Source organism: Kribbella albertanoniae (genome assembly GCF_004348455.1).
Classification (GTDB): Bacteria; Actinomycetota; Actinomycetes; order Propionibacteriales; family Kribbellaceae; genus Kribbella; species Kribbella albertanoniae.
The window spans coordinates 1-56,663 of sequence record NZ_SMKA01000016.1 but is presented as its reverse complement, the minus strand read 5'-3'; the positions used below and the strand labels follow the sequence as shown (position 1 = coordinate 56,663).

The following is a 56,663-nucleotide window of genomic DNA, read 5'->3' as shown; positions in this document are numbered from 1 at the left end:
AACCAGTTTTCACCACTATCCGTAGCCCCACACCTTCCCCGCGTGATCGGAAGGGTTTCCCTGCACGAAAGGGGGCTGAAACAAGGGTTTGCTGGCGGCGCATCAGTGCCATCTTCCGGCCAAAACGGCTACCCGGTGGCGTCGGGTTTGATCAAAGGTTCTATATTTGTGAGTGTTCCGGTACCGGGGTCTGGGCGGGGCGGCCCCGACCCTGGTACCGGACTTCTCATGTCCGCGGCAGGAGCCGACAAGAACTGTCGGTGGAGCCCGGTAGCGTTCTTCTTGCCAGGGGCGGCTCCTGGACGTGCTTCCTTCTCCTAACCACCAGGCAAGTAGCGCGACCACTCTCCGCCCCTGGCGTCTCTGTCCATGACGCCTTGCGGGGAGAACGCGATGCAGGAGGCTGCGGCCGTGCTGTTGCGGCGCCGACGGCTGGTCGATGCGGTAGCGCTGACCCCGCCTGTACGCCGGTCGGCGTGGCAATGGGTGCGGCGGCCGTTGACGATCCAGGCCGGGCTGTCCGCGCTGCAGGCCGACCTCATCCAGCGGGGCTTCGTGCTCTCGGTCGGTCTGTATCGGCACTGCGCCGGGCTGTCCGCTCCCGCCCTGACCGGTCTGGGCAACGCGCTGCTCGACCTGCTGGACGCTGAGTCCGGTCACGACATCGAGCACGTGCCGCTGTTCCGCGGCTTCCCGGACACCGTCCCTGCCGACACCGACGAGTTCTACGTCAACCGTGTCTTCGCCCGACTGCTGCAGGAGCCCCAGCAGCCGTGTGTGCTGTGTGGCGACACCACCTCGGTGCACCCCGTCTCTCCCTGCGCGCATCTGGTCTGCCGCACCTGCTGGGATGGCACTGACCTCAGCGCCTGCCCGCTGTGCCTGCACCGCATCGATCCGAGCGACCCGTTCCTGGAGCCTTCGTTCGACCGTGCGCCGGAGGGCCAGGTCCGCTCCGACCGGCTGCGCCTGCTGTCACTGGCCGGTCCGGACGCAGTCCGCACCACAGTCGAGTCCCTGCTGGTACGGCGTACTCCGCCGTCGGCCATGGATCGTTTCGATCTGCAGGTGCTGTTGCCGCTCACCGATCTGTCGTGGCTGCCGGACGACATCCCGGTTCGCGAGACCCGAGCAGTGGTGCTCGCACACTTCCTGGCCGACGAGCCAGCCGTGATCGACCGAGCCAGTACGGCGACCGACGTACTGCGACTGCTTTTCGCGCTGATGGACGCGGACCCCGGTCTGCGGACACCCCCGGTTCGCCGGAGGTCGTTGTCTCGTGCCACCCGGCGTCTACTGCTGGCTCGCCTGGACCGGCTGCCGGCTGACACGCTGATCGAGGACATGCTGCGGCACGAGCAGTCGTGGAAGCGGATGGGTGAGGTGCTGCACCCGTTCGAGTTCGCGGTCCGGCATCCACGTGCGGCGCTAGCGTTCGCCGTACTGCGGCGCACTGATCTCGAAACGCAGTCTGCGGCCGGTCAGGCGATCTTGAGCGAGGCGGCGGAACACCCTTTCGTGCGGCTCGAGGAGGGGCGCCTCGTCATGCGCACCTTCGCGTCGCGTGTCGAGGGCGCGTTCGTGGACGGCCGCCCCGGGCTGGCGCTCGACCTGCTGCGGCAGCGGCCGGGGGAACTGCTGAGGAGGCTGGTGCAACTCGCACGCGAGCTACCGGCCGACCAGCACGCCGATCTGGTCGGTGCAGTAGCCACTGCGGTCTCTGACGTTTCCCCGGCGGTCATTACAGCAGCGCTCGGGCAGGTGCGGACGCCACCGGGCGATCTGCGGTTGTTCTTCCCCCGTGGCGGCAGCACGCGGGTCTGGACCACGGTCGACCACAGGCAGCCGCTGCCATCCCAGCTTGCGGTCGCACTGGCCGGCGTACTGGTCGGAGAGATGTTGCGCCGGGCCGGTGCACTCCCGCGGTGGCGGCGGGCGTTCCTGGACGAAGACCTGACCAGACTGGCCGCACCGGGCTCGGAGCGTGGTTCGTCTGCGTCACTGCGCCGGATGACGCGGGGGAGCGCCGTACCGATCCCGCCGGGCGAGTCGCTCCGGTTGTTCCTGCACTGGGTCGAGCCAGCCGGACAGCGGGTCGATCTGGACCTGTCGGTCGCGGTGTTCGGCGAGGAGTGGGACTTCGTCGGACTCTGCGACTACACCCGGCTGCGCTTCGACCAGGAGGCGCTGGTGCACTCAGGTGACCTCACGTCGGCGCCCGGGCCCGGAGGCTCAAGCGAGTTCGTGGATCTCGACCTGCGCCAGCTCCGCCGAGTCGGTGGGCGGTATGTGCTGCCGGTGGTGTTCAGCTACAACGACGTTCCGTTCGACCGGCTCGAGCGTGGTTTCGTGGGAGTCATGCGGCGGCCCATCGGGTTGTTCGATCCGGCCGCCGTCGAGGAGCGGTTCGACCTGTCCGGCGCGGACAAGATCCTGATGCCGTTCGGTATCGACCTGCACACCAAAGAGCTGCGCTGGTACGACATCAACCTGACCTCCGCCGGCTACGCACACGACATCGCTCGGTACGGCGGCCACCTGGCGCTGATGTCCGCTGCGCTGGAGGACGTGTACGGCTCGGGTGACCGGGTCAGCCTGTGGGAGGTGTGCTGCTGGCACGCCGCGGCCCGCGCCGACGAGATTGCCGTCCGGTGTGACGACGGATCGGTCGTCGGCTACCTGCGTGATCCGGCCGAGGACGTGGCGACGTTCGCACGACGGCTGATCGCCAGACTGGAGCCGGACCGCGTCTGGGACGAGGACGCGGCGTCCCGGGCTGATTTCGTCGGCGTGCTCCGCGGCGACCTCACCCCACGCGCCGGCACGCAGGTCTACGCGCTGCACCCACACCTGCTCGACGCAACCACGCTCGCGCTGGTCGACGCGCCGTACCTGCTCAGCACACTCGCCCCGGACACCCGTGCGCACGCTCCGGTCAAGCTGTGAGGCTCCTGAGAGGACTTTGACAATTCCGTGTCGGTGCCGCGCCAGGTGCTTTGGACTGGTCCCGGACAGGAGTACAACGGAAAGTGACTGCGAAGGGAGCCACGCATGACCTACGACGTGGTGGTGCTCATCGAGCGCGAGATGAGCGAGGGCGACGCGCGCCGCGTTGCCGCCCTGCACGCAAGGCACGAAGAAGCCATCGATTACCACCTGCTGGTCTCCAGTCATCCGGAGCGCGGTTTCGGTGGACCGATGGCACTGCTGGGTACGACGTTCGACGATGTGGCTGGTCTGAGCAGCCCACCGGGGAGCGCCCCTGCCGGCACTGCGACGGCGAACGGAACTGCGACGGCGACCCTCGCCGATCCAGACCTCGATATGGCCTCGGTCATCGAGCACAGCTCGCGTCACCTACGCGCGGCGAGTGGCTATCCGGTCCACGTCTCCATCACCCACGGCGAGGTTCTGCTCGCACTGAAGTCGCTGGTCATGCGCACCGGCGGCCAGGAGGTCGTGGTGGTCGCCTGGCCAGAAACCGCGGCCAGCTTCCTGTGCTCCGACTGGGTGTCCAAGGCCCGCAAACTGCTCAAAGTGCCCAGAATCCGCATCCTCGAACACGACAGTTAATCGGTGAGTGCCCGGAGCGCACCACGTTCGTCTTCGGGCACATAGCCTGCGTAGTAGTCGTACATGTTCTGCCGGGCGATCCGCGCCGCGGCATGCCCGTCGCCGGAGCGGATCGCGTCGACCACCTCGGCGTGGTGTTGCAGCGACTCGAGCATCAGGGCGCGGCTGTTCGACGCGTGCGCGATCTTGTCCGAGATCAGCGTCAGGACGACACCACGAACGACCTCGTTGCAGGTCTCGATCAGTGAGTTGCGGGCGATCCGCGCGATCACGTCGTGGAAGGTCAGATCGGCCTCGCTGAACGCGGCGAAGTCGACGTCGATCGCGGCCCGCATCGCGACCAGGGTCCCCTCGAGCTCGGCGAGCTGCTCCGGCGTCCGGAGCCGGGACGCGACCTGGATCGCGGCTCCGTCCATGATCATCCGGAACGCGATCAGCTCGGCGAGCGTCAGCTCGTCCACCCGCGCCAGCCGAACGATCTGCTTGCGCAACGCGGTCGACGAGAACGGCAGGATCTCCGGACCGTTCGGATCCCCGGGCCGCGACCGTACGACGCCGTTGCTCTCCAGCACGCGGAGCGCCTCGCGCACCGTGGACCGGCTGACCGCGAACTGCGTGACGAGCTCCCGCTCACTCGGCAGCCGCTGACCGGGCGCGAGGTCGCCCCGGACGAGCGCTTCCTCGACCTGTTCGACGATCCGCTGGTACGCGCGGACGGGCTGGACCGGCTGGAACTGCGGTCCGTTCGCCATTCCAGTCACCCCTTTTGCCTTGACAGACCTCTGTGTAGCGACAAACCTAGTGGCCCAGTGACACCTAGTCCACTGGTCGGACCAGTCACAGCTGGACGGCGAACACCGCCGTACTGCGTGCCCGCTGCCGGCCGGAGTGGGCCGGGTCGGCAGAATGCGGCGAGAGTCCGGTGATCTGGAGGAGTTCGCGTGAAGTCGTACACCACTCGAGCGGTCGCGTTCGTCGCCTCCGCCGCCATGCTCGCCCTGACCGCCTGCTCGGCTGGTTCGAGTACGTCGGGCGGTTCGTCCACCGGCGCTGATCAGTCGCTGTCGCTCGGCCTGGTCGCGGAGCCGGCCAGCCTCGACTTCACCACGACCGACGGTGCGGCGATCCCGCAGGTGCTACTCGGCAACGTCTACGAGAGCCTGGTCAAGCAGGACGAGTCGGGCAAGATCGTGCCGTCGCTGGCCAAGTCGTGGACGGTGTCGCCGGACCGCAAGACCTACACGTTCGACCTGGTCGACAACGCGAAGTTCACCAACGACAAGCCGTTCACGGCGGCCGATGCGGTCTTCAGCATCAACCGCGTGAAGTCGGCCTGGACGACCTCGCTGAAGTCCGCGATGGATGTCGTCGCCGGCGCCAAGGCGTTGTCGCCGACGCAGCTGCAGGTCACGCTGACGAAGCCGAGCAACGGCTGGCTGTTCCGGATGACCACCCGGATCGGCGCGATGTTCTCCGAGACCGGGGTCAGCGCCCTGGCCACCGCGCCGATCGGCACCGGGCCGTACAAGTTCTCGAAGTGGAACCGCGGCGACTCGATCGTGCTGCAGCGCAACGACGGCTACTGGGGGACCAAGCCGCAGTTCCAGCAGATCACGCTGAAGTACTTCAAGGACCCGACCGCGCTGAACAACGCGCTGCTGACCGGCACCATCAACGTGATCACGACAGTGCAGGCACCGGAAGCGCTCAGCCAGTTCACCGGCAACGAGAAGTACCAGGTGATCGAGGGGACCACGAACGGCGAGGTGCTGCTGTCGTTCAACAACTCCAAGCCGGTCTTCCGTGACCTCCGCACCCGGCAGGCGATCCGGCAGGCAATCGATCACAAGGCCTTGCTGGACACGTGTTTCGCCGGTCGGGGCAAGCTGATCGGCTCCATGGTTCCGCCGACCGACCCGTGGTACGAGGACCTCACCAGCGTCGCGCCGTACGACGTGGCCAAGGCCAAGTCGTTGCTGCAGGCCTCTGGCGCGGCTGGCGCCACACTGCGGCTGCGGCTGCCCACTCTGCCGTATGCGATCTCGTGTGGTCAGGTGGTGAAGAGCCAGCTGGAGCAGGTCGGGCTGAAGGTGCAGATCGACCAGCAGGAGTTCCCGGCGGCGTGGCTGACCACGGTCTTCAAGAGCGCCGACTACGACATGTCGATCATCGCGCATGTCGAGCCACGCGACCTCGGTGCGGTGTTCAGCCCGACGTACTACACGCGCTACAACGACCCCGAGCTGCAGCAGTACCTGGCCGCGGCCGACGCAGGTGACGAGGCGGCGCAGCTCGACAACATGAAGAAGGCCGGCCGGCGGCTGTCCGAGCAGGCTGCGGGGGACTGGCTGTTCCTGCTGCCGAACCTGATCGTCGCGGACAAGAACCTGACCGGTCTGCCGCAGAACGCGATCACCGAGAACTTCGACCTGTCCCGCCTCGCCCGGTCGTGACACCGTGATTCTTCGCCTGATCGAGCGCACCGCTGTGCTCTTGGTCAGTCTTGGAGTCAGCTCGGTGCTGGTGTTCGGTTTCATGGCCGTGCTGCCCGGCGACCCGGCCCGGGTCGCACTCGGCGTCAACGCGTCAGACGAGGCGGTGGCCGAGCTGCGACGCCAGTTCGGCCTCGACCGACCGCTCCCGACCCAGTACGTCGATTGGCTCGGCGGACTGCTCCGGGGCGACCTCGGTACGTCGTACGTGTCGAAGGCGGCGATCGGACCGCAGGTGTTCGACCGGCTCCAGGTGACGCTGCTACTGGTCGTGGCCGGGATGCTGATCGCACTGGTGCTCGCCGTACCGGCCGGAACGGTGATGGCAGCGCGCCACCGGCGACTGTCCGGGGTAGCGCTCTCGGCGCTCTCTCAGGTCGGTGTCGCGGTACCGGCGTTCCTGGCGGGCATTCTGCTGATCATGGTGTTCGCAGTGAAGCTCGGGTGGCTCCCGGCGAACGGGTGGACTCCACCGGCTGTGGACCCGGTTCAGTTCCTACGGCAGTTGGTGCTGCCGGCGTTGTCGCTCGGGTTGGTACAGGGCGCCGTACTGACTCGCTATGTGCGCAGTGCGGTGCTGGACGTGCTGCGGGAGGACTACCTCCGTACGGCGCGCGCTAAGGGGCTGCGGCCGTTTCCGGCGCTGTGGCGGCACGGTCTGCGCAATGCCGCCGTACCGGTGGTGACGGTGCTCGGTCTGCAGCTCGCAACGCTGCTGATCGGTGCTGTGGTCGTAGAACGCGTTTTCGTCATCCCTGGGCTCGGCAGCCTGCTACTGGATGGCGTGTCGCAGCGGGACCTGATTTTGGTGCAAGACGTAGTCATGGTGCTGGTCGTCGCCGTACTGCTGGTCAACTTCCTAGTGGACCTCCTGTACGTCGCTCTGGACCCGCGACTGCGGACGGGGTCGCGATGAGGCGCCTGAACCCGAGCCTGGTCGCCGGCGGCGTGATCGTCGGTGTCATCGCGCTGATGGCACTGCTGTCCTTCGTCTGGACGCCGTACGACGCGACGCTCGTCAACCCGTCGGGGCGGTTGGCCATGCCGTCGTGGGAGCACTGGTTCGGGACGGACAAGTTCGGGCGGGACGTGTTCAGCCAGATCATGGTCGGATCGCGGACCACGCTGTTCGTCGGTGTCGTCGCGGTGGGGGTGGCCGCGGTGATCGGCGTACCGCTCGGGGTGCTGGCCGCGATGACTCCGCGCTGGCCGAGTGAGCTGATCATGAGAACCAATGATCTGATGCTCGCGTTCCCAGCGCTGTTGCTGGCGATCATGTTCGGCGCGGTCTTCGGTGCGAGCACGCTCACCGCGATGGTTGCCATCGGCATCGCTTCGGTGCCGAGCTTCGCGCGGGTGATCCGGAGCGGCGCGTTGCAGGTGATGCGGACCGAGTACGTGCTGGCGGCTCGTGCTGCCGGCCGGAAACCGTTCCCGATCGCTGCTCGGCATGTTCTGCCGAACGTGACGAGCCTGATCACCGTTCAGGCATCGGTCTCCTTTGCGATCGCGGTTCTTGCTGAGGCCGCGCTCTCTTTCCTTGGGTATGGGACGCCGCCGCCGACGCCGTCGTGGGGTCGGATGCTTCAGGAGAGTCAGGAGTTTCTGTTCAGCGCTCCGCGGCTGGCGGTCTTTCCCGGGATCGCCATCGCCGTTGCCGTTCTTGGGTTCAACCTGCTCGGTGATGGGCTTCGTGACCGCTTCGATCCCAAGTTAGAAGATCGCCGATGACGCCCGACGTTCTCACTGTCCAAGGGCTCAACGTGTCCGTTCGCGACACCCAGCTCGTGTCCGATGTCGATCTGACGGTAGGGCCGGGGGAACGGGTCGGTCTGATCGGTGAGTCCGGTTCGGGTAAGTCGCTGACCGCTCTGAGCATCCTCGGCCTGCTCCCGGACGACGTCGTACCGTCTGGCTCGGTCCGGTTGACCGGCATCGATCACGACCTGATCGGCGCCGACGAGAGAGCGCTATCTCGGATCCGCGGCCGCGATCTCGCGATGGTCTTCCAGGAACCGATGACCGCGCTCAACCCGACCATGCGGATCGGTGATCAGATCGCCGAGTCGATGCTGATCCATCACACCCAGCCGACGCGAACCGCCGCTCGCGCCGCTGCCGCCGACCTTCTCGACCGCGTGCAACTCCCGGCCGACCTGCTGCGCGCCTACCCGCATCAGCTCTCGGGCGGCCAGCGTCAGCGCATCGTTCTCGCCATCGCCCTGGCCAACGACCCGGCGCTGCTGATCTGCGACGAACCCACCACGGCGCTCGACGTCACGGTCCAAGCCCTCGTCCTGGACCTCATCGTCCAAGGCGTCCTGGCCCGATCATCGGCCCTGCTCTTCATCACCCACGACCTGGCCGTCGTCGCCACCGTCTGCGAACGAGTCCTGGTCATGTACGGCGGCCGCGTCGTCGAATCCGGCCCCGTCCACGAGGTCTTCACCAACCCCCGCCACCGCTACACCCAAGGCCTCCTAGCCGCCTCCAACCTGGAAGCCGCCGCTCCCGCATCCGGTCGCACGAACCTCCAAGCCGGTACGGCGTCCCGCCCACGCCTCACCACGATTCCTGGAACCGTTCCCGCGGCCGGCCACTTCCCCTCCGGCTGCGTCTTCCGCAACCGCTGCACCCACGCCACCGACCTCTGCGCCACCACGCCCGCCTGGTCCGGCACCCCCACCACCGGCTACGCCTGCCACCACCCCGCCGGAGCCTCCCATGCCTGAGAGCCCCACACCTGCGGCAGCGGTTCAGGTGATCGACGTGGTCCGCGACTACCCGCGCCCCCGTACGTCGCTCCTACGTCCCGCTCCCGTCGTCCACGCGCTCCGCGGTGTCAGCCTGGAGGTCAAGCAGGGCGAACGATTCGGCATCGTCGGCGAATCCGGCTGCGGCAAGTCGACCCTGCTCCGCCTGATCGCTGCCCTCGACCGCCCGACCTCCGGCCAGATCCTTGTCGAAGGCAACGAGATCACCGATCTCCCGGAACGGCGGCTCCGGTTCCTCCGTGAGAACCTCCAGCTCGTCTTCCAGGACCCGATGAGCTCACTCGATCCCCGGATGCGCGTCCGCGACATCATCGCCGAACCCCTGGTCGTCCAAGGCCACCCCGCCTCCCGAGAACGCGTTCTCGAGCTACTGGATGCCGTGGGTCTCTCGAGCGACGCCGGAGATCGCTACCCGCACCAGTTCTCCGGCGGCCAGCGTCAGCGGATCTCGATCGCCCGCGCCCTGGCCCCGCGCCCCCGCATCCTGATCGCCGACGAACCGGTGAGCGCCCTCGACGTCTCCGTCCGCGCCCAGGTCCTGAACCTGATCTCCGATCTCGTCGACGAACTCAACCTCACCCTGATCTTCGTTTCTCACGACCTCTCCGTGGTCAAGCACGTCTGCGACCGCGTCGCCGTCATGAACGCCGGCCAGATCGTCGAGACAGGCCCCACCGGTGACGTGTACGCCGCGCCCCAGCACCCCTACACACAACGCCTGGTCTCCGCGATCCCGACGCTGGAGAGAGCGCTCTCCGGCGCCACCACCGCTGACCTGCTAGCGAAGGGAGAAACCGCGTGAAGTTCCCGTCCGGCCTGCCGATCGGTGAATCCTGGATCGAGGCACCCGCAACCGCCCCGGTGGTCTTCCCGTACGACAGTTCCACGATCACCGAGGCTCCAGTCGGCACCACGGATCTCGCCCGCCAAGCCCTCGACCACGCCGTCGCCGTCCGCGAGACCGTCGGCCGCCTCCCGTCGTACGTGCGCCGAAACGTCTTACAGGCAACGCATTCCGCCGTCCGTGCCGAGCGTGACGCGTTCGTCGATCTCCTCGTCCTGGAGACCGGCAAACCGCTCGTCGACTGCCGGGTCGAGATCGATCGAACCCTGCTCACCCTGGAGACTGCCGCCGAGGAAGTCGCCCGCCTGCACGGCGAGACCGTGCCGCTGGACCTTCTGCCGAGCGGCGAAGGGCTCCGCGGCTTCTGGGTCCGTAAGCCGATCGGTGTCGTCGTCGGCATCACCGGCTTCAACTACCCACTCCTTCTCGCCGCGCACAAGATCGCTCCAGCCTTTGCCGCTGGCTGCCCGATCATCGTGAAGCCGGCGCCGCAGACGCCACTCGCAACTCTCTGGCTCGTGCATTTCATGCGCTCCGCATTGCTCGAGAACGGGGCACCAGAGAGCGCTCTCCAGCTACTCACCGGCGGACCTGACGTCGGCGCGACCCTCACCACCGACAGCCGGATCGGAGCTGTCTCTTTCACTGGCTCGGCCGCCGTCGGTCACCAGATCGCCCGTGACGCCGCCCCCACCAAGGTCCTCCTCGAACTCGGTTCGAACTCAGCCCTGGTCGTTGCCGAGGATGCCGACCTCGACGCAGCCGCCGACGCCATCATCCGCGGTGGGTACTACGCCTCAGGCCAAGCCTGCATCTCGGTCCAGCGCGTACTCGCGGTCGAGTCGATTCGCCAACCCCTGCTGGAGAAACTCGGCGCCCGCCTGCCCGCAGTCGTCGTCGGCGACCCTCGCGATCCCGCGACCCGAGTCTCAGCCCTGATCGATCCCCGCTCGACCGCCCGAGTCCGCGAATGGGTCGACGACGCGGTCCATGCCGGCGCCACCGTCGCCTACGCCGCTGAGGGCGACACTCTCGGCCCGATCGTGCTGACCGATGTACCGTCCGGCCAACAAGCATGGGACGAGGAGATCTTCGGCCCGGTGATCGCGGTGCGTTCCGTTCCCGACCTAGAGAGCGCTTTCTCCAGCGTCAACGCCTCACGCTACGGCCTGCACGCCAGCGTCTTCACGGCCTCACTCGACACCGCGTTCACGGCGATCGACCAGCTCGATGTCGGGGGAGTGGTGATCAACGAGGTCCCCGGCTTCCGTTCCGATGTGATGCCGTACGGCGGCGTCAAGGATTCCGGGATCGGTCGTGAGGGTCCACGCTTCGCGATCGAGGAACTGACCACCACCCGGATGGCGATCATCCGCCCCCGCCCCTGAGAGGTGAACCGGCCATGACGGACTACGCGAACCTCTTCCGCCTCGACGGCAAGCACGCCCTGGTGATCGGCGCAGGCAGCGGCATCGGCCGAGAAAGCGCTCTCGCTCTCGCCGCCCACGGCGCTCAGGTCACCTGCGCCGACCGCGATCTCGCCGCCGCCGAGGCCACGGCCGCCGGAGCGGCGTACGCACTGGACATCCTCGACGACGACGCGATCACCCGAGCAGTCACCGAACTCGACCCCGTCGACGTCCTGGTCTTCACCGCCGCCACGAACGTCCGCAAGCGAATCCTCGACTACACCAACGACGACTTCGACCGGGTCGTCTCCCTCAACCTGCGGGCGTCCTTCCACCTGATCCGTGCCTTCGGCAAGGACATGGCCGAGCGGGGACGCGGCAGCATCATCGGCTTCAGCTCGATCCGCGGTACGACGGTCGAGCCCGGCCAATCGGTCTACGCAGCCACCAAGGCCGGCCTCGTCCAGCTCCTTCGCACCGCTGCTGCCGAGCTCGGCCCATCCGGCGTCCGCGCCAACGCCATCGCCCCCGGCGTCGTCGAAACACCACTGACCGCACAGATCAAGGCAAACCCCGCCTGGTACGACGCCTATGCGCAGAAGGGAGCGCTCTCCCGCTGGGCCCAACCCAGCGAACTCGCCGGCGCAGTCGTCTACCTCGCCTCAGACGCAGCCAGCTTCGTCACCGGCAGCGTCCTGGCCGTAGACGGCGGCTGGACCGCAATAGACGGCCGCTTCAACCCACCCAACTGACCCGACTCTGAGGAGAGCGTGGATGAGTCTCGCCGACCTGACCGCGACCGAGCTGCTTCGCCGCTACAGAGAGCGCTCTCTGTCGCCCGTCGAGGTACTCGAGGACGTACTCGCCCGGGTCGACCAACTCGAGCCACACCTCTGCGCCACCTACGCCCTCGATCCGGAGGGCGCCCGCGCCGCGGCCCGCGAATCCGAGGCTCGCTGGCGCGACAACACCGCCGGCCCACTGGACGGCGTACCGGTGACCGTCAAAGAGAACATCGCCACCCGCGGAACCCCAGTCCCACAAGGAACAGCGGCCACCGAACTCATCCCCGCCGCTGAAGATGCGCCGGCAGCCGCCCGCCTCCGCGCCGCCGGTGCGGTGATCTTCAGCAAGACGACGATGCCGGAGTACGGGATGCTCTCGTCGGGCGTCTCGACCTTCCACCCCCTGACCCGCAACCCCTGGGATGTCTCGAAGACAGCGGGTGGCTCAAGCGCCGGTGCTGCAGCCGCAGCTGCCGCCGGGTACGGCCCGATCCACGTCGGCACCGACATCGGCGGTTCGATCCGTCTCCCCGCTGGTTGGTGCGGTCTCGTCGGCCTCAAGCCCACCCACGGCCGGATCGCCGTCGGCAACCCATACCCAGGCAGAGCAATCGGCCCGCTCACCCGAACCGCGGCCGACGCAGCGCTAGCCCTCTCGGTGATGTCCGGCTACGACCCCCGCGACCACACGTCGTACCCACCACCACCCGAGAACGCGACGCTCCAGAACACGGATCTCGTGAACGCGGATCTCGAGAACGCGGCCAGCGCACCAGAGAGCGCTCTCCGCCCAGGTCTCCGCGTCGCACTCCTCCTGGACGCCGGCCTCGGCCTCCCGGTCGACCCCGAGATCGCCGCAGCAGTCTCTGCAGCCGCGGCCGTTCTCGAGAAAGCCGGCGCCATCGTCGAACCGATCGCCCCGATCATCACCCGCGAGATGCTCGACGGCCTCGACCGTTTCTGGCGGATCCGCTCCGCCACCGACATCGCCGCCCTCCCGGAAGAACGCCGCGCCAAAGTTCTCCCGCAGATCCTCGACTGGGTCTCCACCGCCGGCGAACTGACCGGCGCCGACGTCTTCCACGGCTACAGCCAGATGGGCGCGATGGCCGCCGCAGTCACCGCAGCCTTCAGGTCGCACGACGTGATCCTGTCTCCGGTCGCCCCGATCACCGCGTTCCCGGCCGAGCTCGCCTATCCCACCGACGACCCGGCCAAGCCCTTCGAACACATCGCGTTCACCGTTCCGTACAACATGTCCGCCCACCCGGCCACCACCCTGAACGCAGGCTGGTCCACGACCGGACTCCCCATCGGCGCCCAACTCGCCGTACCGCATCACCAGGACCTGACCGCCCTCGCCCTGGCGGGGTACCTAGACAGCGCTCTCTCGGACCACCGCCCCTGGCCGACCCAGCTCTGAGGCTGAGTGGCCAAGGGCTCGGCAACTACCGCGGGCTGCGGATGCCGTCGATGATCCGCGTCCAGTTGTCGCCGCCGTGGCCGTCCTCGATCGCACGGTGGTAATGCGCCTGAACCGCCCGCGGCAGTCCGACATCGACACCGGCGGCCTCGCTCGCTCCGACGATGTGGTCGGCCGTCGCGCCCATCATCGTGATGGTGCTCAGGTCTCCCGGGTACTTGCCGGCATCAATGTCCGCGCCGACGTTCTCAGCACCCGCGTCCAGCATCTCGGGAATACCGCGGACGGTCTGGAGCAGCTCCGGCAAAGCCTCGGCCGCGGTCACACCCGCCGTACCGAGTAGTGCCGTTGCATGCATCAGCGACGAAAGCGTCGTCAGGAACACATCGAGCTGAGCCTGGTACATGAGCTGCGCCAGTCCCGGGTCCTCGCCCAGATACCGCGGCGCACCGATCAAGGACAGCGTGGCCCGGTGCTGCTCGAGAACGGCGCTCGGGCCGCTGTAGTAGACGTACGCCTGATCGGTGCCGACCATCGGCGCGGGGATCATCACACCGCCAGTCAGGAACGTCGCGCCGTGCTTAGCTGCCCACTCCGCCGCCGAGCGAGTGCGATCGGGAGTGTCGGAGCTGAGGTTCACCACGGTTCGGCCGGCCAACGATTCAACGGCCGGTTCGAGAACGTCGTACATCGCCTGATAGTCGGTGAGGCTCAAGATCACGAGATCACTGGCCTCGACGGCTTCGAGCGGGGTCGCGGCGAGAACGGCGCCGTCGGCCACGACGCCGGAGGCGCGGGAAGAGGTCCGGTTCCAGACGGTCACCGGGTGTCCGGCCGCGAGCAGCGTGCGGACCATCGCCTGTCCCATCGGACCGAGGCCGATGAGGGTGACGGAAGTGCGGGACATGAGACTCCTTGGTTGTCTTGGTGGTCCTCTCCATGCTTGGCTGTCACTTGAGATCACGGAAGTACGCACTATTTACTGCGGTACTTACTTTTTGGTTAGTGGGGTTCAGATGACGAGGTCGGAGCGGCAAGGTCCGTACATCTGCGGTATCGACGCGGCCATGGACGTCGTGAGCGGTAAGTGGAAGGGCCTGATCCTCTGGGAGCTCGATGAGCACGGCATCCGCCGGTTCGCCGAGCTGCGGCGCGGGCTGCCCGGCGTCAGCGAGAAGATGCTGACCCAGCACCTGCGCGAGATGGAGCAGGACGGCCTCGTGATCCGGACCGTGTACGCCGAGGTCCCGCCGCGGGTGGAATATTCGCTGACCGACGAGGGCCGCGCCCTGAACGCCGCTCTCGCCCCACTCGGTCAGTGGGGATCGACGCGGATCCGCCGCCAGCAGATCCAGATGGTCGATCATCAGGACGCCGCGGCGATGCCCCGGCCCTGACATGGATCTCTATCGGTTCGAGCCGGCCAGCCGCATCATCACGCCGCTCGGCCCAGCCGTCACCGGTACTCCGCTCACCGGCGCGACCAACGGTGGACCTGGCGATCGAACGTATGTGGTCACCCGCGGACTTGCGCCATGCACCGTGGCAGAGATCGAACTGCACAACGATCCCGACATCAGCCGGCGAGTGAGCCTGCCGAACGGCCACGGCGGCTGGGGCATCGCCGTTTCGGGCTCGGCGGTGTTCGTGGGCACCTATCCGACCGCGAACGTGCACCGCTGGGATCTGCGCTCCGGAGCCGTCACCACCTTCGGCCGACTCGGCGAGGAAGAGTTCGTCTTCGCGCTGACGCTCGGTCCCGCCCACCGGATCTACGCGGGAACCTACCCCGGCGGAAAGGTGTACGAGCTCGACGAAGCCACCGGGACGACCCGTGACCTGGGCTCTCCCTTGCCTTCAGCAACCTATGTCCGCGCGCTCGCGGGCGACCCGGATCGCCGGGTGATCCACATCGGCACCGGCTGCCCGGCACGCCTTCTCACACTGAACCCTGCAACGAATGAGACGCAGGAAATACCGATCCCCGAACTGGCCGGCGAAGACTTCGTCTACTCCCTCGCGGTCACCGGCGATCTCGTTGCCCTCGGCACCGAACCCGGCGGTCTCCTGATAGTCACCGATCACCAGCACCACGTAATTGAAACCCACGAACGAACGATCGACGCGATCGCCGTCGACGGTCACATCGTCTGGTGCACCGGCCGGCCGAGCGGCTCCCTCTTCCGCTACGACACGGCGACCGGCCAACTCGATCGGGTCTGGACGCCGCTGCCAGGTCAAGAGACCCGGAGCCTCACGGTGGACACCGACGGCGTATCCGGAATCTCCGGCGGCGGACAATCCTGGCGCTGGTCAGCCGATAGCGCGACCGTCATCGACCTCGGCCAACGAGGACTTCCCGCCCACGTCGAACCGCCGCAATCCCTGTGCACACTGGGAGACGAGGTCCTGGTGGGCGGCAACTTCGGGCTCTGCGTCCATCGGCCGACCGACCGGAGCATGCGCCGGTACGTCGTCGACGGCGAACCCAAGGCGATGGTGTCGACCGGCGACGCCGCCTACCTCGCGCTCTATCCCGGCGCCACGATCTGCCGCTGCGACGCCGACACCCAGCAGATCAGTCGCGTCGGAAAGATCGGCGGCCTGTCGAACCGTCCTCGCGACATCGCCTGGTCCCCTGACGACGATCTCGTCCTGATCGTCACCCGAAACCAGTACGGCCATCGTGGCGGAGCGCTCGCCGTCATCACTCCAGCGACCGGGACGATCGAGCGGTACGACGACCTCCTCCGAGATCACGCTCTCGCCTCCCTCGCCCTCCGCCCCAGCAGTCCGCACTCCACAGACAGAACCGTGATCATCGGCAGCGAGACGATCGCGGACGGGTTGCAATCACTCGGTACGAATGCACTGCTCGCAGGGTTCGATCTCGCGAAACGACAACTCTCGTGGACCTGGCAGCCGCTGGACGAAGTCACGCAGTACACAAGTCTGGCCTGGCACCGAGACCTCCTGTACGGCGTAACTCGCGACGGCCGTCTGTTCGCAGCCGCACCCGAAACGCAGCAACTCGTCCGGCTCGGCCAGGTCGACGCGGAGGAGCCGGGCCGACTGGTATCGGTCGACGATCGGCTGTACCTCGCGACCGAAGACGCAGTACTGCAGATCGAAGCAGACCTGTCGACCTCGACGATCCTGACCGGCCTGGCCAGTGAGTGGCACAACTCCCCGCAACTCGCCGCGGACCCGACGACCGGTGCCCTCTACGCCTGCGGCCGCGCAGCTCAGCTCCAGACGAACTTGCCGTAGACCGAGACCGTCGTACCGATCGGGGTCTCATCGAAGATGTGATGGATCTCCGGACGCAGGACACGGACGCAGCGGTGGCTGGCCGGGTACGGCTTGATCAGCGAGTTGACGCGAGATCCGTGCAGCGCGATCCCCGGGCGATCCTTGAGGAAGTAGATCGAGTCGTACATGTACGCGTCGTCGTACAGGCTGCTCTCGTGCGCGCCGGCCCACTTGCGCCACACCTTGCCGGTGCGGTTCGGGGTGTCGTAGCCGGAGGCGCCGGTCGAGATCCAGACGATCCGCTTGTACTGCTTGCCCACGATTTGGTACAGGATCTGGCAGGTCTTGTTGACGTAGATGCCGTCCGCGCGCGTCGGCGTCGGCTTCGCCGTTGCGTTGATCACCGAGTAAGCGTCGTCCAGCGTCAGACCCTTGCGGCTGATCGGCAGGCCTTGCGTCTCACGCCAGGCACACAACGCCTGCCGGGCCCGCACGGTGATCTTGCCGTCGGCGTCGCCGACCGGGTAGCCGAGCTTCTCCAGTTTCTGCTCCACCTTCAACGCGTAGTACTGCGCGTTGTGCGGATTCTTCGGCTTCGGCGTGGGCTTCACCGTCGGTTTGACCGTGGGCTTCGCGGACGGAGTCGGCGTGCTGGCCGGGGGAGAGGTCGTCGTGCCGCCGGCACTGGGAGTCGGCGTGGTCGCCGGCGTTCCCGTCTCGCTGGCAGCCACATCGGCGCAGCCGGTCAGGACGATCGACAGAACGACGGCACCGGCCACTAGACCATGTCGACGAGACATGATTCCCCTCTCCCTCGAGCACCTTCAAGAGTTGCAGAACCACGCCGAGTGAGCGCGCAGCGACCCGCCGAGATTAGTCGGCCGGGGGAGGCACCGTCGTGTGGTTGCGGTCCGCCGTCACCGAACCGTTGTCATGGGCCCCAGAGCGAGCCCTCGTCCTGCCAGACTGGGCCGATGGAGTTCCGCATCCTCGGCCCGCTCGAGATCGTCGTCGACGGACGTGTGATCCCCGCGCTGGCGCCGCGTCTGCAGACGCTCCTCGCGACCCTGCTCTTGCGTCCGCACCGCGTCGTCCCGGTGGATGAACTGATCGACCGGCTCTGGCCGGAGGACACCCAGCCCGCGAATCCCAAGGCCTCACTGCACACCTATGTACGGCGCCTCCGCGAGATCGTCGGAACAGACGTTCTCCAGACTCGTGGTCAGGGGTATCTGCTGGCCGCTGAGCCCCGAGATCTCGTGATCTTCCGTTCAGCCGTGGCCGAGGCTGCGTCAGATCCTGCTCGCGAGATCATGCATCTCGAGAGAGCGCTTGATCAGTGGCGCGGGAGAGCGCTCTCTGTGGATCCGCATGTGGCTGTGGGGCTGAACGAGGAGCGGCTGGCCGCGACCGAGCAGTACTACGCCGCCCGGCTGGCCCGCGGTGATCATGCTGAGGTTCTGCCCGATCTCCAGACCCTCGCCGCGCAAGAACCGCTGCGCGAACGCCTCGGCGGTCTGCTGATGACCGCGCTCTATCGCTGCGGACGCCAGATCGAGGCGCTCTCGGCGTACGACGCGATCGCGGCTCGGCTCGCGGACGAGTTCGGCCTCGACCCCGGCGACGAACTCCGCCAACTGCGTCAGGCGATCCTCACGTCCTCCCTTGAGGCGGCCGCGGCACCCGATGACTGGCATCCGCAGAACCAGCTCCCGCTCGACGTCCGCCAGCTGATCGGCCGGGACAGCCTGGTGGCCGAGGTCTCGAAGCTGATCTGCACGACCGATGGCGTACCGGTAGTGGTGCTGTCCGGCGCCCCGGGAGTCGGAAAGAGCGCTCTCTGCGTTCGCGCCGCGCATCAGCTGGTCGAGCAGTTCCCCGACGGTCAGTGGTTCGTGCGGCTCCGGGGAGCGTCGGGACAGCCGCGCCGCCCGGGCGACGTACTGGCTGAGCTACTGCGTTCCTCGGGCGTCGATCCGTCGGTGATTCCCGACGATCTCGATGACCGGGCCGCCATGTTCCGCGCTCGGCTCGCTGATCGCAGCGTTCTCCTGGTACTCGATGACGCTCGCGATGCGGCTCAGGTCCGCCCGCTGCTGCCCGGTCGGGCCGGGAGCGCCGTTCTCGTGACGAGCCGGAGCGCGCTGGGCGGCCTGATCGCGCTCGACGGCGCCATCGGCCTCCGTGTCTCGACGCTGACCGACGACGACAGCGCCGTACTCATTCGTTTGTTGCTCGATGCAACTGATGACGATGCCGTCCGTGAGCTGGTGGCGGCGTGCTCCGGTCTGCCGCTGGCGCTCCGGATCGCGGGCGCCAACGCAGCGCGTGGCTCGATCGCCGAGTACGTCGCCCGGATGCGAACCGCCGGCGCCCTGCCCACGCTGACCATTGACGACGAAGTCGCAGTCAGTGCTGCGTTCCAAACGTCGTACGAACTCCTCGAACCCGCGGTCCAGCGCGGCTTCCGCCTGCTGTCCCAGTTCCCCGGCGCCGAATTCGGTCGCGACGCAGCCGCAGCACTGGTCGGCGCCGACCACGAACTCGTCGTCTCCAGCCTCGAAGCCGCGAGCTTCCTGGAGCCGGTGGGCGACGACCGCTACCTGATGCACGACCTCGTCCGGGAGTACGCCGGACTGCTCGGCCCGCCCGACCTCGACGCCTGGAACGCCTTGTGCAGCTGGTATGTCGGTACGGCGAACGCCGCGATCAACCAGTTGTTCCCGGCCGCGGTCCGGCTGCCGATCACGACGTACGACGGCGTTGTCACCGGCGACCCGGAGGCCTGGCCGGCGGAGAGCTGGCTGGAGGGGGAGCTCGCCAACATCGAGGCGATCGCGACCGAAGCCCTGCGGATCGGCCCGACCGAGGTCGTTTGGCTGCTCGCGGACATCGTCCGGCCGTACTTGTACGAGTACAGCCTGATCGGCCTCTGGCGCAGCCTGGTCGAACTCGGCGCAGCCGCCGGGCCTGACGCCCGCGGTCGGGGCGCGATCGAGCACGCGCGCGGCGTGCTCGCCCGGATCACCGGCGACGCGGTGAGCGCCATCGAGCACAGCACTCAGGCCATCGAGCTGTACCGCGAGAGCGGGTTCACGCTGGGAGAAGCCGCGCTGCTGTGCAATCTCGGCGTCGCCTACAACGACCGCGGTCAACTGCGAAAGTCGTCGGAGCTGCTCGCGGAGGGGATCGCTCGCTTCCGCTCTCTCGGCGAGACCGCGCGGCTGCCGGTCGCGTTGCTGAACCAGTCGCTGAACTACCTGCATCTCGGCCGGTTCCGCGAAGCCATCGAGTGCGCGACCGAATGCCTCGACCTGTCCGCCGGGAAGAGCTGGATCGCCCGCGTCAACCGGGCGGCTGCGTACACCGACCTGGGGGAGTACGAGAAGGCCGAGGCCGACCTGGCGCTGGTGCCTGGGGAGAACCGCCTCGACGTGATCGGCTGGCGGTTGTCACTGGCCGAACTCGACCGCAGCCGCCAGGACTACCCGGCCGCTCTGGCGCACGCCGCCGAGGCACTCAAGAGCAGCCACGAGATCACCTCGCGCTACCACGAGTGCTTCAGCCGGCTCGTGATCGGCGAGATCCACCTGGCCGCGGGCGACGTTCCCTCCGCTCGCGCGTCCTTCGACCAGGCCGAAACGACGGCTCGCGAGGCCGGCTACGGCACGATGCTGGCCGAGGCTCACAGCTGGCAGGCATGCTGCATCTTCCGCGGGGGAGACCCAGGGAGCGCTCTCGAACTAGCGCTGACCGCGCTGGCTGAGCTCCAGGCCGTGGAGTACGGCGTCGGCCAGTACCACGTCAACGCCCTGATCGCCGACTGCTACCGCGCCCTCGGCCACCCCGACCAGGCCGCCGTACACCAGTCTGCTGCGGACGACTTCCGGCAGCAGAGCGGCTACATTCCGGTCTAGAGACCCAGGTCGCGCAGGAACTCCGGCTTGTACGCCTGCATCACGACGTACCGCGGGTCCGGCACCTCCATACCCGCGTTCTTCGCCTCGTCACTGGCCTCGTCATGAGCCCCGACCGGCACACTCGGATCCGTCCACTCCTGCTCGGCCGCATTCCACCGAGTCACCGTGTACTCAGCCGTCAGGTTGTCGTCGGCAACAAGCTCCTTGACGGTCCGCTCCGCCTCCTGAGCATCCTCCAGAGTCTGCGTGTACAGCAGCATCCGGTTCCCGTCCCGCGTCACCGTCACCTGACTCCCGAGCCGCTTCCGCGCGTCGTCATCCAGATCCAGCGCCCGCAACCGATCCCAGAACGTCAACCCGTGCTCGTCATTCCCCAGCACGACCTCAACCCGAAACTCATCCGCCATAAATCACACCCTACAGACAGCCAACTCCGCCCCCGCGCGCAACCGGGCCGGACCCCAGGCCAGGTCGACTGAGCTCTGCAATGCCGCCGCCCCGCAGCATCTCTTGTACTTCGCCTCGGACCCGCACCAGCACGACTGATTGCGTCCCGGCGGCCAGGCAATCCCAGTGCCGTCGTCCCGAGGCCACTTGATCGACGTGAGGCTGTATCCAGATTCCTCGAACAGCGGCTGGGCCTCCTCGATCCGGTCGTGGAAGAAGGCAATGGTCCGGTGCATGACAAGGACAGGCTCGTTGAGTCGGCGCAATCCGCGCTCGACCCCGTGGTAATAGTCCACGATGCTGTCGAGGCTGATACGCACCGGCCACGCCCCACGGGCGGCAAGGAGTTCCGACCGGCTCCAGACGTGAACCTGCCCGTGACTGATCCGCGGCTCTCGCAGGAGGTCGAGCACATCCAAGTAGAGGTTGGTGCTCTCGACCGCCCCGACGTCGGCCCGCGCTTCAAGGCCGTCCAACCTGATGCCCAGCGCATGCTTCATCCGACGTCGGCCGCTGAGCAACACTTCCGCCCACCCTGAGTAGCGGCCCTCATCGTCACTCAGCCCGCTGAACCCCTGTGAGTACAGGATCAGCGCCTCCACATACTCACCCCGTCGTTCGTGGGTGTTCCCTGCTCGCCACAGCCGCTCCACATCGGAGAGATCGTCGGGCGGCAGGCCTTCTTCGTCGTCGTAACAATCGAAGTCGTCAGTCAGTAAGTCATCCATGCTTGGAACATATTGAGATCGCCCCCTTCGCCGACCGATGACTTTGCTGCCTGTGGACAACCGACTCTTCTGCCTGCCCCCCGGGGGTACGACACCGCTCCTGCCCGCACCAACCGCCGCGCGCCACCGTCTGCCCACCAGCACGCCTGAGCGGTGCGGCGTCGCACTCGACGTCGGTAACGACACGTAGTGGTACCTACGAGGTGATCCGGCCGCCGGTCCTCAGGCGTGACCGGCACTCGACGGGTCGACTACTACGTGTCGTTACCGACCGATCCTCCGAAGAACAGGACATATAGGTCCACTGGGTGTCCGATTCACGCTCACCGTTGGCGGTCCGGTGTCGCCGGCATGCGTATACGTCCTGTCGGTCGGAGGATTCGGCCAGCCGCGGCGATCAGTCGGCAACATTTGGCAGAGCAGAATGGGGTTGTGGTGATCGACTAGAGTTCTTAGTCATGGAGCTCAGGCACTTGGAACACTTCGTGGCCGTCGCTGAGCAGAAGCACTTCACGCGCGCGGCCGAGGCGATGTCCATCTCGCAGTCCGGTCTGTCCGCCTCGATCCGCGCGCTCGAACGTGAGCTCCGCGCCTCGCTCTTCGTCCGCAACACCCGCAGCGTCGAGCTCACCGAAGCGGGACGCGCGCTCCTCTGCGAAGGCCGCCGTACCCTCGCCGCAGCCGAGGCCGCTCGCGACGCAGTCGCCGCAGTCCAAGGCCTTCTCCGCGGTCACCTAACCGTCGGCCTAGAGCAGTGCCTCGGTGTGGTCGACGTACCAGCCCTCCTCGCGAAGTTCCGCTCCGCCTACCCCGGCGTCGAGATCGAGGTCCGCCAAGGCGGCTCCACCCCAATGCTCGACGAACTAGCCTCCGGCCGCCTCGATCTCGCCTTCGTGGCCACCGCCGGTGACCCGGTCGACGGACTCGACCTCCGCTCACTGTCCCGCGAGCCGATGGTCCTCGTCTGCGCCCCGGATCACCGCCTGGCCGCCGGTCGCCCCGTCTCTCTGGACGACCTAGCAGGCGAGTCGTTCGTCGACTTCGACCGGACCTGGGGCGCCCGCACCATCTCCGACCGAGCCTTCACCACCGCCGGCGTCGCACACCCGGTCACCATCGAGGTGAACGACGTACACACTCTCCTAGCCCTGGTCGCTCACAACCTAGGCGTAGCCCTGGTCCCCGAGCGCATCGCCGCCAAGCGCGGCGACCACTGCACCGTCCCCCTCACCCCCGGCAGCGCCGCCGACTGGCAGGTCTCCGTAGCCGTCCCCACCGGCACCGCCGCCTCCCTGGCAGCCGACGCCCTCCTCGGCATGCTCCCCACAACCGCAGTCCACAACTGATCGCCACAGCGGCGCCGCTAGTGTTGCGGGCGTGGCGAGCAAGCATGATTCCCAGCCAGTGTCGGCCATCACCACCGCTCTGATGGAGCGGTTCATGAATCGTGACGTGCCACGCCCGTCGCGCCGGAGACCTCGCCGCGACGATGTCGTCACCTATCAGGTACGCGTTGAGCTCGAGGAGACCGAGCCGCTGTTGTGGCGGCGGTTGGAGCTCGCCTCCGACCTGTTCTTGAACGAGGTCCACGACATCATTCAGGTCGCCTTCGGCTGGACCGACAGCCACCTGCACGAGTTCGCGTCGGGCGCGGCGTACTACGACCAGACGAGCGAGCATTACCTGTGCCCGTTCCAGGTCGAGGAAGGCGAGACCGGCGTACCGGAGAACGAGGTGCGCCTCGACGAGGTCCTGGTTGAGCAGGGCGACGAACTGCTCTACCTGTACGACTTCGGCGACGACTGGATGCACGTCATCAAGCTCGAATCCGTGCAGCCGCGGGTTGAGTCCGCTCCCCGAGCCCACTGTGTCGACGGCCGGCGTCCCGGGCCGTGTGAGGACTGCGGAGGGGTAGACGGCTACGAGCAGATCTGTACGGCGATCGACCCCAGCGATCCGGGCAGCGCAGCCGCAATCGCTGACTGGGTCAGCCGGTTCGGCGCCGGTGCCGATCCCAGCCAGTACGCGCCGACTCCGTTTGATCTCGAAGCCATCAACGAGATGCTTGCTGTGGCCGGCACCAAGCAACCAGCGCTCGCCGGACCGCTCGAAGGGCTCGTCAACGCGATCCGCTCGACACCTGAGCGACGGAAGTTCCAGCAGTTGATCGCCAGAGCCGGCTTGGACCAGCCGATTGATATCGACGCAGCTACAGCCGCCGAGATGGTCGCGCCGTACTCCTGGCTGCTGAACCGCGTTGGCACCGACGGCATCAAGCTGACCAGCGCCGGCTACCTACGGCCCGCCGACGTGGAAGCCGCGATGGCTGAGCTCGGCCTGGGCGATGAATGGATCGGCAAGGGCAACCGCGAGGTCCAGACGCTGCCCGTACTGACCCTGCGGGAGACCGCGCAGATGCTGGGCCTGGTGCGCAAGTACAAAGGAGCTCTCGTCCTCACACCGCGTGGGCGCGCGGTTCGCCAGGATCCCCTCGCGTTGTGGTGGCATGTGGCCGAACACCTGCCACCGACCAAGCGAGAGCCCTACAACACCCAGGCCGGGCTCATCGTCCTGGTCGCACTCGCCGCGCGATCCTACGCTGACTCTCACTCGACGGTCGCGAGTTTGCTCACCGCGCTCGGCTGGGGGTTCAACGACGGCAGGCCGATCAGTTCAACGATGGCGAGTGAAGCCGCTTGGGATACCCAAGCGGTGCTGCGTCGCATCGGAGCCGTGGCCCGCGAGCGACGGTTCAGCGTGCCCGACCTACCGACACCGGAAGGCGTGACCTTCGCCCGAGCCGCCTTGCGCACCTGGCCGAGCTGACCCGAGCGCCGTACCAATCAAGTGGTACGGCGCTCAGATCGTCGGTGTCACCAGGCGTAGTCCTCCGGGGCGGTCTTGTAGCCCGGGAAGATCTCGTCGAGCTTGGCGAGCGCCTTGTCGTCGAGCTTCACATCGACCGCCCGTACGGCGGACTCCAGCTGCTCCATCGTCCGCGGCCCCACGATCGGCCCCGTCACCGCCGGCTGGTGCAGCAACCACGCGAGCGCCACGTCGCCCGGCTCATGCCCGAGCTCATCCGCAAACGCCTCGTACTGCTCGATCTGCGGCCGCAACCTCTCGAGCGCCTCTTTCGCGCGCCCCTCAGTACGCCGTACACCCTGGTTCTCCTTGCGGATCACGCCACCGAGCAGCCCACCCTGCAGCGGCGACCACGGGATGACGCCGAGCCCATACTCCTGCGCAGCCGGCAGCACCTCCCGCTCGACATCGCGAACGATCAGGTTGTAGATCGACTGCTCGCTGACGAGCCCGTTGAAGTTCCGGTTCGCCGCAGCCGCCTGCGCCTGCGCGATGTGCCAACCAGCGAAGTTGCTGCTCCCGGCGTACAAGATCTTGCCCTGCTGTACGGCGACCTCGATCGCCTGCCAGATCTCGTCCCAAGGCGTCGCCCGGTCGATGTGGTGGAACTGGTACAGGTCGACGTAATCCGTCTGCAACCGCTTCAGACTCGCGTCGAGCGCCCGCCGAATGTTGAGCGCCGACAACTTGTTCGTGTTGGGCCAGTCCGACCCCATATCCCCGTAGACCTTCGTCGCGAGCACCGTCTTCTCGCGGTTCTTGGGATCCTTGGCAAACCACTCGCCGACGATCTCCTCGGTACGCCCCGGATAGATCGCACGCCCGTACCCGTTGGCGGTGTCGAAGAAGTTGATGCCCTTCTCATGGGCCGCATCCATGATCGCGTGCGAGTCCTCGACGCTCGTGTGCGGCCCAAAGTTCATCGTGCCCAAACAGATACGGCTGACAGTGAGGCCGGTCCGGCCAAGATGAGTGAATTCCATACCTTCCAACCTCCTCCCCACCGGGCCAGCTGTCCAACAGGAGAATCCACTCAGTCCAATCACCACACGTTCTAAGTCCCGGGAGCGAAGACGGGCCTCCGATCCGTATCCGCCATCAACTCGTCATCCGGTACGCCGATGTTCTGGGCGGCCGTCAACAGCCACTTGCCGTCCTCCTTGGCCAGGATCCATAACGGCGAACCCACGTCCGGCCCGTCCGGCGTCTCGTAGATCTGGCGCAGCTTGACTGCGGCAACGTCGGGGCGGATGAACATCAGGTGCTCCAGTTCGAACCTGACTGTCGTGTCCTTCATCGCGCCGGGAAGCACCTGATGGGTGAATTCCGAGATCGCATCCCGACCGAACAGGCGCTTGCCGCCGCCCGTCGTCCAGATCGCGTCAGCCCGGAACAGGCTGAGAAACTCCTCGGGAAGCTCGTTGTTCTGGGCGTGCTCAACCGTAGCGATCACCTGCATGATTGCTTCGATCTCAGCTTCGCGTGTCTGTGTGTCGATGTCCGTTGTGCTCATGAAGGAAACCCTGATACCTCAACTGTGCTTGAGGTCAACGCCGTACTGCGTGTCGTTGGCGGGCCTGGTCAGCTGATCAAGCCGTCGCGGCCGAGCTGATCGAGTTGGGAGCGGTAGAGATCCAGGTCGTAAGGCTCGTTGCGCAGTGCGGCGTGGACATGCCCCACGACCAGCCTTCCGATGGCGTGCAGAATGTCGTGCCTGTCTTCGCCGGCATCGCGGAGCCTGCGCGCCGTCTCCCACACCTCAGGCGGGTCGTTGGCCCAGAGTTGGTTCACGACGATCTCATGCATCACGAGATGCAACCGCGGATTCACGCCATCGATCTCACCCTCGAAATCAGGATCCTCAAGCGCGTCGTGGTACTCGGGATGTTCGCCCTGGATCAACAGGCTCCGCTCGTCCTCCGAGTCCGGGTCCAGGTCGACGAAGTCCTCGTCCCCGATCCGGACGTCGACGTACGGCATCGCAAACAATCGACGCTCGGCCGCATCGTCCAGATCACCACCGACCGGAGCAGGCCTAGCCACCACCGCCGGTCCACCTGGCCGCCCAGGCTGCCGCTTCGAACGCTTGCTCGGCTTACGCCCACGACTCTTAGGCATAACCCCACTCTCCCAAGCCCACCGTGTACTAGCCAACCTCTCGCCGTACGACGCGCCGCGGGCACAGGTGCGGTCCTGCTGACGTCCTAGTCTCGTCCCCATGGCGACCACCACGTTCGACGTCGGCGGATACGAACTTGCAGCTGAGATCGCGGGGGAGGGCTCGCCAACAGTCGTCTTCGTCTCCGGCGCGGGCGGCGGCCGAGACTCCTGGGACGCAGCCATCGCCGTACTACGATCCTCGACAACCCGCCTGACCTACGACCGCGCCGGCATCGGCGACAGCGAGACACCGGATCTGTCGCCCCGCACACTTGGCGCCGCTGCGGACGAACTGCGGGGGTTGCTAGCTGCGGCCGACCTCCCAGGACCGCTCATCCTGGTCGGCCACTCACTCGGCGGCCTGATCGCCCTCATCTACGCGTCGCAATGGCCCGTCGCCGGCCTGGTCCTGGTCGACACCTCCGACATCCACCTGAACCTGGACGTCGACAACCCCATCCTCACCGCCGCGGACGGCAACCTGACCTTCGCCATACCTGCCAGCGTCGCTGACGTCACCCGCAGCAGACGTCCCCTCGACATCCCCAGCATCGTCATCGCCAGCCGCCCCGGCCACTGGCTAGAAGACGACACCATCGACTTCACCCGCTGGCACCCCTTCACCCCCACCGAACTGGACAACCGCTGGCAAGCCCATCAACAATCCCTAGCCGCAGACCTAGGCGCCACCCACAAGGTCGCCCGCCACGGCGGCCACACCATCCAATCCGACGACCCAACCATCGTCGCCGACTCAATCGACACTCTCGTCGACCTCGCCCGATGACGGCCGACGAGGTGATGGCTGACGCTCAACTCATCTGGAAGTACCACCAGATGAACCACGTACGGCGCCCTGCCGACATCGGCATCGGCCTCGGCAGCCACGACCTCGGCGTCGCGACCTTCGCCGCCCACCTCTTCCACCAAGGCCTGTTCCCGACCCTCGTCTTCACCGGAGGCAACAGCCCAAGCACCGCCGCTTACTTCCCGCGCGGCGAAGCGATCCACTACCGCGACCACGCCATCAAACTCGGAGTGCCCGCGACCAACATCCTGGTCGAACCCCTGGCGATGAACACAGGCCAGAACATCGCCTTCACCCGCGACCTCCTCGCCGGTACGGCGGTCAAGTCCGTGCTGCTCATCTCGAAGCCCTACATGGAACGCCGAGCCTTCGCGACCTGCAGGAAGATCTGGCCGGATGTACAGGCGACCTGTGTCTCCGATCCGATCGACTTGGTCAGCTACATCGACACGATCGGCGATGCCGGCCTCGTGCTCTCCATGCTGGTCGGAGACCTGCAGCGCGTCATCGACTACCCCGCCCGCGGCTTCGCCATCGAGCAGAAGGTCGCGCCCGACGTACTGTCTGCCTACGAACGCCTGATCGCCGCCGGCTACACGAGCCGACTGGCGACCTGAGGCCCTGGAGCGGTCGACGCCGACTGCATATACCAGGCCTGGCTTATATAAGTGGAGACCGGTATTATCCTGGTTCTACGCCGCCGAGCCCGCGCCGCTGAGCGAGGTCGACGTACTGATCAATCAGCGAAGGAAACATGACATGAAAGAGGTCTTGGACGAACTGGCCGCCGCGCATCGCGCTATGGGCAAGGGCAGTTTGCCCGCCGGCGACGCGTACACCATCGAGGTACGGCGGCGCTACGCAGCGCACGTCGACGACGTCTGGGACGCCCTGACCAGCCCCGAACGCCTGCATCGCTGGCTGAGGCCGGTCACCGGAGATCTGCGGCTCGGCGGGAAGTTCGAGTTGGACGGTGGTGAGCACGGCGAGATCCTCCAGTGCGAACCGCCGAGGCTGCTCAAAGTGTCCTGGCTCTACGGACCGGAAGCCGACGCTTGGCCCGGCACAAGCGAGGTGGAAGTGCGCCTAGCCCCGGGCCCGACCGGCGACACCGAATTCGAGCTGATCCACGCAGCGGTCCTCGAGGAGCCCCTCTTCCCGACCTACGGCCCCGGCGCCGGCGGTGTTGGCTGGGACCTGGCTCTCCTCGCACTGGCCCGGCTGTTGGCCGATGGCAAGACCGCCAACCACGACGAGGTCCACAAGTCGCCCGAAGTGCGCGAGTTCATCCGCCGCAGCGCCGCAGCCTGGGGCGAGGCTCACCTAGCCGCCGGCGTCGAACCGGACCACGTCGCGGCCGCCGTCGAAGCCACCACCAAGTTCTACGCACCCGACGCGCCATGAAGTACTCCAACTCAATCGAGATCGCCCTGCCGCTAGAGAAGGTGGCCCAGCTACTCGCCGACCCAGCACACATACCGAAGTGGCTGCGCGGCGTAGTGCTGCACGAGCCGCTGAGCGGGATCCACGGGCACCTCGGTACCAAGTCGCGAGTCGTAATGCAGTCGGGAAAACGGACGATCGAATGCACCGAAACGATCACCCGCCGCGACCCAACAGACCTGCACGACATCCCGAAAGGCATCGCCGTCCACTTCGCCCGCGAGATCGTCGGCGCAGGCATGTGGAGCGACACACACGACCGACTAACCGAAGCCAGTCCGACGACAACGCTCTGGGAGCAGCACAGCGAATACCGCTTCAGCAACCTGCTGATGCGACTGCTCGGCCTCCTCATGCCCAGCGCTTTCCACAAACAGTCGCAACAACACATGCAAGACTTCAAAGCCTTCGCCGAACAGGGAAAAGACGTCCGCGAAGAGAAGAAGTGATCGTTGCTATGGGCAAGCGGTGAACGGCGCCAGGGCCTCACGCAACGGCGGGTAGATTCGGCGTGGCCAGTTGTCGACCACGGCGGAGTTCAGCGGTCCGATCCGGTTAGAGGGACGGAGTTACGACCACGGTGACGTACAGACCTTGGTTCAGGCCCTGTACGCCGAGCAGGTCGGAAGGTACGGCTTTGCGGACTCACCGGACGCCCGGGCTGTCAGCGACTACGTCGTACCGCAGGGGCTGCTGCTCGTGGGCTACACACCGACCAGCGATCCAGTGGGATGCGGCGGCTACCGGACCTACGATCGAGACGAGCGATTGGTCGAGGTGCGGAAGATGTTCGTCCAGCCCGACCACGGTGGCCAAGGCCTCGGGTGGAGGCTCCTGCACCACCTGGAACAGCACGCAGTCACCGAATCTCGAGCGCAGGTCGTCTCCGACCGCATATGGCACCTCCCACACGGCGATCGTGTCGATGGCAGACCCTGCCGCGGCGGCCTCCAGCGCCAACGCACCGCCAGAGGACGCCCCGAACACGTGCGCCGAGCCACCAGCCTCCGCGATCAACGCATCCAGGTCTTCGATCTCCCGCTCCACGGCGTAGGGCTCGGTGAAGCCGCTCGCGCCGCGTCACCGACGGGCATAGTTGTAAACCGTGAAGTGCTCGGCGAGAGCAGGTGCCAAGGGAGCGTTCTCGGCTCCGTCGTCCAGTCCGCCGCCTACCAGGACGACAGCCGGGCCGCTTCCCTTCCGGTCGTAGGCGATGGTGGTGCCATCGTCTAATGTCACGCAAAAGGCCATCTCGTTCATCTCACATCTCCGTTCGAGAGGTTTGTCTCATCGCCTGAGCAGCGTGCCGACGACGGCCACGGTGCGCGACCACCGCGCCCTTGCGATCACGGCCGCCACGACGAGAAGGGCGAGCGCCAGCCAAGGGCTCTTATCGAGCACGAATTGATCCGTGATGACAGCACCGGTCAGCAATGCCGCCAACCCGAGACTGGCCAGGCCCGCCAGAGCCGGGATCAGAAGTCCAACCCCTCCCGAGACCTCCAGCGCTCCGACCAGGTACCGGAGCCACTGGCCAGCCCCGATGTCGGCGAACATGTCCACCATGACCGGGTCGCCGGCGAGCTTCGAGATTCCGCCGCCGGCGATTGTCGCCGCCAGCGCGACGTGCAGAATCCAGACCCCGATGCTGATCGCCCGCCCGGGCGTGTGCGCAACGGTTTCCGAGTTGTTCTTGGGGATGGTGCTCATTCGACTCTCCTTGTCGTGTCCGGGCCTGGTACCGGTGATGGCGTTGGCCGAGTGGGCCGGGTTGTCGGAGTTGATCTCGACCCAGTGCTCGTAGCGGCATCTACTTCTTGTTGCGGTAGAGGACCATGGTGATGGGACCGAACACCGCGACGAGAAGTACGGACGAGACGAGCACCCAGCCGATTTCCCCGGCCGGCACCGAGCCGTGCATCAGGCCGCGTACCACGGTCGCCAGGTGGGTGATCGGGTTGACCTCGACGACCGCCTGAAGCCATCCGGGCATCGTCTTCGGGTCCACGAAGATGTTGCTCACGAACGTCAGCGGGAACATCAGCATCATGCTGACTCCCGCCACCGAGTTCGGCGTGCGCAGGATCAGGCTGAGCATCGTCCACAGCCACGACAGGCAGAACGAGAACACCAGCAGCAGCTCCACCGAGAGCACCACCCCGACGGCGCCACCCACTGGCCGGAACCCTAGGACCAGTCCGAGCGTGATCACGATCGCCGACCCGATCGAGTAGCGCACCAGATCGCCGAGCAGGGCGCCGACCAGCGGCGACGGTCGCCACACCGGAAGTGACCTGAACCTGTCGAACACCCCCTTCTGGATGTCGGTGTTCAGCGTAATGCCGGTGTTCATGGTGATCATGACGTTCGCCTGCACCAGGATGCCGGGCAGCAGGAACTGCAGGTACTCCTGAGTCGACCCGGCGAGCGCGCCACCGAACAGGTAGGTGAACATCAGCGTGAACATGATCGGGAACATGGTCACGTCGACGAGCTGCTCCGGGACGTGTTTGATCTTCAGCAAAGCGCGCCAGCCGAATGTCAACGAGGTGAGCACCGGACCGGGGCGAGACGGCCGCTCGCCGGCCAACAGCACACTGCGCAGCGCGTCCTCGGTGACCGGCGCCGACGCCTGCTCTGCGGACGTGGCATTCATGCGGCATCCTCCTCGGGTGTCTTCTCGGCGGCGTGTCCGGTCAGGGCGAGGAACACCTCGTCCAGGCTCGGCTGACCGAGCGCGAACTCGGTGACGTCGATGCCGCTGCGGGACAGTTCGGCCAGGGAACGGGCGACCCGCTCGGGGTCGGAGATCCCCGCGGACAGTGCGACCGGGTCGGCGGAGAGCTCGATCGGCACGTCGAGAGCGGCGGCGAGGACCCGCTCGGCCTCGGCCCGCTGCTCGGGGCCACGGAGGCGTACGTGCAGCGAGCCGGCGCCGACCGATGCCTTGAGCTGGCCGCTGGAGCCCTCGGCGATGACCTTGCCGTGGTCGATCACCGCGATGCGGTCCGCCAGTTGGTCGGCCTCGTCGAGGTACTGCGTGGTCAGCAACACGGTCGTGCCTTCGGCGACCAAACCCCTGACGATCTCCCACACCTGGTTCCTACTGCGCGGGTCGAGCCCGGTGGTCGGCTCGTCGAGGAAGATCAGTTCCGGGGGGACGACCAGGCTCGCTGCGATGTCGATGCGCCGGCGCATCCCGCCGGAGTACTTCTTCACCTGCCGGTCGGCGGCATCGGCGAGGCCAAACGCGTCGAGCAGGTCGGCCGCTCGCCGCCTGGCCCGCGGGCGCGAGTAGCCGAGCAGCCTGGCGAGCAGCAAAAGGTTCTCCACCCCGGTGAGGTCCTCATCGACCGACGCGAACTGCCCGGTAAGGCTCACCCTGCTCCGCACCGAATGCGCATCACGCACGACGTCGTAGCCGAGCACTTGCGCCTCTCCGGCGTCGGGGCGCAGGAGCGTGGCCAGCATGCGGATCATGGTGGTCTTGCCCGCCCCGTTCGGACCGAGCACGCCGTACACGCCCCCGGCGCTCACGGCCAGATCCACACCGGCGACCGCGTGGGTCTTGCCGAAGCTCTTCTTCAACCCTCTCGTCTCGATCGCGAGCTTTCCCATCGGTTCGATTCCTTCTCTCGGTGTTGCGAACGGATTGGTCGAGCACTAGTCAAGTTTGGCTACTTGGCCAGAGTGCACGAGGAGGAACGTCTAGTCAAGTTTGGTTAGAAGCGCATCTTGAGGTGATCGGGGACCGTTCGCCACGAACCCGGATCATCGGCCATGGTGTAGGCGCCCTCAGCCAGTCGTTTGCTCAGCCTCTTCGCCCACTCCAGTTCGGTGCGTGCGTGTCCCGCCCACAGTTCGGCCTGATCGCGGACGTGCTCGGGGGTGTCCCCATTGGAGTGCTCCCACCACTTGGCCTGCTCTACGAGCTCCGCTTCCAGGCGCGCGACCCGCTCGTTGACGTGCGCGATGGCATCTGTCCTGGTCAGCATGGGCAACATGGCGATGGCCGCGTTGAGCATGGCCGGGTCGTGGGTGCGCCGCAGACCGTCGCGGACCAGATCGACTATCTCGTCACGTGCCCGAGCTGTCGCGCGGTACAGAACGCGCTCCGGCCCGGAATTGCCCGGCTCGGCGTGTTCGGTGAGGAGGCCATCAGCCGCCGCCTTCTTCAGCGCGTGATAAATCGAGCCGGACTTGATCTTGGCCCAACTCTCCACACCCCAGCTCTGCAGTTCGTACCGCACCTGGTAGCCATGCGCGCCGCCGGAGAGGTGCACGACACCGAGTACCAGGAGCTTCGTCGCCGACATGCGCCCACCTTCCGCTCAATCTGCTCGGACTCGCTCCGCTTGCGCGCCCGCCAGGGTGTGGTGCCAACTCCCACCAACACTAGGGTGCCCTCCTGGTCCGGGTGGTGTCAGCCTGACCCACAAACGGTGCTGGTGGAGACCTCCAAAGCCAAGCTCGACTGACGCGATGCCCAGATGCAGTCGCCGGGTGTCGTCAATCAGCCGCTCGCCTTGGACTTTCCATAAGGTGGATTCGTCGCCACCGTCAGTCGTCACCCGAGGGTCCGTTCACAGTTGCTCGATGACAGTCTGGCCGAGATGCCGAACTGGCAAAGCCAGGTCCGTCAGTTCTCCGCCGTCGGCGAACCGGAGGTAGCGCACTGCCGCTGCCAGTATCGCGACGTGTCCAGCGGGTGTGTCCAGGAAGCGCGTCAGGGTACGCCGGATCCGTCCGGCGCTGCTCGGATACATCAACGTTGCGCAGAGCAGGCTGGCAGCGTCGTACCCGGCCGGGGTCTTGCCCCACATCTCCCAGTCGAGGATGACAAGCTGCGGAGCAGTGAGGTTGGCCCAGTGAAGATCGCAGTGTGCTGTGGTCCAGGGCACCGCACCCACGTCAACGTCGATGCCGAAGAACGCTCGAATGCCGTTGCTCACATGGGCTGCGTCCACACCGCTGGCAGGAAGCGGGTGGGCTGCGAGTGCTTGCAATGCCCGGTCGAGATCAGTGAGCCACTGATCGGACAGAACTGGCTTTTCGGTAGGCGTCATGCCGGCTGAGATGGCTGCGTCGGCAACAAAGGTGCTGATCTCACCGCGCATTCTGCGGCCCTCGTCCTCCCACTCACTCCACCGTTTGACCGACGGTTTGGGGACGCCATGGATCTCGTTGGCGGCTACGTTGCTGCCGAAGTAGTCCCCATCTCCCCAGTCGGGGTCGTCGTACACCACTCGGAGCCACGCGTCTTCGCCTGCATCGAGGACGCGGCTGCCAACGGAGTGAAAGCGCGACGTGTGAACAGGTGCTTCCAAGAGCTCAACGCCGAACTGGCGAGCGGCCCAGTCCAGGTGCCTCTCCATCCAGTCCCGTCGCTGCTGGTCATTGTGAGTCACTGACTGCCCCGGTCGGGATAGTGCAGCTCGAGTTCGGATACAAGAGCCTCGGCAACCTCTTGCCGCTGCATAGGATCGATCAAGATGCCGTTCAGGTAGCCGGCACCCCGGACGGTTGACAGGTCGGTGCCGCGAAAATCGAAGTTGGTATAGGTGCCGCCGTCGAACTCAACGTCGTCCAGCGTGCAGCGCGACATGTGACCGCCCGGGAGGTCCGACCGCCTGAAGGTGACGTCCTTGAACCGGGTATCGATGAAGACGATCGGAGCGGTCGCCTGGATCGAGTCGAAGGTCGCAAACTCGATCCGGCAATTCTGAAAGACCACGTTTGCCCACTTGTTCTCAACGAAGTTGGCGCCGAGGAGCTTGCAGTTGCGGAACACCACTCGGGACAGCGCGCAGTCCATCCAATCGCTCGATGCAAGCACGCAGCGTTCGATCACCACGGACTGGAGCGCCACCTGATCGAAGGTCGCACGTTCAGCCTCGACCTGCGACACCCGGCCGCCGAGTAGCCTCCGCTCCTCTACCGCCAGATAGCGGAGCGAGCGTGGACCGTAGGTGAAGTCCGCCAACGCTCCGGAGCCTGCCAGCCCGTCGACATTGCGTAGTTCGGCATCGTCGATATGTGGCGTCAGCACCTTCGCCAGCCCGTACTCTTCAGTCTCCATCGATACCCGTTCGTCGCAGATTCGGCAGGAAGCGATGCCTACCAGTTGCAGTGAAGCCTCCCATGCAAGGCCGGCGCGGCTGGATGCTCACGACACGGTGACGACTAGTCGTGATGCAGTCTTCTCGATCGTCTGGTGGGTCATTGCCTGGTCGAAGGAATGCGCCGACCTAGCCGTCGCGGCGAGGTATACCCGGACGGTGGGCCGGGCGTTGCGGTCGTGGTTCCAGGCCTCGATCTCATGGCAGAGCTGTCCAGCGAGGTGTCTGCCGTTCGGCCCGTGGCCGATGGCGCCGAGCTCGAACGTGCCCTCTTCGATCTTCCTGAAGACGAGGTAGGCCAGGCTGTCGTCTTCGGCCAACGCAGGGCTGCGGATCGGGATTGCAGGCGTGCACAGCCCGGCGTCAACAGCAGCGCGGTCGGCGGAGATACGACAGATGCGGCTGTCGCGACCGGTTATGCGTAGCCAGATGCTGTCAAAGGGATCCTGTGGCCCAACGAGAACCTTGGACCAAATGGTCTCCTTGGACTGGTCAAGAACACCGCTCAGTTTTGTCGCGTCGATCGTCTGATCGGCGTCCCAGTACAGGGTGACCAAGTCCTCGGAGTCGATGGCCCCGCTGCGCTCACCTTCCTGCCCGATCATGGGGACGAAGCCACACAGCTCCATCGAGTCCGACACCAGTGCATCGCCGTCTCGGACGAATGCGACGCTGCGGGTCTGGCCTCGCCAGCGCAGCGGCACGACCAGGCGGCCGTCGGGAGCCAGTTGTTCCCAGAATGCTGGCGTCAGGTCCCACGCGCCAACAGTGAAGATGATGCGGTCGTACGGCGCGTTCTCGGCAGCCCCGAGCGATCCGTCGCGAGTGATGACGTTGACGTGATCATTACCAGTCTCGTCGAGTCCACGTCGAGCACCGGCTGTGACCTCAGGATCGATATCGACAGTCGTGACTGCACCACCAGGACCAGTGAGCTGCGTCAGAAGGGCCGCGTTGTAGCCGGTTCCGGCTCCGATTTCGAGGATGCGGTTGCCGGGCTCGACCTGTAGCTGATCAAGCATCATGGCAACGATCGTGGGCGCGGAAGCGCAGCTCAGCGGTGAACCGTCGCTCGCACTTTTGGTGATGACCGCGATGTCGGCATACGCGTCTTCGATGCTGGCCTCGGGTACGAACTCGTGCCGCGGAACGATCCGCATCGCCTCTTCAACAGCCGGAGTGCTGGCATGGCCGACGGCTTTAACTCGGTCGACCATGGCCGTGCGCAGGGGCTTGGCCGCGTCGGTGATGGTACTCATTGCTTCCTTCGTGATACCGAGGTGGGGGAGAGCGGTGGAGGGCTGATCGTAGTTGGCCGCACCGACAGATTCGGATGAATGCAACCCGATCAGGACACCCCCTCGCCCAGACTGCGTGAGAGCGAAGCGACCTCGGTTATGGCACGCGCGCCAGCCGCGGCCTCGAGGTACGCCGCTGACCGCTGAGTCGAACATCAGCAGGTGCTTGCGCGTGGGCGTAGGTGGATTCTGTTCAGTCTTTCAGACCTTGGCTTTGGCTGGGTGCCAGTCAGGGAGCCTGTCGGGAGATCTTGGGAACCGTTCTTGATCATCTGCGAGCATCTCGGCCGTGGCGTCGCCATCTAGAGGCGGGTTGTCGTAGTCGAAGTCCGCCTCGAAATTGCCTGCCGAATCGACTGTGAACCTTGCGCCGTACCAGGTCCCCTTTCCTGGCTGGTACATGATCTCGCGGAGCTCTTCGACTGCCTCTTCGCCAGCGTCGTCAATGGTCTCCGAGTCGACGACGCTTCCGTCGCTCGTCTTTGCTTCCAGGCCAGACTCCATCATCGAGTGAACAGCACTCACGACGAGAGTGAGTTCCTTCCACTCGTCGGGGGCAGAAGCGACCATCGACCGACCGATGGTATTGAGTAGCTCGGTGTTCCTGTCGAGGGACATCATCATTCCTCTTCTGCTTTAGGTACGTTCCGTATCCGGAGTCTGAGGCGCTTGGCGCTGCCGATCCTGTGGTAAACGATGATGATATCGGGGCGGTGCCGGCGCTCGCCGTAGCTGAGATCGACCGACACTTCGACCTGCTGGTTGTTCTCGATTGCCTTGCGCCACCTCTTCTCCAGTACGGCGTACTGCCCAAGGGTGACCTTGGTTGCTTCCATCGGAACCAGATTCAGGCTGCCGATAGGGCCTCTGAAGATGCGAGCAAAGATGTGACCTGCGTGATCTCCGGGGAGCTTGCCGACCAGCTTGCGCTGTGCGGTGGTGTCGCGCGGATGATCAAGATCGAGGACGTCCAGGATCGCGCTGGCGCGGATGACGCGTCCCATCTCGTCAGTCTCGAACGTGAACTTGTTGTCGATCCGAATCGTCGAGTTCGGTATCGGTTTCTTCAACGACTTCTTGTAGTCCGGATTGGTAGTGGACAGTTCGATGACCTCGCCTGGCCGGGCAGGCTCTGACGCGTCCGTTGGCTTGATCCGCGCCTGTTCGTCGGCAGGACGGGATCTTTCCTTCAGGCCAGAGAGATCGAGTTGTAGACCACGGCGGTCGGGGTCATCCGTCGGCTGGCTGTGAGGGCCGCTGCCGTTCACCATAGCCAGCGCCCAATCTCGGGCTTTGGCAGGAGTCATCGCGGCTAGGTGCGCTGCCTCGTCGCAGCAACGTGCAGCAGCATCGAGCTGGAGCGCAGCTGTTCTCGCCGCCGGGTTCCCATGCGAGAGATCGGCAATGAATGATGCTTGCTCACGACAACGAACGGCTAGCCGCTGGAGATGACCCACGATCTGTGGGACTTGGTCGAGGGACTCGACGAGACTCAGGGCAACACGCTGCAGATCCGATGGCACAGGTCGCCTAGATCTGATCGGCGTACGTGCGGCAGCCGCTTGAGGCGACCTCCAGCGCCTGCACGGCATGATCAAGGGCTTTGCCGGCTGCGTCGAGCAGTGCCGAGATGTCGCGGTCGGTACCGGTCGCAGTACCGGCGATCAGTGCCTGTACGTGAGCGCTGCTCTGCGTGAACTTTGTCTTGAAGCCAGCGAGGCCTCCGGCCGCCGTCCTGGCATCATTTGAGACTTGGTGGAGTTGGGCTTTCAGCAGCTGTATCTCGGACATGTGGGACCTCACTGTCGGATGATTCGTTGTCGTGGGCTTCCGCGGGTGGTCCCTCACGGGCTCAGGGAAGGGACGAGTGGTGCCGGAACGCGCACGTGCTGCGATCGGCCCGCTGCCGAGTAGATGCTGGGTCCGTCAGATCAGGGAGGATCAAGAATCATGACCTGCGCACCCGTCACACGCCCGAACATGCCCTTGATGTCCTGTGATGCGCCGAGAACGGCGAAGTGCAGCACACTGCGGAGCACGACCGCCGTGACGTTGTGTCGAGTGACCGATTCGACGAGCGCGCGAAGGCACTCCAATCGAGCCAGCGAGCGGCCGATCGCAGTCAGCAATGCGAGCGCTTCACCGATCATGCGTAGCGACCTTCTACCCGGTCGAGCTCCCACCGATCGTCCTGGTCGGAAGTTCGCCCGTCCAGCCGGCGACGTCTATCACCTGGCGATCTGGAGTTACTCTGATTCGGAAGGTGTCCAAGTTCGGTTGTCCGGAGGCATGCCACTTTGCCAGCGCCTCCTCAACCTTGTCCCACAGCTGCACCGGACCTCCTTGTTGCACCGCCCAATTGCCAGGCTCACCCGCGAAGTGCGCGTAGGAGGAGTCATCCTGGACGACTAGGTGTTCGGCCGCGCCATCGTCGGCGATGAGTTGCAGGTACTGAGCGTCGGGTGCGGCGAGCTGTGCGATCATCTGCGCCGCTCCGTACGAGCTGATGACATCGGGGCCAAAAGCCGTCGACCGCAATGGTGCTTTGTCGTCAAGCACTGGGATAGTCGCAGGCTGGGAAGCGTGAGCGCGGGCAGGCATGAAGCTCACGTAGCCAGGCAAGAAGCGGCCTTCGGCGGTGCCGGTGCCGGTGACTGTCAGCTTGGCCAGACCGGTACCACCGAGCCAACCGGAAAGCGTCACAAGGATCACGGTGCCTCGACGAGACTGCTCTATCCATGCCGGAGGAACACTCCGTAGAGCGCACGTCGCGATGATCCGGTCGTATGGAGCGCCATCAGGTACGCCGTTGAGGCCGTCTCCTGCGATCAGATGAGGGTGGTAGTCAACTCTTTCCAAGGACTGCCGTGCCTTGGCTGCGATGCTGGGATCGACCTCAATCGACGTGATGTTCTTGTCGCCGAGCCGGTAACACCCCAACGCGGTGGAGTAGCCGGTGCCTGTGCCGACTTCGAGTACCCGATCGCCGTCGCGGGCATCGAGGTCTTCCCACATCTGCACCACCAGGCTGGGCAGTGTCGACGACGACGTCGGGGTTCCGTTCACGCCCGACGTGACGTCAAACGGTGCTAGGTGGCCATCGAGCTGCGTAACGTGCGAGCTGTCGGTATATGCGAGCTCCAGCCATCGCCGTACGCCTGATCGCTGTGGGTCGGTCGGCTCCCAGAGTGTCGGTCCGGCCCCGTCCTCAACTCTGGTGAAGAACTCCTGCACGAACTCATGGCGCGGGACATTCGCGATGGCCTCGAGCCACTGCGGTGAACGAACCTTTCCCTCATCTGCGATCTGCTGCGCAAGCCGATGGCGAAGCATAGCCGCGTCCTGGTCGACGCTCTCCGGTGTCACAGTCTTCCCTCCAGGGCATCGGCGAAGGCGGCCGCCATAGGTAGGCCGGTCGGTGGTTCCATCCATGCCCACTGACCATTCGGGTTGCACTCCAGAAAATGCGGCGTACCGTGCCGGTCCACGGCGAAATCGAAACAGCCGAACTTGAGGCCGAACTCTTTCAGGTAGGCCTGCAGCTTCGGAACCATTCGCGCCGGCGGCTCCATCACCTTGTACGACAACGCATCGTAGTCAGCACGCCAATCCAGCAGCCGAGCGGCCGACTCGATTCGCACGCAGAACACCCGATCGCCTACGACGGTGATACGCAGGTCAGCGACCTTGTCCACTACCTCGGCCTGGAACAAGTGAGCGGTGCCCGCGACGGTCTCGTCGATCTCGTCTGGTTCGACCCGTTGTGTCCAAAGGCCCAGGGGCCTGCCGTTGCGTAGCAGGTCGGTCAACCGCAATGGCTTGTAGACCACCGGAGCATGTTCTTGCACGAACGCACGCGTCGCGGCCAGGTCGGATGTGATCAGCGTCGCCGGGACTTCGAAGCCGAGTCGGACAGCCGCGGACAGCTGGCCTGGTTTGTACTCGGCAACCCAGTTGCAGTGCGGGTGATTGACGTATCGGCAATCCAAGCCTGCCAGAACCCCACCGAAGCCCTCCTTCGCCTGAACAGCTGCGAAGTCCTGATCCTGCTTGCTGAGACCTGGAAACTTGTAGGGGCTCGGTCGCCGCCAATAGACCGCTCGGACCCCAGCCAGATCTACAAGTCGGCTGGGAGTTCGCAGTTCGCCGCGCCACTGGCCGGTGGCTGTGTTCAGCGCACCTGCCAGAACGACATCATGCGGGAAGTCTCCGGGGTCGACCCTCACGACCTGGCAAAGACCACGGCGGTTCACCTCAGCGATGACGAGATCCGCTGTGGGGTCATCGACCTCAGTAACGATCAGTACGGCGGGTCGATCGTCGGTCGGCCCGGGCATCAGTCGCGGTCGCCGTCATGGCCAGTGTCGCTATCGGGGGCCGGGCTGCCGCTGCCATCTCGGCTCGTACCTGTCCTAGGGCTGGTATTCGTGGCCGAGCCGTGCTTGCCGGCCTCGATCGGATCAATTAGAGAACCATCGACATCGCGATAGCGAGCAGTCTGAGTGTCTGGATCGAGTTCGGCGCTGGCGTACGGCAGCTCGACCATCCTCGAGAGCTCGCTGACCCGGGTCAGTCCCCATGGCGTCACTGCTGTTTTGGTTGTCATAGTGCCCACTTTCGTGAGTGTCGATGATCAGTTGGAGCAGATTGGAAGGCTGGCGCAGGACGGACTGGTCTCACGGCCCGCGCCAGCCGGTTTGGGGCCTCTCAAGATCTCGGACGAGAATCTTGTGCGACGAGGACGTGGATGCCCTGGGTCTGGAAATCACGCCTGACTTCGAGGGGATTGCCGAAGCCGGCGAAGTGCAGGAGGCTCGGGATGATCAAGACGGGTTGGTCAGCGCCAATGAGAGCGCCGATGCACTCGACGAGCTGATCGGAGGCTCGGTCGAGCTCCTCTTCGTAGATCGCGTCCACGGTCAATTCCTGGGACGCAGCGCAGTCCAGGATCGAGCGACGCAACTCATCAACTTCAGAGCTGGTCATCAGGAAGGCTTTCCTGAGATAGCCGCACACTGCACGGGTGCCGACGGCTAAGGTGATCCGCTCGTTGTTTTCCACATGGCCATTGAAAGGCAGTGGACGACCAGGTCTCCAACAACTGCTTGTTGTACAACTACCAGTTGTAGCGCAGTCAGCCTAGGCGGTGATCCCATGCAAGTTGGAGGACCGCTGCGCCTGCAGCTTGCATCGGCTGATGGCGTACGAACTCGTCGACAACCTCGCCTGTGAAGGGCTGTGGTGCGAGTACTCGTCCCTCATCGTTGGCTTCGACGACCTTGCCGAAGAGCTCGTCGAAGAGCGGGGAGTTGATGGAGACCACGGTCAACAGGTCCGTCGCGAAGGTCAGGGGATCGACTCCCAGGCCAACGCAGGATGCCTGTACCGATCCGTCGTCAAGCCCGGCCGAGAGACGAGCGGCAAAGGGCCACTCGTCGTAGCTGATTGGTTTGACGCTACTTCCATAGTCTTCGGACTCGCCGAGCAGTTCCTCGGACAGTTCGCGGACAACATTGCGCCACAGCGAAAAATCATGTTGCTCGTTCCACGACGCGGCTGCGCTCGGCTGGAAGATGCCCACGGGCACGACCTGGTAGAGCCCACCGGCGTGGCCGACCTTGGCAGGATCGCGCCAATGCAGGAAGAAAGTGGAGTCACCGGTGTCCTCGTCACGGCGGATGGTCAGCGTGCTGATCGCGATATTGACCGGCCGGCTCGTTGCGTCCCAAGGATCGCCGATGGCTGACCGCAGGCTCGCTGGCTTGGCCGGCGCCAGGCGCTGCGCAGCATACTCATGGGCCGAAGCCTCGCCGGTGTTGATGCTGTCGAAGTAGGTACCTCGCCCCATGCGAAGGAAGGGGGTCGCGGTAGTCAGATCAGCGCTGATCAATCGATAGGTTGACCGATTCTCGAAGACCGCTGGTGGTGCGAGGTCGGCGATGGTTTCTGCATAGGATCCATAATGACTTCCGTCGATGCGGAGTGGTATGGATCCGTGAGCGACGGACTCGCGTCCGGTAGTTCCAGTGAAATCCGCTGCGGAATCGAACTCGAGCGCGACCGAGGTCAGCGGGATCGGCTTCGCCGGGATCCACGATTCAGGTGCGAGCAGTGGAGTCCCGGCGACTCGGCGATCCGGGGCATATCCATCGGCGGCATCGATGGCCAACTGGTGCCGGTTGTCGACGAGATACCGACGCTCGTCAAACCACCTCCGGCGGCTCTCGGCGACCTTATCGGACTCGCTATTTGCGCTAGGCGATGAGTTCATGACGGTGCTCCCATGCCAGGGCCAGAACCGCGGCCCCTGGCGACGCCATGGGTTCGGATTCCAGCATGCGGTCTACTGATTGCTGAGTGAACGGTATGCCGTCGGCGCCGCGGCCGTCGCCGATCCCGACTATCTCACCCTCGTCGTTGAAGCGAACCGCCCGACCGAAGGCTCGGGTGAAGGTGTCATCGTCGATGACAACCACCGTGAGAATCGTCGCTGCCAGCGTCAAGGCATCCAGACCCATGCCAACCACAAATGCGGTCAGGGCACCCGAAGCCTTTGCGTCGCTCAGGACCTGGTACAGCGGCCAGTTCGCGTAATCGATGGGATCGCTGCGACTTCCATCGTGTTCAGGTTCGCCGAGTAACTCCTCGGCGTACTCACGCACGATGTTCCGCCAGATTGAGAAATCGTTCCTGCGGTCCCACAGAGCAACCGTCGACGGCTGGAACTCACCCGCCGGGATCACGTCGTACACCCCGGCCGCAGTCGCCACCTTGGCCGGGTCGCGCCAGTGCAGGAGGTACGACGGCTCGGCTGGATAGCGCCGTAGCCGGATCGTCAACGTGGTGATGGCCGGGATGACTGACCGACGCGCTAGGTCGAACGGATCACCAATCAGCTCGCGGAATGGCAACTGGCCGCCGAGCATGGAGACGTCTTCTGGAATGCCTCCCGCGCAAGCGATCGCCATCTCATGACCTAGCGCCTCCGATACATCGAGCTTGTCGAAGTAGGCGCCCAGCCCAAACTTGAGCATCCGCTGCGCTAGAGAGCCTCCAAGCAGCCGATAGCTCGGCCGTGACTCAAAGAGCGTCGGTGGGTCGAGGTGCCGGACCGCCGACGTATAGGTATCGAAGGCTGTGTCAGGAGTCCGCAGCGGACGCACGTGAAGAGTCTGCGGTTCCCTGCCAGTCACACATCCAGCCCGGACGGTCTCGTCCAGCTGCAACTTAATCGACTCTACGTCGATCAACTCATCGGGGAGCCAACCGTCTCCGGCAATGAGGGGTGTCCTCGGCAGGCGGTGCTCAGCGGAGTACAGCCTGGCAGCGCACTTCGCGAGTTCGGAGCGATGCTGGTTGAGCCATTTGCGCTGAGCTCGCCACTGCCCGCGGCTAATGGCCACTGCTCTCGCCAACTCGTCCCCGGTGCCCCTGGCGGCGGTTCCGTCGGAAAGTCCGAGGCTGGCTGCCGGGATCCCAAGCTCCTCGGCGAAGCGCCGCCGATGTTCCAGCGACACCTTTCGCGTGCCGCTTTCCACCTGACTCAGAAACTGCTGAGTGAAGCCCATCGTCTCGGAGAGCGACACCTGGCTGAGACGCCGTGCCAAGCGATACTCGCGAACGACCGAGCCGACGTCATCGCCTGCCGAACCATCCGGCGACCGCCTAAGCCAAGCCTCCGATGAGCCGGTCATCTACCGTCGCTTCCCTCCGCCGACGCTGCGAGGCCAGGGTAACCCAGTCCCACTCACCGAACAGGATGCCGACGTGCCGATCGCTTGAGGCCCGAGCGACAGTCGGCTCCCGGGCGCGGGAGCGAGCGGCGTCGGGCTTCCTCGATGTCTTCTTGGGCGCCGATGGGTTGCTGCAAGGAGAGACGAACAGCGAGTTCAGTGGCAGGCGTGCCAATTGACAGTGCTTAGTCACGCTCTCGCCTTGTTCAGCGTTCCGCTAGGACACACAGTCTGAGCTTCCTACATTGGTAGTGGCAGACATCAGCCCCTGCCCCGCTCGACGGCAATCTGCGACCGAGCTGTTGAAGCGGAGCAAGCCGACCCAAGGCCGGTTACATCTAGGTGGGATTCGTGTGCAGGCCAAGAGTGCTCGGCCGCACTCGGACAGTAGTAGTCGGCCGGCCACCGGCAGGGCGCCGCAGACTGAAGGCACGGAGCAGCTAGGCTCTGCCTGTTCGGTCCCCTGACAGAGCGGATTTCTCCCGGCATGATGTGCGCCGCGACGCACCAGTTGAACGCTTCCCCGCGATCTGCTGCGCAGCGGTCCTGGGTATCCGCACCTAGCTGTCAGGGCGATTTGACCCTCAGCAAAGAGGATCACTACACTCGAACAAATGTTCGATATGCGGGGAGGTCTCGTGAGCCGGTTGCGAGTAGTTGAGATTTGCGCAGGAGCGGGTGGTCAGGCGCTTGGTCTTGAACAGGCTGGCTTCGAGCATTGGCTTGCGGTCGAGCTAGACCCCACAGCAGCGGACACGCTGAGATTCAATCGCCCCGAATGGGATGTCCGTACAGGCGACGTTGCTGATGAAGCGGTGTGGGATCCCAAGGAGTTCCACGGCGCCGACTTGCTGGCGGGTGGCGTTCCGTGCCCTCCGTTCTCAATCGCCGGTAAGCAGCTTGGCGCGAATGATGAACGTGACTTGTTCGCCTGGGCAGTAGAACTCTGCGGTGTTATCCAGCCTCGTGCTTTGATGCTTGAGAACGTTCGCGGACTCTCTGCTCCGCGGTTCTCGGCCTATCGGCAGCATGTTCTTGATCGCCTTCAGGAGCTGGGCTACGTCGCAGACTGGCGATTGCTTCAGGCGTCAGACTTCGGTGTCGCGCAACTGCGCCCGCGTTTCGTCCTTGTCGCGCTCCGCGAGGAGTATGCGCAGTACTTCAGTTGGCCAGAGGCAGCCCCGAATCAGCCGACGGTTGGTGAGGTGCTTCGTGACCTCATGGAAGCGAATGGCTGGGACGCGGATGAGTGGGTTCGGACGGCCAACAAGGTTGGGCCCACAATCGTGGGCGGATCGAAAAAGCACGGAGGGGCCGATCTCGGGCCAACTCGTGCGAAGCGGGCTTGGGCTGAGATGGGTGTCGACGGCATGGGCGTCGCCAATGAAGCACCCTCGGCGGAAATGCCCTCGGCTTTCAAGCCGAAGCTCACGGTAGAGATGGTCGCGCGCCTCCAGGGCTGGGACGACGAGACGCGGTGGACCTTCACAGGCAAGAAGACTTCCCGCTATCGCCAGGTCGGCAACGCCTTCCCGCCGCCCGTGGCGAGAGCCATTGGCGTTCAAATTGCCGCGGCGCTAAATCAAGACGGCGAGCCGCGGCTCAAGGCCGAGTCCGTGACGCACGACGAGGTCTACCGCGCCCTGCGCACTGCTGATCAGCCGCTCACGATCACGGAGATCCAGGAGCGCATCGAGGACGCACTGACCGCAGATGAGATCAAGATCCGCGTGAAGCACCTGAAGCGTGACTTCGATGTGCAGGAAGGCGAAAACGCAGACGGCGAGCCAACCTACAAACTCGGCACGTTCAGGGCCTTCGTCGGCCAGGACGAGCACATCCGTCATGAATACCTGGCGCAGAGGCGCTCCAAGGTGAGTTAGCGGTGGGGGCTCGCGTCCAGCACGCGAATCACCGTGGCGAGAGCAGCTTCGAGCTCTTCATGTTCCCAGATACGCACGACCGTCCAGCCATCCTGCTGCAGGGCAGCATCCGCGAGCCTGTCCCGCTCGACGTTGCGCTGCAGCTTCGGGGACCAGTAGCCCGAGTTCACCGACGGCTGTCGTCCGTGCTCCGGACAGCAGTGCCAAAAACATCCATCGACAAATACGGCGACCCGGCGGGCAGTGAACACCACGTCTGGCCGAACCCTCCGTATCGCCGTATAGATACTCAGATCCTTCCGGAATCGGTACCCGCGTCGATGTAGCGCTGACCGAAGCTCGACTTCGGGCTTCGTATTCGTACGCCGGATCGCCTGCATGTTCCGCGACCGCCCGGGCGTTGTCGGCGTCTCGCCGTACGACGTGGGTCGCGGACGCGGTGGCGCTTCTGGCGATGTCCGTGCTTGCGCCTGGCGGCTCATATCAGCCGACCGTTATCCGACGCCTCGGGGACAATGGGCTTCGCCTGTTTGGTGCTGGGCAACTTGGGCGCCGGCTCGTGGCAGGTCTCGTCCTTCCGAGCAAGGCGCCAGTGCTGACCGTCCAGCTCGGTCGTCCAAGGATCAGCCTCTGCAGCCGGAACTACGCGAAGACTAACTACCTCGCCAGGTTCCGGAATCACAGCGCCCAATTCCCGGGCCACCTGTCGGTGGACTTCGTAGTCGCCGCCAGGGATGAGGTGTCCAGTCTTCCGGAGAGTCGTTCGAGCACCGTGGCCGTTGTCTCTCAGCCGCGCCATGTAGTCGTCCTGCTGGGCGACCGTCGCGATGGTGTTCCGCCCAATGCGCGTCTCAGTGACGCGGGTCAGGAGCTCGTTCACCCGCTTCTGGCCACTCTTTGGTGCGAAGACAGCCTCGATCGTGGTCGCGTCCAGCCCTAGCAAGATGTTGGGAGGAAGGCTGGCAGCTATGTGGAGCCACGCGATCTGTTTCCGGCCCCGCCCGTTCAAGGTCGACTTGGCGTCACGATTCTGTCCCGTGTTGCGGTTCGCGTCGCTCGCCCGCACAACTCCCAGGCTCCAGGTGCCCCGCGCATCGTCTGCTGTCGCCACTAACAGCAGTTGCCCGAAGCACTCAGGCGGCAGCATCCAGCCGCCGTCGCGCTGCGAGTACTTGCAGTCGACATGGTGACCACGAACCTTGTAGTCGAGTGGATCGCTGTCGGCAGGCTCGTCGATGACGTCGTCAAAGGCCTTCCGGATGTTGATCTCGAGGAGCGTTCCGAAGTGCGTCTTCTCCGTCTTGAACAGCTGATCCCACCGATATCGCCCGGTGTGCTGCCCGTCGTACAGCTGATCGAACGTCGACCGGAAGATTGCGGCCATCCGTTTCCCGTCTGGGTCAGCCGCTCTGAACGCGGTCAGCACCTCGTCGCGCGCAGCGTCCGGCTCCGGCTCGTTGAAGGGCATATCGGGCAGCATTGCGTCACTCACGGCACACGAGGATAGACCGTGCTGATTCTCCTCGGGACAACGGGAGCACTGACGACGGGATCCTCCAGTTCCGCTGGACGCCACCACGTTCCGCTGATCTCAGCGCCGGTTCCAACCTCGGCTGGGACAACGCGGCAGACGATGAACTGTCCTTTCGTGGGTCTTGGTAAACCTAGAGCAGCCGCCACAAGCGGGTCGTTGTCCTGGTGGCCTAGGACGAGCAGTCCTTCGGGGCGAAGGTTGTCGCGAGCGCCCTTGTTGGCACGCATTCGCTTCAGGGGATCGACTAGTCCCCAGCCAATCGTTTCGACAGTGGTCCGTCGGAGAATGACCCTCTGGAGCTCGCGGCAAAGCTGGTCGAGGCGGGCCTGTCCAGAAGGTCCAGCGGAGTAGATGCGCTCGCGCTGGATTGGGTCCATCTGCAGGATTTGGTTTGGCTCCAGACCGGGATGGGAGTCCCATAGCCATCGCACCTGAGCAAGCCCTGTCTGTGTCAGCTTCCGCTTGGCGTCGCGATTCGTGGACTCGCGCAGGATCCCTGTCGATGCGCGGACCAAGCCGGCGCGCCAGATGCTCTGTAGATCGTTCGCCCAGACCACGAGACCGAGATGGCCCACCAGTTCAGGCCCGAACTCCCAGCCACCGATCTTCTGTGAGAACTTGCAGTCCACCTGGACTCCAGCAATCTGGTAGTCGGTGTCGTCCCCGTCTGCGAAGTCAAACTCCCGGTGGAGGTTGATCTCCACCAAGGTTCCCATGTACGTCTTTTCGGTCTTGTGGAGATCCGTGTAGCTCCACCGGCCTCGCCGACGGCCGTCGAGGAGCTGGTCGAGTGTTTCGCGCAGAACACGGGCCACCCTATCGCCGCTCGGATCGAGGCGCAGGAGCTCGGCCTCAACTGCGTCAATCTCTGGATCCACTATCGCCGCCGGCGGTGGCACTGACGGAACCTCCTCGACTCTTTGAGCTAGCTGTCAAATGCGCGCTGCGCCGATCACTGGCCGACTCGATGGCAGAGCGGTCGTCTGTCTCGAGCCGGAGCGGCTCCACGGATCATCCGGGGGATAGCTGGTGAGTGCTGGAGCAATCTATACGTTCACAGGGCTCAGGCTCCGCTGATCTGATCGATGATGCCGTCCACGCAGGCGGGGCATCCACCCGCGGTGCGTGCGGATTCGGCAACCGATAGCGGTGATCTGTGGTCAACCATCGGCCACGTCCAGGAGGCTCGTGGATACGCCGACGCTGCGAGGGTTTCTATGTGGTGGGACTTGCCCCTGCATGGAGCGGATGGCTATGACGACTCCAGACCGTCTGCGCGAGCTAGCTGAAGACTCCTCCCCAGGGCCAGGTGGACGGAATAACGTTCGGTCGTCGCCCTGGCTAAGGTGATCCCAGCGGTTGGCCTCGCGCAGGATAGCCTGCGCTCGTGAATGACGGTCCAATCTTTCCGTTCGTGGGTCTCGAGACAGCGGATCTGATCGTCGATGCGGTCTACGCCGGCGGTACAGCCGGCTCTGCCGCGGACGATGCGTTGGCGCGGCTTCTGCCGGTTGGAAATCAAGGCGGATTCAGGCCAAAGGGCTCGGTGCGTTCAGAATCGGTGCGCCTTGTTGCGTTGTACACGTCGGGGGCTGAGGCCGACTGGCCCGATGTCCTCGACCCTCAGACAGGTGTCTTCACCTACTTTGGGGATAATCGCAAGCCGGGACGTGAGCTTCACCAGACGCAGCGCGAGGGAAATCGCCTCCTTCGGGATGTCTTCGCGCTCGGCCACGGTACGTCCGACGACCGGCGGCGAGTCCCGCCCTTCTTACTCTTCCATAGGGCGATGCCTGGCCGGAGCGTTGCCTTCATCGGGCTGCTGGTGCCAGGTGCGGAGACGCTGACAAGTGACGACGACTTGGTAGCGATCTGGCGCAGTACGGGCGGGCAACGGTTTCAGAACTACCGTGCGCGCTTCACTGTTCTTGACGTTGGCCACGTCTCGCGAGCGTGGATTAATGACGTGCTCGCGGGCAACGCCTACGAGAGCGTGCGCTGTCCGGCTCCATGGAAGTCGTGGGTCGATGAGCGGGTCTACGTGCCCTTGGAAGCGCCCGCCACCATGACGGTCAGGAGCAAGACCGAGCAGTTCCCCAGCGATCCAGGCGAACGAGGGATGCTTGCGGCGATTCGCGACTACTTCCGCGACCGTGAGCATGACTTCGAGTCAATCGCAGTCGATCTTTGGAGGCTCCTAGCTCCGGCCACGGGGAAATGCGATGTCACCCGGCCGAGCCGAGATGGTGGCCGAGACGCGGTAGGCGAGTACAGCCTCGGGCCACCATCCGATCAGATCACCATCGACTTCGCTCTCGAGGCCAAGTGCTACGGTGCGAGTACATCGGTCGGTGTCCGGGACATCGCACGCCTGATCTCCCGCATCCGGCATCGAGAATTCGGTGTCTTCGTCACCACGTCATATTTCGCCGCGCAGGCCTACACCGAGGTCCGCACCGATGGCCACCCGATCGTGCTGATCTGCGGTCAAGACATCGTCGACGTCCTGAAGGGGCAGGGGTACGCCGATGCCGCAGCCGTTCGCGCCTGGCTCGCCGCGAAGGCGGCGGCCCGGGCTGAGCCGGATATATAGTCGAGTCGTCATCAATGCGGTCGGGCGCTAACGACGACGGCCGGACAGTGTGCTGTGGCAAGGACATGTCGTGCAACACCAGGCTGCCGTCGCCGCTGGTAGGGCATGGTTGTGAAGCATCTGGTCGCGACAGGTCCCTTCCCGAGCGTGCGTTTGCGAGTCGACAGGCTCGCTGAGACTCGGCCCATTGTGGCCAGGACCTGGTCGATGTCGAGCAGACTGGTCGGCTCGACCATGCGTGCGATCACCAGGTCGCGGTAGTCCTCGTCGCCCACGATGTCGAAAGCCGAGTCTGGAGTAGACCCCAGCAACGGCGTCATGGAGCAGCCTTGATGATCCCTTGAGGACACGCGCACGCTGCACCATCTGCTGCGATAGCGGCGGACCGCGATGTCGGCGAACAGCCCGACCTGTGCCGGTGGCGAGAGCAGTTCGGCTTTCGGGACGGCCGGGGATGCCGAGGTCAAGGACTCCCTGACGATCATTAGCAGGCAGCCGGTTCGCTTCTTCGATGAGCAATCCGAGTTCGGCCTCGTCACGCGCCGACCCGATGTGACGAACGACCCGGCGCCGACTCGCGACCGACTCAACGATCTGCACCGCCGTGGCAACGACGATCAGTTCCGCCTAATAGCGGGCCTAGGAGACCTGCGCTCGGCGTACGAGTCGTATGCACTTCGCGCCTCGCCGGGCATACGCAGACCTGCACGTGCGCGACTAGTGTGGCTCACATGGCCGAAGGACATGAGGTCGCGGACTCCAAATTGGTGGCGCCGTCGCTGGCTAAACAGATCAGAGGTAGCCAGGGCGGCCATCAGGTCGTGCAGGCGAAGCTGACGACCGACGAAAAGGTCCTCGCAAGAGTCACGGACGGCATCTACCGTGAGCCGGCAAGTGCTCTTCGTGAGCTCGTTTCAAACGCGTATGACGCCGACGCGAGTGAAGTAGTGATCCAGACTGACCGCCCTCGGTTCTCAAGTATCACAGTTTCTGACGACGGCAATGGCATGAGTCCGGAGGTAGTTGCTCATTTAATCGAGCATATCGGAGGGAGTGCAAAGCGGTCAGAGGATGGTGCCGAACTAAAGGTCACTCAATCCGACAACCGCTTTCTAAGCCCGGGCGGTCGGCGGCTGATCGGCCGCATTGGCATCGGACTCTTCTCTGTGTCGCAACTCACTCACGCGTTTCAGATCATCACAAAGGTCAAGGACGATCCTTGGCGCACAGTGGCGTCAGTTCGTCTTCGTACCTACGATGACGAAACAAACGATATCGCCGACGGCAAGTACGAGGCTGGGTTGGTGTCAATCTGGCGCGTTGAAGCCAGTGACGTTGAATCCAGCGGCACCACGATCATACTTACTGACCTGCAGCGTCACGCAGTTAGGACCCTTTCTGACCAGGACCGTTGGGTGCGCGTTTCTCACGGGGAGGCACCTCCGGCATTCAATATCGGCCGCCTTGCTGCCGGAAGCCTGGTATTGGACGGCGCAAAAGGCTCGGTAGACAATCTCCCTTGGGGGCCTCAGGACACAGGCCTGGAGGCGTTTGAGAAACTCGTTGACCAGGTGTGGGCGCAGTTGACTGGTGTGAAGGTGAGGAACCCCTCGACGACGCATTTATTTGACAAGTATCTACAGACGGTCTGGGATATTGCGCTCGCTGCTCCTTTGCCCTATATCGGCGTCCACCCTTTGATGACCGGCAACGAGGATGCTATTCGCTATAAGCTGCCTTCCGATGCAAGGAAGGGCCCACGTGATGCGCGAGCAAAGCCTGAAAAGGTGAACGATGGGACGCTTGCGGATACATTGGGAGTGCCTTCAAATATCGGTGAAGGGTCACAGTCATTCCGGGTTTTCATTGACAATCTTGAATTACGCCGTCCGTTGCGCTTTCGAAGTCTTCCAGCGACGAGCCATGCACTGAAGATGCCGTCGATATTCGCTGGCCATGTGCGTGACGAATTCGAGGACCTTGAAACAGCCCGCAGTGGCGGGCCGCTCGAATTTACTGGCTATTTAATGTGGGCTCCGAAGATTGCTCCGACCGAACATAATGGTGTTCTAATTCGGGTCCATGGCGCAAGTGGCACATTATTTGACCGTGGCTTTCTGCAGTATAAAGTGGCGGAGATTGCACGCCTTCGCCAGTTGTCATGTGAGATCTTTGTGACCCAAGGCTTTGAATCCGCTTTGAATATCGACCGTGAGGGCTTCAATCAATCTCATCCTCATGCTCGGCGAGTTACTGCGTGGCTTCATTCTGCGATTGGGCGGTCAATTAACATGCAGAAGAGTCTCGCCAATGAAGTCCGGCGGGAGAATCGTAGCGCTGCGGCTGCAAGTACGGAATCGAAGATTCAACGTGTCGCTACAGCTGCGTGGCGCGCTAATCAACCCGATGGCGGTCTGCCCCCGCCAGTCACTTGGGGGCGAGGGGCGGATGACATCGAGGTAGACGCGATTCGGCTGGATCCGGAGGCGGTTCTCGGTGGAGCGCGGCGGCGCAGTGCTGCCGCGCTGGCTGAACAGCAGAGGCTGGCGGCGATCGCGCAGATCTTGGCCGCATTCGACGTGCTTGAATACCTGTCTGACGAGAAAGCTCAGGAGTTAATGCAGGCGCTTGCGAATGTCCTGAGGGCCGACTCATGACAAACGAGGACCTATGGGACGGTGAGGCTCAGGATGATGACCTGCCTGTCGAAGTGGGCGACGATTTCGACGAAGGGCTCCCATACGAGGAACCGGTCGGTCGGGAATTGCCTCCTCGGGAGTTTAAGGGCTGGCATCGACCGCGAAAACACAGGGTACGAACCTCTCAGTGGCTCGGCGCATTCAAAAGCCTGCTGCCCGCTCTCATCGCAGTAAAGCCTAATCGCGAGTCGGTCAACTACTTTGGCCTTCCTGGTAGTGACATGATTGACGTAACTATGTTTGCTGCGGAGTGTTCGAAACAAGGCGTTCCGCTGCGGTACCTCGGCCTCGACCGCTCGGCAGGTGAGGGGAGTGTTGAGGGAACATATCTCAATCTTGCACGGGAAGAACTCCGGCGCAGCGGGTTTGTGCACAGAGAAAGTGACGTGCTCCCGGACGACTTCGTGAGCCTTGCTGATGTTCGGTCGCCAGCCTATATTGCAGCGAAGGATCTGTCATTCGATATTGTCAATCTAGACTTTTGCGGCAGTGCGACCAATGATCCGGCCGGTGGTCGCGATAGCATGTATGCGGCTATCGGCGGTCTGCTGAAGATTCAGATGGCCAGAGATGAGCCGTGGGTTCTCTTGCTTACGGGGACATTTGACAGGACAGGGCAAAGTAAGGCAGGAGAGCTGAATGCGATCAGCCTTATCGACGCGCTGCGGCGAGGCGTCGAGGCCTGCGGTGATGAGTCGGTGAGTGTTGCGCGCACGGTGTTCGGTGCGTCTGACGCAATATTTCCCGACCCCGATTCCTGTAGTGATCAGACTTTCAATCACCTCCACGTCCTGGCGTTCCTGCGCTGGATTAGTGGCGTCGGCAAGCAGCATCGAACTGCGAAATATAGGCTCACTAGCGTTCACTCCTACCGCTTACATGCAGATCGACCCGCCCCAGACATGTTTAGTATCGCCGTTTTTGTTAAGCCTGAGCCTCCATATATCAGTGATCCTGCAAAGTTGCTGCCCCATGCTGTGGTCCCGGACGATTGTGCTGAGTTGCGTCAGCAGACTCGGCGCATGGATTCCGTGAAAGATGTGGATGAAGAGCTCCGGAATAGTGACAGCCTATTCGAGTCTTCTCGAGATGGCATGGCGGACATTCTTGGGAGCCGGTGGTATAGCAAGGTGGACTATCTTGACAGCGAGTTCAGTAGGCATATTGAGGCAGCTGCCAGTGGGGTAGCAGACGCTGCTGGATAAGCCCTGGGCCCGCTCCATCCAATGAGTCTTTGCTGTTCGTACCCATCAGTAAACACCGCGGTCGGTGCAATTCGTGGGCGGCTGGCTCAGGGATGTGAGACTCCGGGACCAGCTTCGTTGTGGAGGGCGGCGTACGAATGCCTGCTACGGCTCGAATGTCGTTGGCATCCCTTACGTCTGGTTGGCTCGCGTGGACTCCCTGGTGCGCCCGGACGGCCTCAGACTGAATCGTAGGCGTTGGCGATTTGCGTCGTTACCGGCGTCAGGATGTAGCCGGTCTTTAGGTCGCCCATCGCTCGGACGGCTGTTGGGTTGGCTACTGCGTAGGCCGCGATGTAGGCGCAGACTATGGCGTCGATGGAGTCTTCGATTCGGGTGAGGTCGACTTTTCGCTGGGCTTCGGCGGCTGCTTGCCTGATGCGGTGCGAATCGGGGCTGGCCTCGAGTAGTAGTGGTGGAGATGCGTGGCGAAGGTCTTCTAGGTGGTCGAGGAGGCGGAGCAGTTCATGTCGCAAGTGTTCTAGGTCGCGACCGGGCTTGTGCTTGTACTGCAGGATGCGTGGCAGGTCGAACAGTACGACGATCGCGGGGTGCGGGTAGACCTCCACCGCTCTGCGTTGGGATTGGTCTTGGGGGTTGACGGCGAGGCCGAGTTGGTCCGCGAGGCGGAGTGCGCGGGTCCCGTTGGCGAAGTGGGGTTTCGAGAGGTTTGCCGAGTGGCAGGAGGCGCCGTACTTGCCGAAGTGCCGGCTCACTAGGCTTTCGCAGGGGCGGTTGCCGGTGGGGTTGGTGACGATGATCGGTGCGTCGATGGCTACCAGGCAGGGGCCGGTGGTCCACGGACTCAGCCACTCGATGATCTCGCTGTCGGTCTTCCGTTGGGTGGCGGCGAGTAGCTGTCCGGTGGCGTTGAGGACTGCGAGACCGGTGATGTTGTTCTGGCCCCACGCGAGGTCGACTCCGACGTAATGCATAGGTCCTCCAGGTCAGGGCCCTCAGGCAAGTTGTCCCTGTTCGTTGATCGCAGAGACGGTGTCTGTTATCAGGGCTATCAGTTCGACCTCAAGAGCCACGACTGATGACGGATCGAAGGTTGCTCCTACGATCAGCTTGATCTTGGGTGGCTTGCCGTGCGGCAGGTCGAGAGCCGCCTTGCCATATTGCTCGATGCGTTCTTTGACGGATGGCCTGGCTGCCAGGCTTTCCTTGTCGTATCCCAAGGTGAGGTGGGACAGCCCGGACCAGTTGGAGGTGCTGTCCGGACGGAAGATCCAAGCGATTGACAGGGGCTCGGCTCGGTCCGGCGTGGGGAGTCGGATCGACGCGCCTCGCTTTCCCCACTCGAATCTGAGTCCGATTCCCTTGCATGCGTCGAAGATCCGCTGTAGCGCCAATCGGTATTCGTCGTCGGTGATGGAGTCGAGGAGCTCGGCCTCGCCTATCTGAGCGGACGGGCTGGTCGGCCGGCGCTCTGGCCGGGCAACGATCTGGCAGGCGTAGGCACTGATCACCGGCTGGCCAGGTTCGGCGGAGAGCGTCGATTGGTAGCGGATCAGCTCGGCGAGGTAGAAGGTTCCTCGCTTCATTGACTGGTTGAGGTACTTGACCGAGTTCTCCATCGATGTGGTGAAACGCTGTGCCACTGCGATGAAGTGGAAGTCACCGGTTTCCAGGGTCTCGGCGAGCCGGGTCCGGAACTGGCTGATGTCTGACTCGGACATGTCGGGCCAGATCCGTGCCCTGGCATCTTCGAGTGAGCGCGCGCCGGCCATCTTTGGGTCGGTGCAGTACCTGCTGGCGAGATAGCGCCGTACGACGGTGTTGTCGAACTCGTCGAGGGATTGCTCCCAGAGGTCGCTTCCGTAGTCGACGAGCTGAGCGAGTACGTGGCGGAAGTCGGGGTTCTGAGGTCCCGTCTTGAACTCGACCAAGAGGATGTCGCCGCTTCTGGCCAGGCCGACGAGGTCGATCCTTCCGGACGCGAGGCTGACCTCCTGGCCTACGACGAGCAGTGGACCGTCGAGTTCGAGATCCTCGATCGGCAACAGGCCGGGGGAGAGACGAAGTCGGTCGTGAAGGTTCTGTTCGTCCGGGGCGAGGATCTCTTCGAGCACGGCCTCGGAATTGTCTTCACGCAACACGACGAGCTTGCGGCCCACTGGTCCCTCCCCGGTTGGGATCGAACTGCGACGCTAGCGCCTAGGTCGACCAGGCAACAGCCCTCGCTGGCTGGGTGGGAGGAGACGGTATGGCGATTGAGTTCGAGGCGAAGGTGTTGGAGGTCGATCCCGATGCGCTGGCGAGCGAGATCGTTCGGTTGGGTGGGCGGCGGGTGGGGGAGCGGTTGATGCGGCGGTTTGTGTATGACATTGCGGATGGGGATGAGTCGCGGTGGGTTCGGTTGCGGGATACGGGGAGTGTGGTGACCTTGGCGGTTAAGGAGGTTGCGCATGACGGGATTGATGGGACGACGGAGACCGAGGTGGTGGTTGGGGACTTCGAGGCGACCAACGAGCTGCTCGGGAAGATGGGGTTTGTGGCGAAGTCTTATCAGGAGAATCGGCGGGTGAGTTTCGAGTTGATGGGGGCTGAGTTGGAGATCGACTCGTGGCCGCTGATTCCGCCGTACCTGGAGATTGAGGGGCGGTCGCGGGAGCACGTCGTACAGGTGGGGGC

The 56,663-nt window shown here is 64.7% G+C and carries 55 protein-coding genes and 2 pseudogenes; 25 read left to right on the top strand and 32 right to left on the bottom strand.

The genetic code is table 11. The annotated features are described in order from the left end of the window. Positions 1-393: 393 nt before the first annotated feature. Both E1261_RS06835 and E1261_RS06830 read left to right on the top strand, forming a co-directional pair. The gene (locus tag E1261_RS06835) at positions 394-2,946 is read left to right on the top strand and encodes an MXAN_6230/SCO0854 family RING domain-containing protein (protein ID WP_132403583.1); all 2,553 of its coding nucleotides are present in this window, start codon (positions 394-396) and stop codon (positions 2,944-2,946) included. 105 nt (positions 2,947-3,051) lie between these two features. After that, complete coding sequence (locus tag E1261_RS06830; RefSeq protein WP_132403580.1) at positions 3,052-3,573, top strand: hypothetical protein; 522 nt, start codon at positions 3,052-3,054, stop codon at positions 3,571-3,573. Here E1261_RS06830 and E1261_RS06825 read toward each other — a convergent pair. After that, complete coding sequence (locus E1261_RS06825; RefSeq protein ID WP_132403577.1) at positions 3,570-4,325, bottom strand: FadR/GntR family transcriptional regulator; 756 nt, start codon at positions 4,323-4,325, stop codon at positions 3,570-3,572. The genes E1261_RS06830 and E1261_RS06825 overlap by 4 nt on opposite strands. 189 nt (positions 4,326-4,514) lie before the next feature. Here E1261_RS06825 and E1261_RS06820 point away from each other — a divergent pair, with 189 nt between their 5' ends. Genes E1261_RS06820 through E1261_RS06785 form a run of 8 tightly spaced genes read left to right on the top strand, consistent with a single transcriptional unit; the run spans position 4,515 to position 13,300 of the window. After that, entirely contained in the window at positions 4,515-6,026 is a 1,512-nt protein-coding gene (locus E1261_RS06820) for an ABC transporter substrate-binding protein (protein ID WP_132403574.1), read from the top strand. Positions 6,027-6,030: 4 nt separating this feature from the next. Further along, positions 6,031-6,981 carry an ABC transporter permease gene (locus E1261_RS06815; RefSeq protein WP_132403571.1) on the top strand — a complete coding sequence of 317 codons (951 nt, stop codon included), beginning with the start codon at positions 6,031-6,033 and terminating at the stop codon, positions 6,979-6,981. After that, the gene (locus tag E1261_RS06810) at positions 6,978-7,796 is read left to right on the top strand and encodes an ABC transporter permease (RefSeq protein WP_132403568.1); all 819 of its coding nucleotides are present in this window, start codon (positions 6,978-6,980) and stop codon (positions 7,794-7,796) included. The genes E1261_RS06815 and E1261_RS06810 overlap by 4 nt, the downstream gene beginning before the upstream one ends. Then, positions 7,793-8,797, top strand: a complete 1,005-nt coding sequence (locus E1261_RS06805; protein ID WP_132403565.1) for an ABC transporter ATP-binding protein — start codon at positions 7,793-7,795, stop codon at positions 8,795-8,797. Before E1261_RS06810 ends, E1261_RS06805 begins: the two co-directional genes overlap by 4 nt. After that, the gene (locus E1261_RS06800) at positions 8,790-9,641 is read left to right on the top strand and encodes an ATP-binding cassette domain-containing protein (protein WP_132403562.1); all 852 of its coding nucleotides are present in this window, start codon (positions 8,790-8,792) and stop codon (positions 9,639-9,641) included. The genes E1261_RS06805 and E1261_RS06800 overlap by 8 nt, the downstream gene beginning before the upstream one ends. Continuing rightward, the gene (locus E1261_RS06795) at positions 9,638-11,071 is read left to right on the top strand and encodes an aldehyde dehydrogenase family protein (RefSeq protein ID WP_132403560.1); all 1,434 of its coding nucleotides are present in this window, start codon (positions 9,638-9,640) and stop codon (positions 11,069-11,071) included. The genes E1261_RS06800 and E1261_RS06795 overlap by 4 nt, the downstream gene beginning before the upstream one ends. A gap of 14 nt (positions 11,072-11,085) precedes the next feature. After that, positions 11,086-11,844 (top strand): SDR family NAD(P)-dependent oxidoreductase, encoded by a 759-nt coding sequence (locus E1261_RS06790; protein WP_132403557.1) that lies wholly within the window; start codon positions 11,086-11,088, stop codon positions 11,842-11,844. A 22-nt stretch (positions 11,845-11,866) separates the two neighbouring features. Then, the gene (locus tag E1261_RS06785) at positions 11,867-13,300 is read left to right on the top strand and encodes an amidase (protein WP_132403554.1); all 1,434 of its coding nucleotides are present in this window, start codon (positions 11,867-11,869) and stop codon (positions 13,298-13,300) included. 25 nt (positions 13,301-13,325) lie between these two features. Here E1261_RS06785 and E1261_RS06780 read toward each other — a convergent pair whose 3' ends face one another. Continuing rightward, positions 13,326-14,264, bottom strand: coding sequence for an NAD(P)-dependent oxidoreductase (locus E1261_RS06780; RefSeq protein ID WP_338033910.1), 939 nt, complete (start codon positions 14,262-14,264; stop codon positions 13,326-13,328). A gap of 52 nt (positions 14,265-14,316) precedes the next feature. Here E1261_RS06780 and E1261_RS06775 point away from each other — a divergent pair, with 52 nt between their 5' ends. Together E1261_RS06775 and E1261_RS06770 are read left to right on the top strand one after the other, a co-directional pair. Beyond that, a complete protein-coding gene (locus tag E1261_RS06775) occupies positions 14,317-14,697 on the top strand; it encodes a winged helix-turn-helix transcriptional regulator (protein WP_132403548.1) in 381 nt (126 codons plus the stop codon). A 1-nt stretch (position 14,698) separates the two neighbouring features. Then, complete coding sequence (locus E1261_RS06770; protein ID WP_132403545.1) at positions 14,699-16,570, top strand: NHL repeat-containing protein; 1,872 nt, start codon at positions 14,699-14,701, stop codon at positions 16,568-16,570. Here the strand turns inward: E1261_RS06770 and E1261_RS06765 are convergent. Beyond that, positions 16,546-17,352, bottom strand: a complete 807-nt coding sequence (locus E1261_RS06765) for a L,D-transpeptidase (RefSeq protein ID WP_132403542.1) — start codon at positions 17,350-17,352, stop codon at positions 16,546-16,548. The two genes, E1261_RS06770 and E1261_RS06765, sit on opposite strands and share 25 nt — an antisense overlap. A gap of 174 nt (positions 17,353-17,526) precedes the next feature. Here E1261_RS06765 and E1261_RS06760 point away from each other — a divergent pair, with 174 nt between their 5' ends. Continuing rightward, positions 17,527-20,469: an AfsR/SARP family transcriptional regulator gene (locus E1261_RS06760; RefSeq protein ID WP_165952401.1), complete on the top strand. Its 2,943-nt coding sequence runs from the start codon at positions 17,527-17,529 to the stop codon at positions 20,467-20,469. Here the strand turns inward: E1261_RS06760 and E1261_RS06755 are convergent. Both E1261_RS06755 and E1261_RS06750 read right to left on the bottom strand, forming a co-directional pair. Beyond that, positions 20,466-20,879, bottom strand: coding sequence for a hypothetical protein (locus E1261_RS06755; RefSeq protein WP_132403536.1), 414 nt, complete (start codon positions 20,877-20,879; stop codon positions 20,466-20,468). The genes E1261_RS06760 and E1261_RS06755 overlap by 4 nt on opposite strands. Positions 20,880-20,882: 3 nt before the next feature. Further along, entirely contained in the window at positions 20,883-21,647 is a 765-nt protein-coding gene (locus E1261_RS06750; protein ID WP_202874380.1) for an SEC-C domain-containing protein, read from the bottom strand. A gap of 458 nt (positions 21,648-22,105) precedes the next feature. On the opposite strand from E1261_RS06750, the gene E1261_RS06745 reads away from it, so the two are divergent. Together E1261_RS06745 and E1261_RS06740 are read left to right on the top strand one after the other, a co-directional pair. Next, a complete protein-coding gene (locus tag E1261_RS06745) occupies positions 22,106-22,993 on the top strand; it encodes a LysR family transcriptional regulator (protein ID WP_132403533.1) in 888 nt (295 codons plus the stop codon). A 31-nt stretch (positions 22,994-23,024) separates the two neighbouring features. Further along, the gene (locus E1261_RS06740; RefSeq protein ID WP_202874378.1) at positions 23,025-24,473 is read left to right on the top strand and encodes a plasmid pRiA4b ORF-3 family protein; all 1,449 of its coding nucleotides are present in this window, start codon (positions 23,025-23,027) and stop codon (positions 24,471-24,473) included. A 47-nt stretch (positions 24,474-24,520) separates the two neighbouring features. Here E1261_RS06740 and E1261_RS06735 read toward each other — a convergent pair whose 3' ends face one another. The 3 genes from E1261_RS06735 to E1261_RS06725 all read right to left on the bottom strand — a co-directional run bounded on the left by E1261_RS06735 (position 24,521) and on the right by E1261_RS06725 (position 26,630). Continuing rightward, on the bottom strand, positions 24,521-25,495 hold the full coding sequence (locus E1261_RS06735; protein WP_132403530.1) for an aldo/keto reductase: 975 nt from the start codon (positions 25,493-25,495) through the stop codon (positions 24,521-24,523). 71 nt (positions 25,496-25,566) lie between these two features. Beyond that, positions 25,567-26,025: an SgcJ/EcaC family oxidoreductase gene (locus tag E1261_RS06730; RefSeq protein ID WP_132403527.1), complete on the bottom strand. Its 459-nt coding sequence runs from the start codon at positions 26,023-26,025 to the stop codon at positions 25,567-25,569. A gap of 68 nt (positions 26,026-26,093) precedes the next feature. Beyond that, on the bottom strand, positions 26,094-26,630 hold the full coding sequence (locus E1261_RS06725) for a DUF1841 family protein (protein WP_165952400.1): 537 nt from the start codon (positions 26,628-26,630) through the stop codon (positions 26,094-26,096). Between the two features lie 100 nt (positions 26,631-26,730). Between E1261_RS06725 and E1261_RS06720 the strand changes: the two genes are divergently transcribed. The 5 genes and pseudogenes from E1261_RS06720 to E1261_RS47075 all read left to right on the top strand — a co-directional run. Next, a complete protein-coding gene (locus E1261_RS06720) occupies positions 26,731-27,459 on the top strand; it encodes an alpha/beta fold hydrolase (RefSeq protein ID WP_132403521.1) in 729 nt (242 codons plus the stop codon). Next, positions 27,456-28,097: a YdcF family protein gene (locus tag E1261_RS06715; RefSeq protein WP_132403518.1), complete on the top strand. Its 642-nt coding sequence runs from the start codon at positions 27,456-27,458 to the stop codon at positions 28,095-28,097. Before E1261_RS06720 ends, E1261_RS06715 begins: the two co-directional genes overlap by 4 nt. Before the next feature lie 142 nt (positions 28,098-28,239). Next, a complete protein-coding gene (locus E1261_RS06710) occupies positions 28,240-28,884 on the top strand; it encodes an SRPBCC domain-containing protein (protein ID WP_202874376.1) in 645 nt (214 codons plus the stop codon). Continuing rightward, entirely contained in the window at positions 28,881-29,372 is a 492-nt protein-coding gene (locus tag E1261_RS06705) for an SRPBCC family protein (RefSeq protein WP_132403515.1), read from the top strand. Before E1261_RS06710 ends, E1261_RS06705 begins: the two co-directional genes overlap by 4 nt. Positions 29,373-29,622: 250 nt before the next feature. Further along, positions 29,623-29,733, top strand: a pseudogene (locus tag E1261_RS47075) (hypothetical protein); the annotation flags it as partial. Between the two features lie 270 nt (positions 29,734-30,003). Here the strand turns inward: E1261_RS47075 and E1261_RS46250 are convergent. The 18 genes from E1261_RS46250 to E1261_RS06610 all read right to left on the bottom strand — a co-directional run bounded on the left by E1261_RS46250 (position 30,004) and on the right by E1261_RS06610 (position 44,034). Further along, positions 30,004-30,162 carry an alpha/beta fold hydrolase gene (locus E1261_RS46250; RefSeq protein ID WP_238176049.1) on the bottom strand — a complete coding sequence of 53 codons (159 nt, stop codon included), beginning with the start codon at positions 30,160-30,162 and terminating at the stop codon, positions 30,004-30,006. 48 nt (positions 30,163-30,210) lie between these two features. Next, the gene (locus E1261_RS06695; protein ID WP_132403512.1) at positions 30,211-30,633 is read right to left on the bottom strand and encodes a DoxX family protein; all 423 of its coding nucleotides are present in this window, start codon (positions 30,631-30,633) and stop codon (positions 30,211-30,213) included. A 100-nt stretch (positions 30,634-30,733) separates the two neighbouring features. Next, positions 30,734-31,579: an ABC transporter permease gene (locus tag E1261_RS06690; RefSeq protein WP_132403510.1), complete on the bottom strand. Its 846-nt coding sequence runs from the start codon at positions 31,577-31,579 to the stop codon at positions 30,734-30,736. Further along, positions 31,576-32,541, bottom strand: coding sequence for an ATP-binding cassette domain-containing protein (locus tag E1261_RS06685; RefSeq protein ID WP_132403507.1), 966 nt, complete (start codon positions 32,539-32,541; stop codon positions 31,576-31,578). The genes E1261_RS06690 and E1261_RS06685 overlap by 4 nt, the downstream gene beginning before the upstream one ends. Before the next feature lie 104 nt (positions 32,542-32,645). Next, positions 32,646-33,239, bottom strand: coding sequence for a PadR family transcriptional regulator (locus E1261_RS06680; RefSeq protein ID WP_132403504.1), 594 nt, complete (start codon positions 33,237-33,239; stop codon positions 32,646-32,648). Positions 33,240-33,506: 267 nt separating this feature from the next. Next, positions 33,507-34,298: a phosphotransferase gene (locus E1261_RS06670; protein WP_132403501.1), complete on the bottom strand. Its 792-nt coding sequence runs from the start codon at positions 34,296-34,298 to the stop codon at positions 33,507-33,509. Between the two features lie 29 nt (positions 34,299-34,327). Continuing rightward, positions 34,328-35,002, bottom strand: a complete 675-nt coding sequence (locus E1261_RS06665; protein ID WP_132403498.1) for a pentapeptide repeat-containing protein — start codon at positions 35,000-35,002, stop codon at positions 34,328-34,330. Positions 35,003-35,089: 87 nt separating this feature from the next. Next, positions 35,090-36,301, bottom strand: coding sequence for a methyltransferase, FxLD system (gene fxlM, locus E1261_RS06660; RefSeq protein ID WP_132403495.1), 1,212 nt, complete (start codon positions 36,299-36,301; stop codon positions 35,090-35,092). A 240-nt stretch (positions 36,302-36,541) separates the two neighbouring features. After that, complete coding sequence (locus tag E1261_RS06655) at positions 36,542-36,964, bottom strand: antitoxin YezG family protein (RefSeq protein ID WP_132403492.1); 423 nt, start codon at positions 36,962-36,964, stop codon at positions 36,542-36,544. Next, complete coding sequence (locus E1261_RS06650; protein WP_238176048.1) at positions 36,961-37,611, bottom strand: DNA/RNA non-specific endonuclease; 651 nt, start codon at positions 37,609-37,611, stop codon at positions 36,961-36,963. Before E1261_RS06650 ends, E1261_RS06655 begins: the two co-directional genes overlap by 4 nt. 259 nt (positions 37,612-37,870) lie before the next feature. After that, on the bottom strand, positions 37,871-38,131 hold the full coding sequence (locus E1261_RS06645; RefSeq protein ID WP_132403486.1) for a hypothetical protein: 261 nt from the start codon (positions 38,129-38,131) through the stop codon (positions 37,871-37,873). A gap of 140 nt (positions 38,132-38,271) precedes the next feature. Further along, positions 38,272-38,490 carry a hypothetical protein gene (locus E1261_RS06640; RefSeq protein ID WP_132403483.1) on the bottom strand — a complete coding sequence of 73 codons (219 nt, stop codon included), beginning with the start codon at positions 38,488-38,490 and terminating at the stop codon, positions 38,272-38,274. A 13-nt stretch (positions 38,491-38,503) separates the two neighbouring features. After that, positions 38,504-39,706 carry an ATP-grasp peptide maturase system methyltransferase gene (gene tgmC / locus E1261_RS06635; RefSeq protein WP_238176047.1) on the bottom strand — a complete coding sequence of 401 codons (1,203 nt, stop codon included), beginning with the start codon at positions 39,704-39,706 and terminating at the stop codon, positions 38,504-38,506. Beyond that, positions 39,703-40,677 carry an ATP-grasp ribosomal peptide maturase gene (gene tgmB, locus E1261_RS06630; RefSeq protein WP_132403477.1) on the bottom strand — a complete coding sequence of 325 codons (975 nt, stop codon included), beginning with the start codon at positions 40,675-40,677 and terminating at the stop codon, positions 39,703-39,705. Before tgmB ends, tgmC begins: the two co-directional genes overlap by 4 nt. Beyond that, positions 40,677-40,946, bottom strand: coding sequence for a putative ATP-grasp-modified RiPP (gene tgmA, locus E1261_RS06625; protein WP_132403474.1), 270 nt, complete (start codon positions 40,944-40,946; stop codon positions 40,677-40,679). Before tgmA ends, tgmB begins: the two co-directional genes overlap by 1 nt. 101 nt (positions 40,947-41,047) lie before the next feature. After that, positions 41,048-41,401, bottom strand: a complete 354-nt coding sequence (locus tag E1261_RS06620) for a hypothetical protein (RefSeq protein WP_132403471.1) — start codon at positions 41,399-41,401, stop codon at positions 41,048-41,050. 73 nt (positions 41,402-41,474) lie between these two features. Beyond that, a complete protein-coding gene (locus E1261_RS06615; protein ID WP_132403468.1) occupies positions 41,475-42,611 on the bottom strand; it encodes a transcriptional regulator in 1,137 nt (378 codons plus the stop codon). Further along, complete coding sequence (locus E1261_RS06610) at positions 42,595-44,034, bottom strand: helix-turn-helix domain-containing protein (protein ID WP_132403465.1); 1,440 nt, start codon at positions 44,032-44,034, stop codon at positions 42,595-42,597. The genes E1261_RS06615 and E1261_RS06610 overlap by 17 nt, the downstream gene beginning before the upstream one ends. 653 nt (positions 44,035-44,687) lie before the next feature. Here E1261_RS06610 and E1261_RS06605 point away from each other — a divergent pair. Continuing rightward, positions 44,688-45,956 (top strand): DNA cytosine methyltransferase, encoded by a 1,269-nt coding sequence (locus tag E1261_RS06605; RefSeq protein WP_238176046.1) that lies wholly within the window; start codon positions 44,688-44,690, stop codon positions 45,954-45,956. Here E1261_RS06605 and E1261_RS06600 read toward each other — a convergent pair. The 3 genes from E1261_RS06600 to E1261_RS06590 are packed head-to-tail and all read right to left on the bottom strand — an operon-like array spanning position 45,953 to position 48,389. Continuing rightward, positions 45,953-46,438 carry a very short patch repair endonuclease gene (locus E1261_RS06600; RefSeq protein ID WP_132403462.1) on the bottom strand — a complete coding sequence of 162 codons (486 nt, stop codon included), beginning with the start codon at positions 46,436-46,438 and terminating at the stop codon, positions 45,953-45,955. The genes E1261_RS06605 and E1261_RS06600 overlap by 4 nt on opposite strands. Continuing rightward, positions 46,435-47,448 carry a NaeI family type II restriction endonuclease gene (locus E1261_RS06595; protein ID WP_132403459.1) on the bottom strand — a complete coding sequence of 338 codons (1,014 nt, stop codon included), beginning with the start codon at positions 47,446-47,448 and terminating at the stop codon, positions 46,435-46,437. The genes E1261_RS06600 and E1261_RS06595 overlap by 4 nt, the downstream gene beginning before the upstream one ends. Then, complete coding sequence (locus tag E1261_RS06590; protein WP_132403456.1) at positions 47,445-48,389, bottom strand: NaeI family type II restriction endonuclease; 945 nt, start codon at positions 48,387-48,389, stop codon at positions 47,445-47,447. Before E1261_RS06590 ends, E1261_RS06595 begins: the two co-directional genes overlap by 4 nt. Positions 48,390-48,877: 488 nt before the next feature. Here E1261_RS06590 and E1261_RS06585 point away from each other — a divergent pair, with 488 nt between their 5' ends. Next, on the top strand, positions 48,878-50,083 hold the full coding sequence (locus E1261_RS06585; RefSeq protein ID WP_132403453.1) for a restriction endonuclease: 1,206 nt from the start codon (positions 48,878-48,880) through the stop codon (positions 50,081-50,083). 61 nt (positions 50,084-50,144) lie between these two features. On the opposite strand, the pseudogene E1261_RS47070 reads toward E1261_RS06585, so the two are convergent. Beyond that, positions 50,145-50,704: pseudogene (locus tag E1261_RS47070) on the bottom strand (IS1634 family transposase); the annotation flags it as partial. A 110-nt stretch (positions 50,705-50,814) separates the two neighbouring features. Here E1261_RS47070 and E1261_RS06580 point away from each other — a divergent pair. Further along, positions 50,815-52,740 (top strand): ATP-binding protein, encoded by a 1,926-nt coding sequence (locus E1261_RS06580; RefSeq protein WP_132403451.1) that lies wholly within the window; start codon positions 50,815-50,817, stop codon positions 52,738-52,740. Next, positions 52,737-53,987 carry a PP_RS20740 family protein gene (locus E1261_RS06575; RefSeq protein WP_132403448.1) on the top strand — a complete coding sequence of 417 codons (1,251 nt, stop codon included), beginning with the start codon at positions 52,737-52,739 and terminating at the stop codon, positions 53,985-53,987. The genes E1261_RS06580 and E1261_RS06575 overlap by 4 nt, the downstream gene beginning before the upstream one ends. Before the next feature lie 218 nt (positions 53,988-54,205). On the opposite strand, the gene E1261_RS06570 is transcribed toward E1261_RS06575, so the two are convergent. Next, the gene (locus E1261_RS06570; RefSeq protein WP_132403445.1) at positions 54,206-54,961 is read right to left on the bottom strand and encodes a DUF429 domain-containing protein; all 756 of its coding nucleotides are present in this window, start codon (positions 54,959-54,961) and stop codon (positions 54,206-54,208) included. Positions 54,962-54,982: 21 nt separating this feature from the next. Continuing rightward, positions 54,983-56,146, bottom strand: coding sequence for a hypothetical protein (locus E1261_RS06565; RefSeq protein WP_132403442.1), 1,164 nt, complete (start codon positions 56,144-56,146; stop codon positions 54,983-54,985). An 89-nt stretch (positions 56,147-56,235) separates the two neighbouring features. Here E1261_RS06565 and E1261_RS06560 point away from each other — a divergent pair. Continuing rightward, on the top strand, positions 56,236-56,663 hold a 428-nt coding region (locus tag E1261_RS06560), incomplete at its 3' end, for a CYTH domain-containing protein (RefSeq protein WP_132403439.1).

Coding starts and splice junctions, on each gene's coding strand:
- E1261_RS06800 (WP_132403562.1), top strand. CDS start 8,790: ATGCCTGAGAGCCCCACACCTGCGGCAGCGGTTCAGGTGATCGACGTG.
- E1261_RS06750 (WP_202874380.1), bottom strand. CDS start 21,647: ATGGATGACTTACTGACTGACGACTTCGATTGTTACGACGACGAAGAA.
- E1261_RS06605 (WP_238176046.1), top strand. CDS start 44,688: ATGTTCGATATGCGGGGAGGTCTCGTGAGCCGGTTGCGAGTAGTTGAG.
- E1261_RS06705 (WP_132403515.1), top strand. CDS start 28,881: ATGAAGTACTCCAACTCAATCGAGATCGCCCTGCCGCTAGAGAAGGTG.
- E1261_RS06760 (WP_165952401.1), top strand. CDS start 17,527: ATGGAGTTCCGCATCCTCGGCCCGCTCGAGATCGTCGTCGACGGACGT.
- E1261_RS06720 (WP_132403521.1), top strand. CDS start 26,731: ATGGCGACCACCACGTTCGACGTCGGCGGATACGAACTTGCAGCTGAG.
- E1261_RS06755 (WP_132403536.1), bottom strand. CDS start 20,879: ATGGCGGATGAGTTTCGGGTTGAGGTCGTGCTGGGGAATGACGAGCAC.
- E1261_RS06805 (WP_132403565.1), top strand. CDS start 7,793: ATGACGCCCGACGTTCTCACTGTCCAAGGGCTCAACGTGTCCGTTCGC.
- E1261_RS06775 (WP_132403548.1), top strand. CDS start 14,317: ATGACGAGGTCGGAGCGGCAAGGTCCGTACATCTGCGGTATCGACGCG.
- E1261_RS06665 (WP_132403498.1), bottom strand. CDS start 35,002: ATGGAGACTGAAGAGTACGGGCTGGCGAAGGTGCTGACGCCACATATC.
- E1261_RS06735 (WP_132403530.1), bottom strand. CDS start 25,495: ATGGAATTCACTCATCTTGGCCGGACCGGCCTCACTGTCAGCCGTATC.
- E1261_RS06615 (WP_132403468.1), bottom strand. CDS start 42,611: ATGAACTCATCGCCTAGCGCAAATAGCGAGTCCGATAAGGTCGCCGAG.
- E1261_RS06710 (WP_202874376.1), top strand. CDS start 28,240: ATGAAAGAGGTCTTGGACGAACTGGCCGCCGCGCATCGCGCTATGGGC.
- E1261_RS06715 (WP_132403518.1), top strand. CDS start 27,456: ATGACGGCCGACGAGGTGATGGCTGACGCTCAACTCATCTGGAAGTAC.
- E1261_RS06835 (WP_132403583.1), top strand. CDS start 394: ATGCAGGAGGCTGCGGCCGTGCTGTTGCGGCGCCGACGGCTGGTCGAT.
- E1261_RS06600 (WP_132403462.1), bottom strand. CDS start 46,438: ATGAGCCGCCAGGCGCAAGCACGGACATCGCCAGAAGCGCCACCGCGT.
- E1261_RS06730 (WP_132403527.1), bottom strand. CDS start 26,025: ATGAGCACAACGGACATCGACACACAGACACGCGAAGCTGAGATCGAA.
- E1261_RS06575 (WP_132403448.1), top strand. CDS start 52,737: ATGACAAACGAGGACCTATGGGACGGTGAGGCTCAGGATGATGACCTG.
- E1261_RS06770 (WP_132403545.1), top strand. CDS start 14,699: ATGGATCTCTATCGGTTCGAGCCGGCCAGCCGCATCATCACGCCGCTC.
- E1261_RS06640 (WP_132403483.1), bottom strand. CDS start 38,490: ATGATCGGTGAAGCGCTCGCATTGCTGACTGCGATCGGCCGCTCGCTG.
- tgmB (WP_132403477.1), bottom strand. CDS start 40,677: ATGCCCGGGCCGACCGACGATCGACCCGCCGTACTGATCGTTACTGAG.
- E1261_RS06570 (WP_132403445.1), bottom strand. CDS start 54,961: ATGCATTACGTCGGAGTCGACCTCGCGTGGGGCCAGAACAACATCACC.
- E1261_RS06655 (WP_132403492.1), bottom strand. CDS start 36,964: ATGATGATGTCCCTCGACAGGAACACCGAGCTACTCAATACCATCGGT.
- E1261_RS06810 (WP_132403568.1), top strand. CDS start 6,978: ATGAGGCGCCTGAACCCGAGCCTGGTCGCCGGCGGCGTGATCGTCGGT.
- E1261_RS06645 (WP_132403486.1), bottom strand. CDS start 38,131: ATGTCCGAGATACAGCTGCTGAAAGCCCAACTCCACCAAGTCTCAAAT.
- E1261_RS06790 (WP_132403557.1), top strand. CDS start 11,086: ATGACGGACTACGCGAACCTCTTCCGCCTCGACGGCAAGCACGCCCTG.
- E1261_RS06725 (WP_165952400.1), bottom strand. CDS start 26,630: ATGCCTAAGAGTCGTGGGCGTAAGCCGAGCAAGCGTTCGAAGCGGCAG.
- E1261_RS06650 (WP_238176048.1), bottom strand. CDS start 37,611: ATGGTGAACGGCAGCGGCCCTCACAGCCAGCCGACGGATGACCCCGAC.
- E1261_RS06765 (WP_132403542.1), bottom strand. CDS start 17,352: ATGTCTCGTCGACATGGTCTAGTGGCCGGTGCCGTCGTTCTGTCGATC.
- E1261_RS06690 (WP_132403510.1), bottom strand. CDS start 31,579: ATGAATGCCACGTCCGCAGAGCAGGCGTCGGCGCCGGTCACCGAGGAC.
- E1261_RS06785 (WP_132403554.1), top strand. CDS start 11,867: ATGAGTCTCGCCGACCTGACCGCGACCGAGCTGCTTCGCCGCTACAGA.
- E1261_RS06695 (WP_132403512.1), bottom strand. CDS start 30,633: ATGAGCACCATCCCCAAGAACAACTCGGAAACCGTTGCGCACACGCCC.
- fxlM (WP_132403495.1), bottom strand. CDS start 36,301: ATGAGTACCATCACCGACGCGGCCAAGCCCCTGCGCACGGCCATGGTC.
- E1261_RS06825 (WP_132403577.1), bottom strand. CDS start 4,325: ATGGCGAACGGACCGCAGTTCCAGCCGGTCCAGCCCGTCCGCGCGTAC.
- E1261_RS06745 (WP_132403533.1), top strand. CDS start 22,106: ATGGAGCTCAGGCACTTGGAACACTTCGTGGCCGTCGCTGAGCAGAAG.
- E1261_RS06830 (WP_132403580.1), top strand. CDS start 3,052: ATGACCTACGACGTGGTGGTGCTCATCGAGCGCGAGATGAGCGAGGGC.
- E1261_RS06680 (WP_132403504.1), bottom strand. CDS start 33,239: ATGTCGGCGACGAAGCTCCTGGTACTCGGTGTCGTGCACCTCTCCGGC.
- E1261_RS06580 (WP_132403451.1), top strand. CDS start 50,815: ATGGCCGAAGGACATGAGGTCGCGGACTCCAAATTGGTGGCGCCGTCG.
- tgmA (WP_132403474.1), bottom strand. CDS start 40,946: ATGACAACCAAAACAGCAGTGACGCCATGGGGACTGACCCGGGTCAGC.
- E1261_RS06670 (WP_132403501.1), bottom strand. CDS start 34,298: ATGGAGAGGCACCTGGACTGGGCCGCTCGCCAGTTCGGCGTTGAGCTC.
- E1261_RS06685 (WP_132403507.1), bottom strand. CDS start 32,541: ATGGGAAAGCTCGCGATCGAGACGAGAGGGTTGAAGAAGAGCTTCGGC.
- E1261_RS06610 (WP_132403465.1), bottom strand. CDS start 44,034: ATGACCGGCTCATCGGAGGCTTGGCTTAGGCGGTCGCCGGATGGTTCG.